Genomic DNA, 57671 nt, shown 5'->3' on the forward strand with positions numbered 1-57671 from the left:
GGGAAGTAGCTCAGCTTGGTAGAGCACTTGGTTTGGGACCAAGGGGTCGCAGGTTCGAATCCTGTCTTCCCGACCATGTGATTTTTAATGAATGGGGCCTTAGCTCAGCTGGGAGAGCGCCTGCCTTGCACGCAGGAGGTCAGCGGTTCGATCCCGCTAGGCTCCACCATTTTTCAATCAGAAACTTATATTATATTGGCGGTGTAGCTCAGCTGGCTAGAGCGTACGGTTCATACCCGTGAGGTCGGGGGTTCGATCCCCTCCGCCGCTACCAATAAATATAAGGACCTTTAGCTCAGCTGGTTAGAGCAGACGGCTCATAACCGTCCGGTCGTAGGTTCGAGTCCTACAAGGTCCACCATATTCATTTTTTAAAGCCGTGGAGGTATACCCAAGTTCGGCTGAAGGGATCGGTCTTGAAAACCGACAGGGGAGTCAAATCCCGCGGGGGTTCGAATCCCTCTACCTCCTCCATTTTTTCTAAAAGCAGCAAGTTGTTTTAAAACAACCTTACATAAAGGATGCGTACGAAACAATATTCACGAAAGCTTGATGCTAATCGTTTCATTATTACCGTCGCGGGGTGGAGCAGTCCGGTAGCTCGTCGGGCTCATAACCCGAAGGTCGCAGGTTCAAATCCTGTCCCCGCAATTATTAGGTCCCGTGGTGTAGCGGTTAACATGCCTGCCTGTCACGCAGGAGATCGCGGGTTCGATTCCCGTCGGGACCGCCATTATTTAAATTGAATACATATGTGGCTCAGTAGCTCAGTCGGTAGAGCAAAGGACTGAAAATCCTTGTGTCGGCGGTTCGATTCCGTCCTGAGCCACCATATATTACAAAATTACGGCGATTGTGGCGAAGTGGTTAACGCACCTGATTGTGGTTCAGGCATTCGTGGGTTCGATTCCCATCAGTCGCCCCATTTCGCGGGTGTAGTTTAGTGGTAAAACCTCAGCCTTCCAAGCTGATGATGAGGGTTCGATTCCCTTCACCCGCTCCAAATATGGGCCTATAGCTCAGCTGGTTAGAGCGCACGCCTGATAAGCGTGAGGTCGATGGTTCGAGTCCATTTAGGCCCACCATATTCATATTGTTCCGCAGTAGCTCAGTGGTAGAGCATTCGGCTGTTAACCGAACGGTCGTAGGTTCGAGTCCTACCTGCGGAGCCATGGGGAAGTACTCAAGAGGCTGAAGAGGCGCCCCTGCTAAGGGTGTAGGTCGCGCGAGCGGCGCGAGGGTTCAAATCCCTCCTTCTCCGCCAGTTGGCCCGTTGGTCAAGCGGTTAAGACACCGCCCTTTCACGGCGGTAACACGGGTTCGAATCCCGTACGGGTCATAACAAAAAAGGAAGCATACATTCATGTATGCTTCTTTTTTTCATTTATTTTCCTTGATATAACCATCTTTTTGTTTATAGGGAATGTCTCCAAGTTGGGATTCTATATTTTCTTCTTTCAGGGTATCTTCATATTCCTTTTGCTTTTTGTTCGGTATATCCACTCTCGTTTTTCCTTCGATATCATTTGCGGCAAATCCTTCATAGTCTTCAGGAAATCCATCCGTTTCATCCTCGTTTTTATAAAGATCATTGTAATTGTCATGATCACCGGTATAATCAGATGGCGTTTCTGATGTACCGAATTTGGCCACTTCACCAAAGCTATCTTCTTTAGCCGCCATTTCGATTCCATGACGATTTTCAAAATGATCACCCTGGGATGGAATCAGTATATCCTCTTCCACTGGCCTGTCTTGTGAAAGCGTTCGTTCTGGGGCATGCTCGACACAGTAGAGGGTGCTTGGGATCGCTTCAAGCCTCTCGATGGGGATTTCCTTATTGCAGGTTTTACAATGGCCATACGATCCTTCTTCCATGGCTTTCAAAGCTTCTTCTATTTTCTCCATTTCGGATTGTGCATGCTCATCGAGTGCTTGATTCCGTTCCATCTCGAATAATTCGGTCCCTAGGTCTGCAGGATGATTATCGTAGGATGATAATTCACCTACGGATTCCGTCTGGCTTTTATCCAGAACGGATTGTTCATCATTTTGAATTCTATTACATAGCTCATTTTTTTCCTGAAGCAGTTCTTTTTTTAATTTTTGCGTTTGTTGTTTCGTTGCCATATCCAATTCACTCCTTCTAAACTAAAGTCTCCTTTTATATTGGTAAGGTGGTTGTATTATCTATTACCCGAATCGGAGTATAGGAAAACAATATGGAACGGAAGATAGAAAAAAGGACTGAGCGGATGGGCTCAGTCCCTGGAGACTATATAAGATAGCTGATGAATAATCCAATGGCCATGAGTAAGCCAAAGAAGGTGTTCGTTTGGGCCGTGGCTTTCATTGCCGGCACCATCGTGATCGGCTGTGTTTTACCTACGAAGCCTTTTATTGCGGCCATTGCCTTCGGTATGCTAAGGAAGGCAAGGAGAATCCAAGCTGTAACGCTTCCGGTAAGAACGAGCCCAACAAGCCATAGATAAGAGAAAGCGAACATGATTGCCATGAATGTCAGGGCGTTTTTCCTGCCCATCACGACTGGCATCGTTTTGCGGCCATGTGCCTTATCCCCATCATGATCCCGGAGGTTATTGGATAAGTTGATCAGCCCTACCAGTATCCCACTTGGAATGGCAATTAAGATGGCTGTTGAAGAAACATCACCGGTTTGAATGAAAAAGGCGATCAGGATTATCAAAAAGCCCATGAACAATCCAGAAAAAAGTTCCCCGAACGGTGTATATGAAATGGGCAGGGGACCGCCTGTATAAAGATAGCCGACAAGCATGCAAACGAGGCCTACTGCAGCTAGCCACCAAGACGATGCGGCACAAATATAGATTCCAATGATCAAGGCGATGGCATACATGCCAAGGGCCAAGTTCATGATTAGTCTGGGGGTCATCCCATGACGGACGATCCCGCCTCCGATACCTACGGATTCCTCCGTATCCAGGCCTCTCTTGAAATCATAGTATTCATTGAATAAATTGGTTGCAGCTTGAATCAGGATACTTGCAACCATCATGGCAGCGAATAGTAACCAATTCACTCCATCTTCCAAAAGTGCAATCACAGTTCCAAGTAAGACTGGGACAAAAGCTGCGGTTAGTGTATGTGGACGAATTAACTCCCACCAAATCTTCCAGGTCCGTTTAAGGGGAAGTCCGTCGTATTCTGTTTGCATTATTTCTCTCCTCAAAATCATTATTGGTTCTCTCGAAATTATAACAAATATTGAAATGTTGCACAAAAGGTTATCCTAATAAATGCAGGAAAAGTGGGTATGGGTGTAATGGAAATTCATGGGTGATGCATTTCCAAAATCAAGGGTATTTCTCTACATTCGCTAAGATTCATATAATAAGGAAAAAAGCAGGGGAGAATCGTTCGGTAAAGGGGCGTTTTATTGACATGAGGTTCAAGGGAGGTGTATCTTTAAATAGGTTAAATAGCTTTTAAAATGTACATTTGGGGGGATTTTTTTGGCTATCTCAGAGGAAACTGAACAGTTTCAGGGACTGGCTTCAGCTATACAAAAGGCGAAGGACTTGAATGATCAAGTTCTATTCAGTCATATTAAGAAGATTAAATGCAACAGCCCCCTTTCATTTTATCAAGCTGGAAGAGAACGGTATGCAGGTGAACGCTTTTTCTGGGAGGACCCTGCAAAGGAAATAACCATCACCGGTTTAGGCAATGTTAAGAAACTCAAAGCGGCATCGAATGCCGAACGGTATAGAGAAGTCGAAAAGAGCTGGATCAAACTGCAGAATGATGCTGTCAAAACAGGAGTGACCGATGTAGAAGCGACAGGTCCTTTACTGTTTGGGGGCTTTTCTTTTGATTATGAAACTGACAGTACGCTCCTTTGGAATCAGTTCGGGGACAACCTGTTTTATATACCTGCCTTCATGCTGTCAATAGTGGGGAAACAAGCTTACTTAACGACAAACTTACTTTGTTCGCCTGATGATTCAGAAAAACTCTTCATAGATATGATAAATGAACGGGAAGCTTTCCTCTTCGAAAGCTTGGATGGCAATGGATTGGGTGCAAATTCCCTTGTTATGCAGAGGGAAGTCGAACCTGAGGAATGGAAGCGGACGGTCGCAGAGGCTGTTCAGGAAATCAAGACGACAGATCTCGACAAGATTGTTTTGGCAAGGGAGCTTCGACTTGGTTTTGAACGTTCCATCGATTCAGGGAAAGTGCTTGAACAATTGATTGCCGAGCAGCCATTGAGTTATATTTTCAGTTTGGAGGCTGGTGGTGACTGTTTTGTCGGTGCCACTCCCGAACGTTTGATTAAGAAACAGGGAAATGAAGTTTTTTCTACCTGCCTTGCCGGATCGATGCGGCGAGGGAAAGATGAGCAAGAAGATGTTTGTCTTGGTGAAGAATTGCTTCATGACCAAAAGAATTTACAAGAGCATCAATATGTCGTGTCGATGATATCCAATGCTTTTGATTCTGTATGCGAAAAGGTGATGGTCCCAGCCGGACCGACACTTATGAAAAACCGTCATATCCAGCATTTGTACACACCGGTTCGCGGTATATCCAAGGAAGGTGTCACGATTTTTGAATTTGTCGAGAACCTCCATCCCACACCTGCCATGGGCGGACTTCCAAAAGAAAAGGCTGTTGTCCGAATTCGGGAATTGGAAGGTCTGGAACGCGGATTTTATGCGGGTCCTTTAGGCTGGGTGGATACGTATGGGAACGGGGAATTCGCTGTAGGGATACGTTCTGCCCTTATACAGAACAATGAGGCATCGCTCTTTGCCGGATGCGGAGTAGTCGAAGATTCGACACCCGAAAGTGAATTCTGGGAAACGGGGATTAAATTCAATCCGATGTTAAGTGCTTTAGGAGGAAATCTTAATGAATGACCGAGATGCATTGACAGCGTATGCTGCTTCATTCGTCGATGAGCTTGCACAAAATGAGGTGAAGCATGTGGTGGTGAGCCCAGGTTCACGATCCACGCCACTGGCTTTGCTGCTAGTGGAACATCCTGATATCGAAATTCATATTAATGTGGATGAGCGTTCGGCTGCTTTTTTTGCCCTTGGTTTGGCTAAGGCCTTAAAAGAACCTGTCGGACTTCTTTGTACGTCCGGTACAGCCGCTGCAAACTATTACCCAGCCGTCATCGAGGCTTTCTATTCAAGAGTGCCGCTTATTGTACTTACCGCTGACCGTCCGCATGAATTGCGTGATGTCGGAGCCCCGCAGGCGATCGATCAAATACACCTTTACGGGAGACATGTAAAATGGTTTGTCGAAATGGCACTTCCTGAAAACACGGATGGGATGATGCGGTATGCCAGAACGGTCGGTGCAAGGGCAGTGGCTACTGCGGCCGTTGAACCGGCAGGGCCTGTACATTTGAATTTCCCGCTTCGGGAACCATTGATTCCGGACCTGGATCAAGCAAAAGAGTACCGGCAAAATAAAAGGACGCCTGCAGTGTTGATTGACAGTGGAGAACGGTCATTGTCCGCATCACATTTAGAAGTGGTTGCAACTACATTGTCAAAAGCTAAGCAAGGTATCATTGTATGTGGCGAATTACCGCATCCAGAGATGAAGGAAGCCATAGTCGCATTAGCGAAAAAACTTGCTTTTCCGGTACTGGCTGATCCCCTTTCACAGTTAAGGAGCGGAAGTCATGATAAAGCCGTCATCATTGATGCGTACGATACGTTTCTGCGCGATGAAACGGCAAAAGCGGCGTTCAGGCCGGAAGTGATCTTGCGATTCGGGGCAATGCCTGTATCTAAACCGTTATTATTATTCATGAAAAAACAAAAACAGGCGATTACTTTGGTCGTCGATGGCGGTGCAGGCTGGCGCGAACCAGCCGGTTTGGCAACGAATATGATTTACAGCGAAGAGAAAGATTTTTGTCTGCGAATAGCTGAAAGCATTACTTCTTCCCCTGATGATGAATGGCTTCGCTTATGGCAAACCGTCAATGGAGCGACGAAGGATGCCTTAGCCTCCGTCAGGGATGAAACGGAGTTAAGCGAAGGCAAGCTGTTCGCCTTGCTTGCTGATATGATGCCATTGGAGTCGACGTTATTTGTCGGGAATAGTATGCCTATACGTGATTTGGACACTTTCTTTTTGAATAATGAAAAAGGAATCCAAACCATTGCCAATCGCGGGGCGAATGGCATCGATGGTGTCGTTTCCACTGCACTTGGCGTGAGCACGGTATCGAAAAATACAGTGCTGGCAATCGGGGATTTAAGCTTTTTCCATGATATGAATGGCTTGCTTGCAGCAAAACTTCAAAAACAAAATATCACGATTTTGCTGGTTAATAATGATGGCGGCGGCATTTTTTCCTTCTTGCCGCAGGCAAATGAAAGGGAACATTTCGAAACGCTATTCGGCACGCCTCATGGGCTTGATTTTTCACATACTGCCCACCTTTATGGCGGTAAATACAACAAGGTGCAAAATTGGGATGAGTTCGAGAAGGTATTTACAGAGTCGTTCGAAATTCAAGGTCTGAAAATCATCGAAGTACCGACAGAAAGAGAGTCCAATTTACAAAAGCATCGAAATTTGTGGAGCTTTGTTTCCCAGGAAATAAAAATGGTGTTAGACAGGGAAATATCATGAATATTGTCAGCAAGGATGTCAATTATGCTGTTGAAATAACGGGAAATGGGGATCCTCTTGTACTTTTGCATGGATTTACGGGAAATCGGGATACATGGAAATTTCTCATCCCGCTACTGAGTGACAGGTATACGCTAATCATGGTCGACATCATCGGACATGGCATGTCTGCGTCACCAGCCGATCATCGAAGGTATGAGCTGGAAAAGGTGGCTGAGGATATCAAGTATATTTTGGATGTGTTACATTTCCCGAAAGCCCATATCCTTGGATACTCGATGGGCGGAAGGCTCGGATTGGGATTTGCCTGTTTGTATCCTGAGTATGTTGATACATTGATACTGGAGAGTGCTTCACCAGGTCTTTTAACAGAAGAGGAACGGGAAATCCGAAGGGGAAATGATCGGAGGCTTGCCGAACGGATTCTTGCAAATGGCATGGAAGGGTTTGTGGATCAATGGGAAAACATCCCGCTGTTTGAAAGCCAAAAACGGTTGTCGGCCAAAACCAGGTCAGCCATTCGGGAGCAGCGGTTGGCAAATGACCCTGCCGGCCTTTCCAATAGCCTTCTTGGCATGGGGACCGGCAGTCAGGCTTCTTACTGGGAACAACTGCAAACCCTTGATTTCCCGGTGCTCCTTGTAACCGGTGAACTTGACCATAAGTTTTGTCGAATAGCGGACTCGATGAAAAAAAAGCTGAAGGGCGCCGAATGGAAAATAATAAATGATGCGGGACATGCGATTCATGTGGAAGTTGGAGAAAAGTTTGGTAAAATAATAAGTGAGTTTTTAAAGCGAAATAAAAGGAGGAATTAATGTGACGATTCAATGGGAAACAATACGTGAATATGATGAGATTTTATATGAAAAATATAACGGGATTGCGAAAGTGTCCATCAATCGACCGCATGTACATAATGCATTCACGCCAAAAACGACTGCTGAAATGATTGATGCATTTGCAAGGGCGCGTGATGATTCCAGTATTGGTGTCATTATTTTAACAGGTGTAGGCGGCAAAGCATTCTGTTCAGGCGGAGACCAAAAAGTCCGCGGAAATGGCGGATATGTGGGTGAAGATAACATTCCGCGTCTAAATGTTCTTGATTTGCAACGTTTGATCCGCGTCATTCCAAAACCAGTCGTAGCCATGGTGGCAGGATATGCAATTGGCGGAGGTAATGTCTTGAACGTGGTATGTGACTTGACGATTGCTGCTGACAATGCAATTTTCGGACAAACTGGACCGAATGTAGGAAGCTTTGATGCTGGTTATGGTTCTGGTTACCTTGCACGTATCGTGGGTCATAAAAAGGCGCGTGAAATCTGGTACCTATGCCGTCAATACAATGCACAGGAAGCATTGGATATGGGATTGGTCAACACGGTCGTGCCTTTAGACCAATTAGAAGCGGAAACGGTTAAATGGTGTGAAGAAATGCTTGAGAAGAGCCCGACTGCACTTCGTTTCCTGAAAGCGGCAATGAACGCTGATACGGATGGCCTTGCAGGTCTTCAGCAATTGGCTGGTGACGCTACACTTTTATACTATACAACAGAAGAAGCAAAAGAAGGCCGCGATGCATTCAAAGAAAAACGCACTCCGGACTTTGGGCAATTCCCTCGTTTCCCTTAATGAAACGCGTGAATCGATGAGACTGACAGCTTGGCGGAAAATCGCCGGGCTGTTTTCTATATCAAAAAGGAAGAGGGGAAGTAGCAATGGCAGAAGAAAAGTTGCCGAACTGGCTGAAAAATCGGGCGCATCTTTCACCGGATCGCCCGGCAATTGAGTTTGAAGGTCAAACGTATAGCTTTCTTGAACTGTATACTTTATCGGAGAAGATGGCTGGAAGGCTTTCAAGCATTGGTCTGGGCACTGGCGATTCATGCGCGGTTTTGCTCCGTAACCATATTGATGGTGTTGTCGTTATCCATGCACTATTTCATCTCGGTGTGAAGGTTGTGATGCTGAATAATAAGCTAACGGCAAAAGAGCTGTCCTGGCAGATCGAGGACAGCAAAACTGCCTATCTGGTTTCGGAAGGGTCCTTCTCCGGCAAACTAGCTGATATTGGTGAGATTCTCCCAGATTTGAAGCTTCACTTAATGGAAGAATTGCCGGATGAAGGCACAGCAGGGATACTTCAAGAGTTTTACCTTGAGGATACCGCTACGATCATGTATACATCTGGTACGACAGGAAATCCAAAAGGGGTCATCCAAACATTCGGCAATCATTGGTGGAGTGCCGTTGGGTCTGTTCTGAACCTTGGATTGCATGAAGAGGATTCTTGGTATTGTGCGGTTCCGATCTTTCATATTAGCGGTTTATCCATCTTGATGAAAAATGTGATTTATGGCATGAAAGTCGTTTTGGCGGAACGTTTCGATGAACGGGAAGCAAACCGGAGCATCCAGGAAAATGGGGTGACGATCATTTCGGTCGTGACGGCGATGCTGAATAGGATGGTGCAGGATATGAAGGGAACAAGCTATCCAAAAACCTTCCGCTGTTTCCTGTTAGGCGGCGGCCCTGCACCCGTCCATTTGCTTGAGGTATGTAAGGAGAAAGGGATTCCCGTCTATCAAACATATGGGATGACCGAAACGTCTTCACAGATTGTGACGCTGGCACCGGAATATAGCATGGCAAAAATCGGCTCTGCGGGAAAGCCTTTGTTTCCTTCGCAGTTACGGATTGAGAAAGACGGCATGATATGTGAACCGGGTTCAGTGGGGGAAATCGTGGTATCGGGTCCGAATGTGACGAAAGGCTATTTTAATCGGATGGATGCTACACAGCAGGCCATTACCGATGGATGGCTTTATACTGGGGACCTTGGTTATCTCGATGAGGAAGGTTTTTTATATGTGCTTGACCGACGCTCGGATTTAATCATTTCCGGCGGTGAAAATGTCTACCCGGCCGAGATTGAAAATGTCCTTAGTACGCACCCCTATGTGTTCGAAGCGGGAGTGACGGGGACAGAAGATGAAAAATGGGGACAGGTCCCGCTTGCTTTTGTTGTCCTGCATCAAGGTGCAGAGCTAGGTGAGAGCGAACTGCTCGAATATTGCAGGGAGTATTTGGCATCCTATAAGATTCCCCGGAACGTGATATTTTGTAAGGAGCTTCCCCGGAATGGAGCAAGCAAGCTTCTTAGACGGGAACTGAAGAAGGAGATGGGGGAATGGCAATGAAGTTATCCTCCATTTCCCTAAAGATCATTAAGGCCCCTTTAAAGCGGCCATTCAAGACGCATCTCGGAACGGTAAGCGACCGGGAAGTGATAATAGTCGAAGCCATGGATGAAGACGGATTGATTGGATACGGGGAAGCCGTGCCTTTTACAAGTCCTTGGTATACCGAGGAAACGATCAAAACATGCTTTCATATGTTGGAAGACTTCTTAATCCCGCTGACATTGGCCAGTCAGATCAGGCATCCTGATGAGCTGCCGAACTTATGGAGCGGAATCAGGCGGAATGCAATGGCGAAGTCGGCTTTAGAGCAGGCAATCCTCGATTTGTATGCGAAGCAGAAAGGAGTCTACCTTGGACGGCTGTTTGGCGGCGAACGAAGGGAAGTGGCCGCTGGCGTAGTCATTGCATCGAATGATATAGAAGATGCGATGCGCCAGATCGAGGATTTTTCCGGATCCGGTTATCAGCGATATAAAATAAAAATAAATCCTCAAAATGATCTGGATTTTTTAGCGGAAATCCGTCGGGCCTATCCCGATATCCCGCTAATGGCAGATGCCAATTCAGCGTACACTCTTGATGACATCCCGCATCTGCAGAAGCTTGATGACTTTAAGCTGATGATGATTGAGCAGCCGCTGGGGCATGACGACATTGTGGAACATTCATTTTTGCAGAAACAGCTGCAGACACCCATTTGCCTTGATGAAAGCATAAATTCATTTCATGATGCAAAAAGTGCACTGTCGCTCCAGAGCTGTGGGGTCATCAACATTAAGATGGCTAAAGTCGGCGGCTGGATGGAAGCTGTAAGAATCCATGATCTATGCCTGGGAAATGATGTGCCCGTTTGGTGCGGCGGTATGATTGAATTTGGGATTTCACGTGCACATAATATTGCACTTGCCTCATTAAAAGGGTTCACGATTCCTGGGGATATATCATCTTCATCCCGTTATTGGGATGGAGATATAATCGATCCTGAAGTCATCGTCGAAAATGGCATGATCCAAGTTCCCGATAAAGCTGGAATCGGTTTTGCCATCAATGAAAAGCGGCTAAAGGAATTGACTACATATAGTAAACTGTTCAAATGAAACATCAAAGGAGGTGCACGGCCCACCTCTTTTGATCAAATATTGATCATATCTCCTTTTACTCCCACGATCTATGTAACTTACCCAATTAGTACTTTATTGGACGGAAACCCCACCCTTTTGGAACATGATTTTAATAGGATACTAACAGTCGGAGGAAAGGGTACGGCTGACAGAAATCAACCTGAACATTTTTCATTTGTCTGCAGATTTTTTAGAGAAAACATAATTTTTTCGGAAAATGGGGCTTTGTCTATTTTTCCTTTATTGGATTATTTTGTATAATGAATGAAAAGAAGGGCAACCAAAGGGAAAAGGAGGGGAGAGTGTATGAAAAAACCGTACCTTATTGCGGAAATTCTACTAAGAAGGGGCATGCCTGACTATGTCATAAAAGAAGTGACGGCTTTGAAGGAGTGCGAGCTGTTTCTTTTGAAGCGAAAGTGGGGCCTATATGACCGGAAGACAGGTGCGTAAAGAATGAAAGTAAAAAGGGAACCGTTTCAAGCCGGTCCCCATGCGGTTAAGTTTTGTTTAGCCGGTACCTATTGACTGGACGGCCTATGCTGCCATATTGTACGTCAAGCTGAAGGACTTCTTCGCCATGCAAGTATTCAAGATAGCGCCTAGCTGTAACTCTGGCGATTCCAATTCCATCAGCCACTTCTTCTGCCGATAGTGACCCAGGCTGGGTCTTTATGAACTTCGTCACTTGCTCAAGAGTCACGCCATTCAATCCTTTCGGAACATCATATTTCGGACGCGCTTCAGAATGTGTCTTATTTTGAAAGAGGATTCGGTCGAGCTGATTTTGGGAAATTTGATGATCAGGTTCAACCTCCATCCGAAAAGCATAATATTGTTCCAGCGTATGTTTTAGCCTCTCGAATTTAAATGGCTTGATTAAATAGTCAAAAGCCCCGTTCTGTATCATTTTTCGAATCGTTTTCTGATCATTTGCCGCTGAAATGATGATGACATCCACATCAATTTGCTCTTTTCTAATTTGATAAAGTGTATCAACCCCGTTTAAAGATGGCATGAAGATGTCCAAAATGACAAGGTCGGGTTTAGACTGCCTGATTTTTTCCAGACCTTCAAGCCCATTTGAAGCTGTATCAACGATTTTAAAGGCAGGCAGGCGCTCGATGAACTGTTTGTTGACCTCTTGGACCATAGGGTCATCTTCAATTAAAAGTACACGAATTTCGTTAGTCATTTTGGTTCTCCTCTATATCATGCATCGGAAAAGAAAGAAAAAAGCTTGTTCCCTCATTAGGGCGTGTCGTGAATTTCATTTCGCCGTTCGCTTTTTTTACAATTTGGTCTATTAGATAAAGACCAATTCCTGATCCTTCCGCACCTTTTGTTGTAAAACCATACTCGAATATATCTTTATGAATGTCCTCGGGAATGCCAGGTCCATTATCCTCAAGCACGATTTGACAATGACGTTCATCCTGGTAGATGGATAGATAAACCTGTTTTGTTTCCTCTGAACAATACTTTAGCGCCGCGAATGAGTTTTCGATCAGGTTTCCGATTATCAAAACAAAATCGTGATGATCCAAACCAGCGGGGAAGCGGTCCAATTTTGTGTGTTTGTCCATGATGAGCTCGATCCCGAGTTCCCGTCCCAAGGAGATCTTACTTAATATCAGCCCCACTAAATTATCATCGTGAATGTGCTTCGTCAAAAACCTGGTCAATTCCTCTTGTTCTTCCGTGATCTGAAAAATGTAATGCAGCGCTTCGTCAAGATTACCTAGCTGGATCAATCCTGCTATCGTATGAAGTTTGTTCATATGTTCATGGTTTTGAACGCGCAGGGCTTCAACGAATGCTTTGACACTAGTCAACTCTTCAGCTAGCTTCGTCACATCGGTGCGATCCTGGAAAATGGCCACGGCACCGATCGTTTTATCCGCAATCTTTATAGGTACCCGATTGCTTACAATATTCCTGTTTTGAACGGAGATTTCCTGGTTAAAGATGGGAGATGTCCGATCGAGCACTTCCGGGAGACGGGTATCGTGTATGATATCATTGATATTCTTGCCTATGACCGCACCTTCGATCTTGAATATCTGCTTAGCCTTTTCATTGAAAATCGTGATGGCCTGATTATTATCTATGGCGATGACCCCTTCATGCATGGCATTGAAAGCGGCTGTCCTTTCAACCAACATCCGTGAAATTTCATGGGGTTCAAGTTGGAAGGTTTCTTTTTTTATCCTTTTTGCCATGAGCCAAGAGCCGCAAACACCGAATAGAAGGGTAAGGACCAGGATAATCGCGATTTCGCCTTTCAGGTCCTTGATTAATTCCGGTATCGTAGGCAGGATATTCCCAACCAGCACGACGCCGATTTGCTCTCTATCTTCATCAAGGATCGGGACAAAGGCGCGGACGGAAATGCCAAGTTCGCCAGCAGCCTTTGAAAGGTATTCGTGTTCAGCGAACGCAGCGCTTTCATCACTGCTGCCAGATGGGGTCCCCAATTGACTGAACACCGGGTGGGAATAGCGTATATGCTGATTGTTGAGTACAACTATATAATCCGCTTGATGGATTTTCCTTAAGTTTTCAATAATCGGATTAAGCTGTGTCCATCCTTCAGGCTCACGGACCAATTTCTGTACTTCAGGGAGTTCGGCAATGGTATGGGCTGTGATCATGGATCGTTTGCCGATTTCATCTTCCCTGACCGAAACGATGTTTCCGAATATAAAAATCCCGCCTATTAGTATCGAAAAAGCGACGATTACGAATGATAGCAGGGTGATTTTAATTTGAATGGGCATATGAAAGGATTTATCCATTGGTTTTCCTCCATTACTTCTATACTTAATAGTAACAGAATTTCTATCACTTTTCGCTATTTTTCGCGCAGTGTATTACGACAGCAAAAAGCTGTGATAGAATAGTGATAATGTGAAGTGAGCGGTGAGGAGTTGTCGGTATGCGTGCATTATGGGGGTACTTCTTATTAATTGGCTTGGGGCTGTTGATAGCCGTGTATATATCGTTTCAATCGTTCTTTACAAGCTTCGGTTTCAATTTGCCGAAGGATGAGGAGCAGGTCGGGATGAAGGATCAAATCGTGATTAAGTTCAGTCATGTCGTTGCCGAAAATACACCTAAAGGGCTAGCTGCGAACCGATTTGCCCAACTGGTCGATGAATATACAGACCATCGTGTCAAAATAGAAGTTTATCCTAATCAGTCATTATATAGTGATCAGGAAGAAATCGAAGCATTACAAGAAAACAAGGTGCAGATGATTGCACCGACTGCATCTAAAATCACGAGCATATCAAAGAAATGGATGCTATTGGACCTCCCTTATGTCTTTCCAACGGATGAGGCCTTGCAGGAAGCGTTGAATGGGGAAGTGGGGGAAGAGCTGCTTAAGCAGCTGAATATCATCGATATCGAAGGACTCGCATTTTGGTCGAATAACTATAAACAGATTACAAGCAGTAAGCCGATACGGCATCCAAGTGATTTTGCAGGAAAGCATTTCAGAATCATGCCAAGTGCAGTCCTGGAAAGCCAATTCAAGCATTTTGGGGCGACAACTTCCGTCCTGGAGTTTAATGAAACGTTCAAAAGCCTTGAAATCAACGAAACGGACAGCCAGGAAAATACGATTTCGAATATCTATTCAAAGAAATTATATGAAGTGCAAAAGTATTTAACGATCAGTGATCATGGCTATTTAGGGTATGTAGTCATGATAAACGAGCAGTTTTGGAACAAACTCCCGTTGGATATTCAGCAGCAAATCCAACGGGCGATGGATGATACAACGAAATGGCTATGGATCAAATCAAATGAATTGAATCAGGAACAGCTAAGGGAAATCCAGCAAAAATCGAATATCAACATCTATACACTGTCAGATGAGGAAAAGAAAGAATGGATGGATGAGATGACCGTCATCTATCCGGAATTCGACTCCACGATTGGAACCGAATTGATGACGAAAATGGAAAAGATCCGTGAGAAGTATTTAAAGGAATAACTAACGTAAGGGAATCCCATTGAAAGGGATTCCCTTCTTCTTTATCGTTCCCGATAGAAATACTCTTCTGGAATTTGTGAAAAATCAATCATCTCTTCAAATCATATGTTTTTAAACTAAACTATCGATAGGAGTAGAAACGTTAAACTTCCATTTACGGTCTTTTTCATATTTTTCCCTCTCTAAGCTTTAATCATTCCATAAATTGTAATGATTAAAGCTTATCATAGTTGCTCTAGAACAGGAGGCTATCATGCTTTGTCAGGAACCGAAACTCCAACTCAAATATGCTGACAAAATGAAAAAGAACTCTTTAGAGTGCCGAGTACAAAAAAGAAGCGAATCCAAAGGGAGCCGCTTCTTTCTCGTCTATTGCAAGGCAGTTTGCAGTGTCTTGACGTTTTTTTCCATTAAACTGAAGTAATCTTCGCCGGCTTCGATATCATTATCCGTCAACACGGAAAGGTTATGGAGCTCAAGTGATTTCGCTCCCATTTCCTTTTGGATGATTTCGGTAAGTTTAGAACTGATATTCTGCTCAAAGATGACATAGTTCAAGTCTTCTTTTTCAGCCATGGTTACGATTTTCCCCAGTTCCTTTTGAGAAGGTTCGTTTGAAGACGTTAGTCCCGTGACGCCAATTTGTTCCAATCCGTAGCGTTCCTCCCAATAACCATATGCAGAATGGGAAACGATGATCTTATTGGTACGGCCCGACTCGATCGTCGTCGCGAATTTTTCATCAAGTGCCTCAAGCTTTTCGGAAAGCTCATTGAAATGGCTGTTGAAATATTCTTCCTGTTCCGGCATTTGTTTCGTTAATTCGTCCTTGATGGTTTTAGCCATGTCAATGGAATAGACGGGATCTAACCACAAATGCGGGTTAACGCCCCCATGGTCATGACCGTCTTCTTCATTTGCATGCTCTTCTTCATTTGCATGCTCTTCTTCATGTGCATGTTCGTCTTTATGCTCATGCTCCTCTTCATCAAGATGAACCGTTTCGCCCACCGCAATTGTGCTGACGCCTTCTTTGCTTAGAATTGGTTCAGCCTTGGTTACAAAGCCTTCAAGATTATAGCCAATATAGAAAAACAGGTCTGACTCAGCCATTTTCACAATATCTTTTTGAGAAGGCTCGAATGAGTGTTCATCCGTTCCTGGAGGATAAACAGTCTCGACATTCACGTACTCCCCGCCAATGGCCTCAGTGAAGTATTGTAAAGGGTAAACCGTCGTATATATATCCAAGGCATCCTTGGTTTCTTCTTTACTCGATTCTCCCTTTGAGTTGCCGCAGGCTGACAGAAATACCGCAGTAACAAGGAAAAGGGAGAGCAATGCTCGAATTTTCATATGATATGCTCCTTTATAATTCGTATTGATTACGATTTGAATTTTATATGGTAAAAACGAAATGATTACGATTTGACTTCTGTATGATACAAAAGATTGCAAAGGAAAGCAAGGGTTTTTTCTATTGGTCCTTACTTTTTTCTTTTTTTTCGGGAACAAGGTCAATGCCCCCAGGATGAAACGGATGACATTTAAGAATCCGGATGAGTGCTAACCAGCTTCCTTTTATAGGTCCGAAACGATTGACCGCTTCCAAACCATAATGGGAACAAGTTGGATAAAAACGGCAGGTGGGCGGTTTTAATGGAGAAATGGCAACTTGGTAAAAACGGATGACTCCCATTACTATTTTTTTCAGCACGATGCTTTCAGCTCTTTTCGAGTAAATTGACTACCCTCAATTATAGCATATTTTCTAAATTTCCCAAAAGGGTAAAAAAGGAATGAGCCTATTGGCAATCCGATTGATATAATGAGAATTAATTTTAAAGGATGAAATATATTGTTATTCAAGGTAAAATAGAGATGACATACAATTAAGGAGTGAATTAAATGCCTTCAGTTGAAAGCTTTGAATTAGATCATAACGCTGTTAAAGCCCCATATGTTAGACATTGCGGTGTCCATAAGGTAGGAACAGACGGTGTTGTTAATAAATTTGATATCCGTTTTTGCCAGCCGAACAAACAAGCGATGAAGCCGGACACGATCCATACCCTGGAACATTTGCTTGCATTCAATATCCGTAAGCATTCCGAGCGCTTCGATCACTTTGATATTATCGACATTTCGCCAATGGGATGTCAAACAGGATATTACCTTGTGGTCAGCGGCGAGCCGACTGTGACGGAAATCATCGATGTTCTTGAAGATACATTCAAGGATGCTGTTACAATTACCGAAATTCCTGCTGCAAACGAAAAACAATGCGGCCAAGCAAAATTGCATGATCTTGAAGGAGCTAAGAAATTAATGAATTTCTGGCTTGCACAAGATAAAGAAGATCTTCATAAAGTTTTCGGTTAATAAAAAAGTTCCTGTCCATTTGTGACAGGAACTTTTTTCATTTTTCGGGTTCTTCTTTTTTTCCCTCATCCTCTGGCAAAGGTTTGACCGGATCCACTGTATGCTTGTAGCTGTATCCTTTTCCGATGGTTAAGACCGATAGTGCCAATACAATCAGAATGACAATAATGGAGATAACTAAAACCGTAATCATACTTTACAGCTCCTAACGTTCACAATTTAGATTCATTTTAGCATAAGTACCGGGTCAGATAATGTTTCAATTTTCGAATAGAGGGAATTATAAAGGTATAACCAACTTACGGAGGTAGATATTTATGGCTCAGAAAAAATTAGGAACTTTAGTGAATAAGGAAATTGCAAACTTCAGTGTTCTTTATACGAAAATTCATAATTACCATTGGTTCGTGAATGGACCGCACTTCTTTGAACTGCACCAAAAATTGGAAGAGTTATATAAAGAAGTGACATCCAACTATGACGAATTGGCTGAAAGACTATTGGCCATTGGTGAAAAGCCGGTTGCCACCCTTAAAGAGTACTTGGAATTAACGACGATCGAAGAAGCGACAGGTAATGAAAATACAGAAGATATGGTCCAAAGCGTCATAAGTGATTTTGAAAAGCTTTCCGAAGAGTTCCTGGAAATCATCGAAGTTGCCGAACAAGAAGATCCGGTTACGGCCGATATGCTGACAGGCATGAAGAAAAGCTTAAACAAACATGCTTGGATGCTGCGTGCGTATTTAGGACATTAAGATTTAGGAAAAGCCCTGCTTCGGTAGGGCTTTTTTTTTGGTTAAACCTATAAAAAAGGCATCCATCAAAAGAGGGACACCTGACAGGGTATGTATTTAATGAATATTCCTAGGCGGAAAATGTGTAGGTTTCGTGTCGCTCATACTATTTTGAGCAAACTTCCCTTTTAACGTTTCAATAATGTAAAGGCCCATTAAATTGGTTAGTTCCTGATCATCCATCTCTTGAAGCAATTCGAAAATTTCCTTGCGGTCAAGCTGTTCCAGAACCGCAAACGTAAGCATATCAATATCTTCTTCATCACCAGTCATCTTATCACGGTACATATTGTATAATTCTTCAATTAACTTCAAAACTTTCACCTCACATTTATTAGAAATCCGTTATCTCTTTATATGTAGGTTATCAAAAAAACCTCTGGGTGCATATAAAAATCTTAAGGGATGCTTGCGCTTATTATATGTTTTACCCTTTGAAAGATACTTTAATCTATTATTTAACATCTTTGTTCTTCTGTAAACAAAATTTTCCATTGTATGAAGTGGGGAAATACGTGAAAAATAAGCGTAGGATATATGGAAAGGGTGGATGAATGTGTCTGAAGACAGGAAAAAATATTACATTTGGCTTCCGAATGGCCAGATATCACAAGATAGGGAAAGTTCTCCATGGAACTTCGAAATCGAGGCGACAGATAATGAAATCATCAAATTACGTGAATTATTTGATTACAATTATTCAATAGGGGAAGAAAATTTTTACCGGGCACATGTCCCATACCTTCAATATCATTTTGACCGTGAAAATGATAAGCAGGATATCACCCTTCAAAAAATTTACGAAATGATTTACGCCCTGGGTACTGAAGAAGGAAGACGGCATATAGAAAGCATGGGAATACTACAGGCAAAACCAACAGACGATGGCCTCGAATATTGAGGGTCCATCGTTTTTTTGATGTAATTCAGATTCCCGCTGGATAGTGATTTTTTTTACCCATATAATGAAACAAGGAGCATAGCACCATTTCTTATACGGAGAGAAGGGGAAAAATGAAACGATTTCTTGATAAGAACGGATATAAGGTCGAATTCTCAGAGAGTCCTGTCTTTGGAGAGCCTTGGCATGTTTTTGTGCTAAGCCGATATAAGGGCAGGTGGGTATTGACCAAACACAGAGAAAGGGGATTCGAGTTCCCTGGCGGTAAACGGGAAGCAGGGGAATCCATTGAAGAAACGGCCATACGGGAAGTTTATGAAGAAACGGGAGGCTTGGTGGGCCAGCTGCAATTTTTGGGACAATATAAAGTGCATGATCCAGTGAAGCCATTCGTTAAATCAATATACTATGCCGAATTGCGTGAAATAGAGAAGAAACAGAATTACCTGGAAACGGAAGGCCCGATCTTTATGGAATCATTGCCGGATGTACTCGGTGAGGAGTTTAGCTTCATCATGAAAGATGAGATTGTACCTTTGAGCTTATCGAGACTGGATGATGGCACTTTGCAAAGAAACGAGTGAATACAGGAACTCACGAGTAAAACGGTAGAATTCACGAGTAAATCGCGAAAACTCACGAGTAAAAGTCCGAAACTCACGAGTAAATCGCGAAAACCCACGAGTAAAAGTCCGACTCACGAGTAAAACGGTAGAATTCACGAGTAAGCTGGCGGAATTCACTCGTAAATCGGCGGAATTCATGAGTAAATGGTAGAAACTCAAGAGTAAAAGTCCGAAACTCGCGAGTAAATCGCCGAAACCAACTAAATTCATGTTTTAACTTAGCATGAGTGAAAAACTGCCGAGGGTTATCGGCAGTTTGGTCAGTCTTTGATTAATTTTCGCTCGAGAAGTTCGACTAGTTGATACATGATTGTGGCAAAGACGGCAATGATCATCAAGGCAAGCATTACAAGGGTGAAGTTGAAGACTTGAAAGCCATAAATGATTAGATAGCCGAGTCCTTTGGCCGAAACAAGGAATTCCCCTACGATGACGCCGACCCAGGAGAGGCCGACATTCACTTTCAATGTCGAGATGATCGTTGGGAAGGAGGCGGGTAATATGGCTTCCCGAAAAGCTTGTGTTCTTGTGGCGCCAAAAGTTTGGAGTACTTTCAGGTAGTTCGGGTCCACTTCGCGAAATGCGGTGTAGACGACGATGGTGGTGATGATGATGGAGATGATCGCCCCCATCGAGATGATGGATGGAAATCCAGGGCCGAATGCTACGATGATGATGGGGCCGAGTGCCACTTTCGGCATCGCATTTAAAATGACGAGATAAGGATCAAGTGTTTTGGATAATCTTGGCGACCACCAAAGCAGGGATGCCAGGATGGTTCCAAGCAGTGTCCCTATGATAAAGCCGAGAACGGTCTCGAATAGCGTCACTCCGGAATGGGATAGCAGGGTTCCATCACCCAGTTTCTGTATGAAAAGATGCCACACTTTAGTTGGGGAGCTGAAGATGAGCGGATCGATCAGTTCCTTCCTGGATAAAAGTTCCCAACTGCTGAAAAAAACGATGAAAATCAGGATCTGATAAAAGCGAATGAGCCTGTTTTCTTTTTTTAATGAGGTTTTATATTGGTTATGAAGCTGTTCAATATTCAAGGCTCTCAAGCTCCTTCCAGATCGTTTGGAATAGCATTGGATACTGCGGATGGTTGCGTGCATGGAAAGGCGTGAGTTCACGCAATTCATCGGGCACCTTGAAGGTTTTGTGCACGCTTCCCGGATTTGCGGAAAACAGAAAGATGCGGTCACTCATCGCAATGGCTTCACCGATATCATGGGTGACGAGCACGGCTGTCTTTCCGAAGGATTTCAGGGTTTCAAAAACAAGGTCTTCCAGCTTCAACTTGGTTTGGTAATCAAGAGCTGAAAACGGTTCATCAAGCAAAAGGATTTTTGGGTCGACTGCCAGTGTCCGTGCCAGTGCAGCCCTTTGCCTCATTCCTCCCGATAGTTCGCGCGGATATAATTTTCCGGTGTCTCCCAATCCAACGTCACTTAAAAGTTTAAGCGTTTTTATTCTCTCGAGTCCTTCATCTTTTTTTATCAGTTTCAATCCTAATAATATATTTTCTTCTATCGTCTTCCATGGAAATAGATAATCCTGCTGCAGCATATAGCCGATTGAAAGGTCGCTGTTGGCTTTCAGCGGTTTGTTTTCTAGCAGGATCTTTCCTGAAGTGGGCGGAAAGAGCCCGGCGATGATGGAAAGCAGGGTGGTTTTTCCGCAGCCGCTCGGACCTAGAAAAGAGACGAATTCACCTTTTTCAATGTCGAGGGAAATGTCCGCAAGTGCGGTCGCTGCCGTCTGGTTTGAAAAATAAGTATGGTGAATGTCTTGGATTTTTAAAAAGCTCATCGGACATCCTCCTTACCTTTTGCTATGTTATTTTGTGACTTCTTCAGCAAAGTCGGTATTGACCAGCTCTTCATGGCTAATACGTGTTGGAAGCTCGCCTGCTTCATCCATGATGTTTTGAAGATTGTTCCATTCTTCTTCATCAAGAATGGGATCGGTGGCAAAGGATCCTTGTTCTTTGTAGCGGTTGATGACTGTTTCCATCGTCTCGAGAGTGGTATCCTCAAAATACGGCTGAATGACTTCGGCAATTTCGGCAGCATCGTTTTCCTGAACCCAATCTTGTGCTTTCTTCAAAGCCCTCGTGAATTTTTCGACAGTCTCTTTGTCTTCTTTCAAATAGCTTTCTTTAGCCATATAAACTGTATATGGAAGATGACCGGACTCGGTGCCGAAAGAAGCGACGATATAGCCTTTTCCTTCTTTTTCAAACACACTGGCCGTTGGTTCGAACAGTTGAACGAAATCGCCGGTTCCGGAAGCGAAGGCAGTTGCGACATTCGCGAAATCAATGTTCTGGATGAGGTTCAAATCTTTTTTCGGGTCTATGTTATGTTTTTTCAATACGAACTCTCCGGCCATTTGCGGCATTCCGCCTTTACGCTGGCCTAGGAATGTAGAGTTTTTCAGCATATCCCAATTGAAGTTGTCAATTTTTTCACGTGAAACAAGGAACGTTCCATCCGTCTGTGTTAATTGGGCGAAGTTGATGACGGGGTCATTCGAGCCTTGTGCCTGAACGTAAATCGATGTTTCGGAGCCAACGAGAGCAATATCCGCTCCATCAGAAAGAAGCGCGGTCATCGTCTTGTCGCCGCCTGCCGTCGTTTTCAAATCAATGCTGAGGCCCTCATCTTTAAAAAAACCTTTTTCGATCGCGACATATTGCGGTGTATAGAAAAGGGAGCGGGTTACTTCGGCAACCCTTACCTTCGTTGTTTCCTGTTCTTTGTTGCCGCATGCGCCAAGCGGGATCACCAGCACGCACAGAAGTAAAAATACGACACCTGCTTTACACCATTTTTTCAAAATGCCTTCCTCCTTGATATATGGGTATTTTGCCTACATTATCGTATGAACGGAAGAAAAAAATGTGAATCCTCTCAGGGGATAAAAACAAGCGGATGTTTTACAATAAGAATAGAGAGAAAGGAGAGTGGAAATTGGAGAACGGAACGATTATTTCAAAACAGCGGTTTCCATCACCGCATCCACGAATCCATCTTTATTCAGTTACGTACATATCACAAGGCTTGAAGGTAAAGGGGTTGCTGGCTGAACCGGTTGATGGCGAAATCCATGACGCCTTCTTATATTTGCGCGGCGGGATTAAAAATGTCGGCAAGGTGAGGCCTGCAAGGATCGTGCAGTATGCTGTAGAAGGTTTCATCGTTTTTGCTCCTTTTTACCGTGGAAATCAAGGCGGGGAGGGAGATGAGGATTTTGGAGGCGAAGATCGATTCGATGCGATATCAGGATTCAATCTTCTTGAACAGCATCCCCGAGTGAACAAGGATCACATTCATATCCTCGGATTCTCCCGTGGCGGAATCATGGCCCTTTGGACTGGGATATACTGCAGGAACGCAGCGTCGATCGTTACATGGGGAGGTGTGTCGGATATGTTTTTAACATATGTCGAACGGGTCGATATGCGTCGGATGATGAAGCGTGTCATCGGCGGAACACCTAAAAAATGCCCGGATCAATATGAATACCGTACACCATTGTTTGCGATTGATGATTTGAATGTACCCGTCTTGATCATACATGGTGAAAAAGATGACAATGTCGCCATAGAACACGCATACCGGCTGGAAAAAAGGTTGAAAATGCATGACAAAGAGGTCGAAAGCTGGTATTTCCCTCAATTCACGCATTACTTCCCGCCTGCCGTAAACAGAAAAGTAGTCGAAGATTTAACATCTTGGATGAAAAGTAAAACCGAATAATGATAGAATGAAGGATATACTAAGTATATTGGCAAGAGGAGGAGATACACATGGGCATGCCTATGGAGCTAAATACCATGATCGTTACTAAAGGGAACGAAACCCGTGAAGAAGAAAACATTTTTCGGCTGGCGAAAGCTGGTTACAGGTTATACCCTATCGATATTCCAATCGATGTCCGCAAAACGATCCAATCTGATTCAAGCGGAACAGCCGTTATCCAAAAAATTGAATGGACCAGTGAAAAGACCATCATTACGTACCAACTGCTATCACTGAATTCAACTAACTAAATAGACAAGCGCTTGCCGGGAATCGCCTCGCTGCAAGCGCTTTTTTTGTTTTGGCGGAATTCGACAGATGTGCGGATAATTCGGCCTGTGTGGAAAAAATCCGACCCAAGCAAAACGGGATTTTATCAGCGTAGAATCCCTGGCGGATATTCAATCTTCGAAATGATTGTCACGAAAAGAGTGGTAAAATGGTGTAAAGTGCATGAGGCGGGGTGGTTTGATGATTTTGGTGAGTTCTTGTTTAGCGGGCCTTGAGGTTAGATACAATGGTACCCACAGCTTGGATGAAGGAATTATGGCATTGATGAGGGAGAAAAAGGCTATAGCGGTTTGTCCTGAGTTGCTTGGCGGTTTTTCGACACCGAGGGAACCTGCTGAGATAGTTGGCGGTGAAGGTGGGGATGTCCTTGATGGAAAAGCGAAGATCATCGAAAAGTCGGGCAGGGATGTAACGGAATTGTACATAAAGGGAGCGAATCTTACGTTATTGAAAGCCCAGGAGGTAGGGGCGACGTTAGTCGTTTTAAAAGAAAACAGTCCATCCTGCGGGAGTGCCACGATATATAATGGGGAATTCAAGGGGAAGAAGAAGGTCGGGAATGGAGTGACCGCGGCTTTGCTTAGGAGGCATGGGTTCACGGTCATTTCAGAAGAAAGGTTATTCGATTATTTGGATGAAAAATGAGTAATGGCATTTTAGATAGTGCTTTTGAAAGAAGGGGAATACATGGAGGATATCAATCTCTATACTTTGCTATTTTTAGTACTTGCGGGTTTTATTGCCGCATTCATCGATTCCGTAGTGGGCGGGGGCGGGTTAATTTCCATTCCTGCTTTATTGTTCACGGGCATATCGCCTTCAGCGGCACTTGCCACTAACAAGCTGGCGGGTACCATGGGGTCTTTAACGAGTACGATTTCATTCATTCGGGCTGGAAAAGTGGATTTCAAATTCGTCATCAAGCTGTTTCCGATCACCGTGATTGGAGCGGCGTTAGGAGCATACGTTGTACATTTCGTTTCCGCAGAGATATTGAAGCCCCTCATTTTGATCTTGCTGGTCATTGTCGCGATTTATACGTTGGTAAAAAAGGATTGGGGTAAAGACGCAAAGTATAAAGGGCTGACAAGGAAGAAAATGATTCTATTGATAATCATTATATTTGCGATTGGTTTTTATGATGGTTTTCTTGGACCAGGCACAGGTTCCTTTTTATTATTTTCATTTCTGATCATTGGGTTTGATTTTGTCCAGGCTGCCGGGAATGCAAGAATATTGAATTTTGGAAGCAATATTGCCGCACTTATCATTTTTTTATCTATGGGGACCGTCAATTTTGCCTATGGAATCCCGATGGGTCTTGCAATGGTCGCGGGAGCATTGGTAGGAACGAACTTCGCCATAAAGAAAGGTGCTTCCTATGTCCGTATCTTATTCATTTGCGTCACGATTTTATTGATTGGAAAAAATGTCCTTAATTATTTTCATATTTTTTGATGGAGTGTTCAGCGGACGAATACCTATTAAAAATGGCCGGGGATACAAGGCGTATTTTCGGCCATTTTTAAACAAGGTCATTCGCTTCTTCATGTGCTGGGAAATCAGCTTCCCCGTAGGTTTGCAGTTCGGTAATCTCTGCATGAAATACTTGTGCATAAAAGGCCAATGCGACTATTGCTGTCCATCAAAAATTAAATAGGGGGTAACTTGATTTTTCATACTAATCCTCTTGTAAACTTCCTTCATTTTTTAAATATGCTTCTATTTCAGTCATCCCTTTACACTTCGGATAACGCATTTTCACAAAAACGACTTCGTCCCCCTTAATTTCTTTACCACATTTAACACACTTGGGATCTTTCCCGAACATTACAACACCTCCAAGGTAATAGATTGACTTCAATGAAACGTTAAATCTCCCCAAACCATCACATATGTATTTAACATTTACAAATCTAAATTGGACTTTGTTTTAATCCTTCGCTAATGAAAATGTAGGCAGCCGTTTCAGAATCTGGCTGAATAGAAAAAGCCTGCCGCTTACGTGACAGGCTTTTCTCTCTATTTGATTTTTTATAATGGAAGGGGGGATTTCACTTCGCAATGCGTTAATAGGATATCGACAATCCGCTTTGAAGCGAATCCATCTCCATATGGGTTGGAAGCTGTCGCCATTTTTTTATAGGTTTCTTCATTTGTAAGTAATTCTGAGGCTAATTGATAAATTCGTTCTTCCTCAATTCCTGCCAATAAAAGGGTACCGGCATCGATTCCTTCCGGACGTTCTGTTGTATCGCGTAACACAAGGACAGGAACGCCAAGTGAGGGAGCTTCTTCTTGCACCCCTCCGGAATCTGTCAATATGAGATGGGCGTGCGCCGCAAAATTATGAAAATCAAGCACCTCAAGCGGCTCTATTAAGTGAAGCCTTTCCGTTTCACCGAAAATCCGGTAAGCAATTTCACGGACAACCGGGTTTTTATGAAGCGGGAAAACAACTTGGGTATCCGTGTAATCTTCAAGCAGCCGTTTGACGGAACGGAATATTTCTTCCATTGGTTTTCCGATATTTTCCCGTCTGTGCGCTGTCATCAATAACATGCGATCTCCATTCAAACCAGATAGAATCGGATGATCATAGTCTTTATTTACTGTTGTTTTCAAAGCATCGATAGCCGTATTGCCAGTAATATGGATACAATCACTCTTTTTATTTTCCAAAATTAGATTCTCTGCCGCCTGATTTGTAGGGGCAAAGTGCAAATCAGCCATGACGCCTGTCAGCTGCCTATTCATCTCTTCAGGATATGGAGAATACTTATTACCAGTCCGCAGACCAGCTTCAACGTGACCAATCTGTATCTTATTATAGAAGGCTGCCAGGCTGGCGATGAAAGTTGTCGTGGTATCCCCATGTACGAGGACGATATCCGGTTTTATTTCTTTCATGAGCGAACTCAATTTTTCAAGCCCTCGTGTTGTAATCTCTTCTAATGTTTGTCTATCCTTCATCATATCCAAATCGTGATCTGGATTTATCTGAAAACATTGCAAGACTTGGTCGAGCATTTCCCTATGCTGGGCGGTGACCACCACGATGGTTTCTATTTCTTCTGGATGCTTTTTCAGTTCCAAAACGACTGGTGCCATTTTGATAGCCTCTGGTCTTGTACCAAATACGGTCATGACCTTAATACGTTGTTTAGGCATGCTCATTTCCTCCCCTTCTGAATGTCTCCCCCATTATAACGGGAAGTTCAGGGGAAATATAAAAACGAAACAATTATTAACAGAATTTTTACAATATTAATAATGACTTTATACTTCTTTAACCTTAAGTTAATATCTGGCATTTACAATATAAAGCAGGAAGTAAGCTAAGCAGAATAGAGGTGATAGGCGAATATGAAAAGCGTCCTGATGATCGTGCAAAACTTTTATCCGGAAATCGGAAGTGCGGGAAATAGAATGAAAAATATATATCTCCATTTGAAAAGAAACGGATTCGAGGTAACGGTCATCACATTGAAGCCGAGTTATCCTAATCAAAGTTTATATCAAGATACAAAGTTTTGGGATGAAGATAGCATTGAAGAAGATGTCATCAGGATTAAGCCGGACAAAGTGAAGAGGTATACAAGCAATATGGGGAAGCGGTTGCTTCATTATCTTGAAGCGATGTGGCTTTTCATTTATACAATCATCCGTCTCGAAAAAAAATATGATTATGTGTTTGCCACGACCCCGCCCATCTTCCCTACATTGGCAGCGTTGATCGCCAAGAAAAAGATGAAGGCGAAACTCATTACCGATGTCAGGGATTTATGGCCGGAATCGTTGATAGGTGTAGGCGTATTCAATAATAAGTGGGTATTGAAAATCGCTTTCTTCCTGGAAAGGAAGCTATATAGGCATTCAGATTTTATTATCATCAATAGTCCTGGTTTCAGGGATTATATCGTTGCAAAGGGAGTCAAGGAAGAGGCTATCCAATTCATCCCCAATTCGCTTACTGCGGATGAGCTGACGTTAAAGAACTTGCTTACACCCGTATCGGAAAAGGTAATCAAGGTCGTTTATGCGGGGAATATCGGACTGGCCCAGGATTTGAAAAAACTTATAGCCGTAGCTGAAAAGCTAAGGGAACATAAACAAATCGAGTTCTCGATGATTGGATATGGATATCGGATATCCGAAGTGGAGAAAGAGATAAGCTCTAGAGGGCTGACCAATATTAAGATGATTAATGCGATGAATCGAAGAGTGACTCTTCATGAAGTTTCAACGTCTCATATTGCCTATGTGAGCTTGGTTGAAAAAGAAGTCTTCAATAAGGTCCTGCCTGGTAAAATCATCGATTATATGTGTGTCGGAAAACCCATTGTCGGTGATGTGGACGGCAGGGCCAAGAAGATGCTCATAGAGGCGAAATGCGGGTTGGTGGCAGAGAGCAGAAATGTTGATGAAATCTGTCAGCATATATTGACAATGGCCTCAGATCCGGCCCTTCGTGAAGAACTGGGAGAAAACGGTCATCGGTATGCTAAACAACATTTTCAATGGTCTAAAAATATTAAAGGTCTCATCAACGTGATGGAAGCGTCAGGCTGAAAAATCCGGAAGTGGAGGACAACATGGCGAAGAAAGTATGTATGTTCGTGTGGAATCACTTTACGAACGATGCGAGGGTTCTAAGAGAATGCACAGCACTTACAGAAGCGGGTTATGAAGTCGATTTAATTGCCATTCATAACTGGAAAATCGAAGGTTTGGCCAAAAAGGAGAAACACCAAAATGGTTTCTCGGTCACTAGGGTGAATAACCGCTGGGAGGCGCTTAATAAGATTCTCAGGATCGTAGGCAAATTGAAGAAAAAGAAGTTTGAAATCGCCCTATTTGCCTTAGTGATCTGGAATACATTGTGGAATTTGAACTTGATCAACGGCTGGGTGGGGTCGGGAATACTGTTCGGTGCATTTGCACTCCTTGCGCTGGGCACCATGTTCATCACGAAAACGAAGCTGCCGACACTATTAACGAGGAGCTACATTTTTGGTCAAATGATCTATCATGGCCGGAAAAGGAAATATGATTTCTATCATTCAAATGACTTGAATACGCTCATGCAGGGAGCGATCAGCAGTAAATGGCTGAGAAGGAAAAAGCTGATTTATGATTCGCATGAAGTACAAACGAGCAGAACGGGATATAATAGCCGAATTTACGGGATGATGGAGAAATTCCTATTAATGTTCGTCGATGAAATGATTGCTGAAAACCATACGAGAGCTAAGTATAACGAAGACTTATATGGTCTGTATCCCAAGGTGGTCCATAACTACCCGATTCCAACCAATCCGGAGGAAAGTACGGCCGTGAATTTGCATGAGCTGCTCGATTTGCCAGAGAATGAACCGATATTGTTATACCAAGGCGGCGTTCAAATGGGCAGAGGGTTAGAGCAATTGGTTGATGCTGTACCGATGATCGAGGGAGGAACGGTAGTTTTTATCGGGGATGGAAGGATCAAGGGTGAATTAATGAAGAAAGTAAGCGACATGAACCTGGAGCATCGTGTGAAGTTCCTGCCGAAGGTTCCGGTCGACGAGCTGCTCCATTATACAAAAAATGCGTATTTAGGTTTTCAGATATTGAATAATGTCTGCTTTAATCACTACTCCGCTTCTTCAAATAAATTGTTTGAATACATGATGAGCGGTGTGCCAGTGGTTGCCTGCAGCTTTCCTGAAATTCAAAAGGTTGTCGATACGGAAAAAATCGGTGTATGTGTCGATTCGCATGATCCAAAATCAATTGCCGAAGGTGTCAATTACTTATTGAAGCATCCTGAAAAAAGGGCGGAAATGAGTCAAAACTGCCTGAAGGCGCGACAAAAATACAATTGGAAACAAGAGAAGGAAATCTTTATCGAAATCTATCAAACAGCCTAACAAATTAGAGTACAGCAGAAAAATAGATAGGAGTGGTTTATATGAAACTTTGTACAATCGGACTTGGTTATATCGGACTTCCAACTTCTTTAATGTTTGCTAAATACGGTGCCGATGTTGTCGGCGTGGATATCCATCCTGAGATTATTTCCAATTTGAATAGCGGCAGGCTCCATATCGAAGAACCTGGATTGGATGAGGTATTAGAAGAAGTGCTAACTTCCAATAAGTTCCGAGCTGCTTTAAGCCCGGAACATGCGGATGTTTTCATCATCGCGGTGCCTACTCCAAATAAAAAGGACATGCACCAATCCTGTGATTTAACACATGTCTTGGATGCCACCTCAAACATTCTTCCTTTTATCAAAAAAGGGAATGTCATCATTATCGAATCGACGATAGCGCCAAGAAGCATGGATGATCATATTAAACCGATGATCGAGAGGACGGGCCTTACCATCGGAAAAGACATTTTCCTCGTACATTGTCCGGAACGCGTTTTACCTGGAAGGATTCTTGAAGAGTTGGTTCATAATAACCGTATCGTCGGGGGCATCACCGAAACATGCTCATATAAAGGAAGTCTTGTTTACAAAACCTTCGTTCAAGGGGAGATCATTCAGACCGATGCGAAAACGGCTGAAATGTCCAAACTGATGGAAAACACCTTCAGGGATGTCAATATCGCCCTTGCGAATGAGCTGACGAAAATCTGTTTCGAGCTGGACATCAATGTTTTGGATGTCATATCGATGGCAAACAAACACCCTCGTGTCAATATACACCAACCAGGACCAGGAGTTGGCGGCCATTGTTTAGCGGTCGATCCGTATTTCGTCGTTGCAAAGGCACCGGAGTATGCTAGAATCATTAAATTGGCCCGTGATACCAACGTATCGATGCCTTATTACATCGTTAATTCCGTAAGGATGATGCTAGAGGGGATCCGGAAGCCAAAAGTAGCTGTTTTCGGTCTTGCGTACAAAGGAAATGTAGATGATATTCGTGAAAGTCCTGCCATTGATGTCGTCAATATCTTGATGGGGATGGAAAACATGGATGTAGCCTTGCATGACCCGCATGTCAAATCTGGAAAGATGCCAGTCGTATCAGTGGAAGACGCTGTAAATGATGCCGACTTGATACTTATCCTGACTGACCATGATGAATTTAAACAGATGGATTATGATAAGCTATCGAATCTCATGAGCAATAAATTAGTTCTGGATACACGCAATTGCATTGATGCAACTAAAACAGATATCCCGGTGGCAAACCTGGGCAATATATATCAATACAAAACGGTGTCCATGAAAAAAGACAGGAATAAAGCGATCATCTAAAAACTTGGACAACATCGATAATGGAATAACGATTAAGGGGGCACTGACTATCACAGTCCCCTTTTTCCACTGAAAAAAAGGACCATGCAAGAACGAGGCCCTTTCAGAACGTGGAAACGATCCAGTTGGTTTCAGATCCGCTTCCTGTACGTCAAGCCTCCTCACCTCAAGCATCCTAGCAGAGTCTCGGCTAGCCAATTATTCGAGCACAGCTGCCATATTTCGGGTTATAAGGCAGTATTCGAGCGCAGCCGCCGTATTTCGTGCTGCAAGGCAGAGAATTCGAGCGCAGATGGCGTATTTCGAGCTATAAGGCAGTAAATTCGAGTGCAGCCGCCGTATTTCGTACTATAAGGCAGTAATTTCGACCACAGATGGCGTATTTCGAGCTGAAAGACAGTGAATTCGACAGTAGACGTGTATTCGGGTGCAAGGCAGTAAATTCGAGTGCAGCCGCCATATTTCAGGGTGTATGGCAGTAATTTCGAGCGAAGATGCCGTATTTCGGGTTACTTGGTACTTTATTCGACAGTAGACGAGGTATTTCCCCTTCCATGGCACTTTATAAAGTAATCCATAATCATGGTTCGGGAAGTGACGTTTCCTGCCGACAAACTGAAAGGACCAAGCAAGAGCTTGGTCCTTTTGTGTACAATTTATTAAGCTGTCGGGCCGCCAAGTTCTTCGATTTCACTTGGAACGCTTTTGAATTTCTTGAAGTTTGCACGGAATTGTGCGGCAAGGTCTGTTGCTGCTTCTTTATAAGCGGCAGGATCTGCCCAAGTCTTGATTGGTTGAAGCACTTCATCAGGAACACCAGGAACATGAAGCGGGATATCCAAACCGAAGATATCATCTTTGATCGTTTCGATGTTCGCTAATTCACCTTCAAGCGCCGCTTGTACCATTGCACGGGTGTAAGCAAGTTTCATACGGCTTCCAGTTCCGTATGCACCGCCAGTCCATCCTGTGTTGACAAGGTAAACTTTTGCATTGTGCTCGTCAATTTTATCACCAAGCATCTCAGCATAGCGTGTAGCTGGAAGCGGTAAGAATGGTGAACCGAAGCAAGTGGAGAATGTAGCTTCCGGTGAAGTTACGCCTCTTTCAGTACCAGCCAATTTACTAGTGTATCCGCTTAGGAAGTGGAACATTGCCTGTTCTTTGGAAAGCTTGCTGATTGGAGGCAGAACGCCTGAAGCATCAGCCGTTAAGAAAATGATTGTATTTGGATGTCCTGCAATACTTGGGTTCACGATGTTATCGATTGCTTGCATTTGGTAAGCAGCACGAGTGTTTTCAGTCAATGAACTGTCATCATAGTTCGCTTCACGCGTATCCGGATCAACAACAACATTTTCCAATACAGCACCAAAACGGATTGCATCGAAAATTTGCGGTTCTTTTTCACGTGAAAGGTTGATCGTTTTTGCATAGCAGCCGCCTTCGATGTTGAATACGCCGTTAGAAGACCAGCCGTGCTCATCATCGCCAATCAATTTACGGCTAGTGTCTGCTGATAAAGTTGTTTTGCCTGTACCGGACAGTCCGAAGAATAAAGCGACGTCCCCTTCACGTCCTACGTTAGCAGAGCAATGCATTGGAAGGATTCCAGCCTCTGGAAGTAAGTAGTTCATGATCGAGAAGATCGATTTTTTCATTTCTCCTGCATATTCCGTTCCGCCGATCAGGATCGTACGGCGTTCAAATGAAACGATGATGAACGTTTCGGATGTAGTTCCGTCCACTTCTGGGTCCGCTTTGAAGTTAGGTGCAGAAAGGATCGTGAATTCAGCTTCGTGACCTCTCAGCTCCTCTTCGTTTGGACGGATGAACAATGTATGGGCGAAAAGGTTATGCCAAGCATATTCATTGACAACACGGATGGGAAGACGTGACGATTCGTCTGCACCAGCGAAACCTTTAAAAACAAAAATCTCTTCTTTTGCTTTTAGGTAGTCAACTACTTTATTATATAGTTTATTGAACACATCTTCGGAAATCGGCCGGTTCACGGGACCCCAATCGATTTTATCTTTAACGGATGCTTCTTCCACGATAAATTTATCTTTAGGTGAACGACCGGTATATTTGCCAGTTTCAGCTTTTACCGCGCCGGTTGATGTTAAAACGCCTTCATTTCTGCTTAGTACTTTTTCGACCAATTGAGGAACTGATAGTTGAGTTTGCACATTGTTTCCTGTTAATAATTGGTGTAACTCATTAGAAACGTCTACAGAATTCATATATGAGGTACCTTCCTTTGTTTGAGTTTTTAGATTATAATTAGTATAACACATTCATTTAATTAGTCTATACTATTTCTTTTAATTTGTGATTATTTTCAGCTGGCCGCATTAATCATTTTAATCCGGCAGGAACCGAGTCAGGATGATCGCATATACTTTCATGAGGAAAAATTTATTTAAATAGGAAGTAAGTAAACAATATATGTCTAAAAGGAAAGTCAGGATGTCGTTCCTTTTAGATATTCAGTACTTTATTATTAATGGCAATTTACAACATTTCTATTCGTATATTGCGTTGTAAACCCCTCTAGGACGTTGTATCAACATGTTTTTTCAAATGAACGCCATTCTGGGTGGAAATGTTCTTTTTAGAAAAGCATTGACAAATTCCAGCCAGATACGATAATATCTTAAATTGTACGGATTCTCTTATCCCGAGTTGGTGGAGGGACAGGCCCTTTGAAACCCAGCAACCTGCCATATTGAACTTGACTCCAAGATCGATCGCCGAAAATAAAGCGAAGGTCTTCAAGGAATAGTGGTGATGGTGCTAACCTGAGCAAGGTAAAAAACCCTTGAACGATAAGAGTGAAAGGATAGAAGACAGAATTTTAAACCTTTCCTCATTTGCCAGGGAAGGTTTTTGTGTTTTTTATAAGTAATTCTGTGTCTATAGTTGAAACTAATGAGGGAAACGAGTTCCGTAAAAACAGGCTTATGCCTACAACATACTAACTTCCAAGGAGGAAATATGATGTCAAAGAAACGTCTATTTACTTCTGAATCTGTTACAGAGGGCCATCCGGACAAAATTTGTGATCAGATTTCAGATTCCATTTTAGATGCTATCCTAGCTAAGGATGCAAATGCACGTGTTGCGTGTGAAACTAGTGTAACTACAGGTCTTGTACTTGTTGCTGGTGAAATTACAACGTCCGCTTACGTGGATATCCCGCGTATCGTTCGTGATACGATTAAAGGAATTGGCTACACACGTGCGAAATACGGTTTCGATGCTGAAACTTGTGCCGTTTTGAGTTCCATTGATGAGCAGTCTGCCGATATCGCAGCTGGTGTCGATAAAGCATTGGAAGCTCGTGAAGGAAACATGTCAGATGAAGAAATCGATGCAATCGGTGCAGGGGACCAAGGTCTTATGTTCGGATTCGCTTGTAATGAAACTGAAGAGCTTATGCCGCTTCCGATTTCATTGGCGCATAAACTTTCATTCCGCTTGGCTCAAGTTCGTAAAGATGAAACTCTTGCTTACCTACGCCCTGATGGTAAAACACAGGTAACCGTGGAATATGATGAGAATAACCGTCCTGTACGTGTAGATACAATCGTCATCTCAACACAGCATGATGCAGAAATTACGCTTGAACAAATTCAAGCCGATCTAAAAGAACATGTGATCAAAGCTGTCGTTCCAGCCGAGTTGATCGATGCAGATACTAAGTACTTCATCAACCCGACTGGCCGTTTCGTAATCGGCGGACCTCAAGGGGATGCTGGTCTTACTGGACGTAAAATCATCGTTGATACTTACGGCGGATACGCTCGCCACGGCGGCGGTGCATTCTCTGGTAAGGATGCTACTAAAGTTGACCGTTCTGCTGCATACGCTGCACGTTACGTTGCGAAAAACATCGTGGCAGCCGGCCTTGCCGACAAAGCGGAAGTTCAATTGGCATACGCAATTGGTGTGGCAGAGCCTGTATCAATCTCCATTGATACGTTCGGAACTGGTACAGTAAGCGAAGAAGTCCTTGTTGACCTAGTTCGCGCAAACTTCGACCTTCGTCCAGCTGGTATCATCAAAATGCTTGACCTTCGTCGCCCAATCTACAAACAAACAGCTGCATACGGACACTTCGGCCGTACAGATGTTGATCTTCCATGGGAACGCACGGACAAAGCAGAAACATTAAAAGCACAAGCGTAATTCATATAAAAAAAGGTGTCCCGTTATTTGCGGGGCACCTTTTTTATGGATTAACTTAGCCGTCTGCGGGAATAATTCAAGAAATCCCAAAGAAATAATTAAACTTTAAGGGCCATACCCGTGAGTTAGAGCGATTTATTCGTAAGTTTGGAGCAATACTCGTGAGTTAGAGCGATTTACTCGTGAATTTGGAGCAAATACTCGTGAGTTAGAGCGATTTACTCGTGAATTTGGAGCAAATACTCGTGAGTTACGTTGAATACTCGTAATTTTCAGTCAAGTGCTCGTGCATTACTTTATTCGTTCCGCCGTTTTATAGTATTGGCCTTTTTCTGCGTATTCGCGTACGATGCGTTCCATATCCTGACGATCTTCTTCATTGATTTCACGGATGACTTTAGCTGGACGTCCGAATGCCAACATGTTCGGTGGAATGACTTTGCCTTGGGGAACGAGACTGCCGGCACCGATGAAAGCCCCTTCGCCGATTTCGGCTTCATCAAGTACGATCGATCCCATGCCGATTAAAGCTCCTTTGCGGATTTTACAGCTATGTAATATGACCTGATGTCCAACGGTTACTTCATCCTCGATAATCAATGGATTATTTGGGCTTTGGTGCAGGATGCTGTTATCCTGTATACTGACTTTTTTTCCGATGATGGTTGGGGATACATCACCGCGAATGACGGAATTGAACCAGATTGATGTTTCGTCGCCAATTTTGACATCACCTGTGACGACAGCATTTTCAGCAATATAAGCGCTTTCAGCAATTTCAGGTTCTTTGCCTTTATACGGATAAATAATCATTTTCAATCATTTCCTTTCCGAAGTGAATGTTTTTATGTATTATTTTAATATACCGTATGCAAATACACTTGGCTATTTATAATAGCAATGTACAACTTGTTAGATTTCTTTTTTGTCGAAAATCACGAATATGGTTATAATTTATATATATTATTTCAACTATCATGGATCGTACACAACAAGTGAAAAGTGAAAGGGGGATTTCGAATGTGGAAATGGGAGACAGAAGGAGACGCAAAGGGCGTCATTGTCATCATTCATGGGGCAATGGAACATCACGGACGTTATAAGTGGGTAACACAAATGTGGCTTTCGGCTGGATACCATGTCGTCATGGGCGACCTTCCTGGGCAGGGTATGACTACTCGCGCCTACCGGGGACATATCGATTCCTTTGATGAGTATTTGGACGAAGTGAAAAGCTGGATAGAAGAGGCTTATGAATATTCGTTGCCGGTCTTTTTACTTGGACACAGCATGGGCGGTTTGATTTCGATACGCCTTCTTCAGGAAGAGGAATGGGACATTGCAGGGGTGATTCTTTCTTCTCCTTGCTTGGGCCTCGTGACGAAGCCGCGGAAGTTCCTTACAATGCTCTCGCATGGTTTGAACATCGTTATGCCTCAGTTCAGGGTGGATTCCGGATTGACACCTGAAATGGCGACGAGAAGTGCGGAAATTCGTGAATCCGATAGAAACGATACCTTATATATCACAAAGGTTTCGGTTCGCTGGTATCGCGAGCTTGCACAGGCTATGAAGGATGCTTTTGAAGAGATTCCTGAATTTCAGGATGTTCCGCTTTTGGTGATGCAGGGCGGAGATGACCGAATCGTGAACAAGAAGGCGGTTCGTGAGTGGTTCAATTATAATTTGGCCAGTGAAAAGCAATATAAGGAATGGCCGAAGCTTTATCATGAAATCTTCAATGAACCGGAGCGTGATGATGTATTTCAATATGCACTGAGTTTTGTTGAAAACCGTTTAAAGATATTAGGGTATGTCGTTTGATTCCGTACATACTTCAGGATAAATGAAAAACTGCCGAAGTTAGCCTTCGGCAGTTTTTTTGGATCAGCCTGCGTTTTTAAGCAATTCGTTCGACTTGATGACCGGTGCCCAGAAAGAAACCGGGTACATAAATTGGTTCAAATGAGGAAGTTCCTTTTTGTTGGATAATGCAGTGGATAGAAGATAAATGGATTTGAAGGTCAAGTCATTGGCGAATAGGTCCAAAAGCGTCGCTTTCATATTCATGATCGCTTCATGGTTTTGGGTGGAAATCATTAAATCGAGCTGTGGCAGGAACTTATCAAAATGATGGTCAAATTGTTTGAGGCCCTCCATGGTTTTTTGTTCTTCTGTCAACGAGTTGATCGAGCTGACAAAATCCCCGTATTGCTCGCTTGAATCCCTTTTGATTTTTTCAGTCAATATATCCGTCAGTAATGAAGTAGGCAAATGTTCCATTTTCTGCACCCTCTTATCTATTTTCTATCATTATAATCATTAAAGACGAAAAATTCAAAAAGTTAAGATTGGTAATTCTGCTGCCTTCGAGCTGGGATTGAAAAAACACCGTTCTTATAGAACGGTGTTCAGACTGTAGACAAACTCGATGAAAATCAAGTTTGTCTGAAGTTTTTATGAGGGTTGTAAAATCTCGAACGTTGATTTCCACTCCAGGCACTCGCTTTCCGCGGGCGGTCCGGGAGCCTCCTCGGCGCCTTTGCGCCTGCGGGGTCTCCCCTCGACTCGCTTTTCCCACAGGAGTCTCGCACCTTCCGTTCCAATCAACTTTGTTTTGAAATTAGATAAAACCTGTCTGCAGTTTTTATGAGGGTTGTAAAATCTCGAACGTCGATTTCCACTCCAGGCACTCGCTTTCCGCGGGCGGTCCGCCCTCGGGGCTTTTGCGCCTGCGGGGTCACCCCTCGACTCGCTTTTCCCGCAGGAGTCTCGCACCTTCCGTTCCGATCAACTTTGTTTTGAAATTAGATAAAACCTTGCCTATAGATTTTTTACGGTTTGTAAATTTTGAAAGTTGATTTCCCCTACAGGCAATCGCTTCTCCGTGGGCTGTCCGCCATCAGCGCCGTTGGGTCTCCCCTGGACGCGCCCTTTCGTGTGGAGTCTTGCACACCCGCTCTAATCAAAATTTAGATAAAACCGCTTTTGTCTACAAATGAACACCGTTCGAATAGAACGGTGTCAGATTTATCATCTCTTTTCAATCGCGACAATGAATGGCGGATTGTTTGCTTGGTTGATGAACCCGTATCTCAAGATATGGGCTTTCTGTTGAGGGAAGTTCTCTACATAATCCATCAATGCATCACGTTCTGCTGATCCCCCTGGATGACCATGGTATATGACGAGGATGATGATGCCTTCAGGCGCCAGCAGTTCGAACAGCTGTTCAATGGCTGATATCGTCGTCTCGGCTTGGGTGATGATTGATTTGTCTCCGCCAGGTAGGTAGCCCAGGTTGAAAATGGCGCCTGTGACCTTTCCGGAATGTTCTTTCCTGATATATTTGCTTAAATGTTCATGCCCATCGTGAATGAGGGTGCAGTGCTCTTGTAAATTCTCGGCGTTCAGTTTTGCCGTTGTGGTTTCGATCGCTTCTTTTTGAATATCAAAACTATAGACATGTCCGTCTATACCTGTAAGTCCTGCAAGAAAGACGGTATCAAAGCCGTTGCCCATCGTGCCATCTATGGTTATATCCCCGGGGCGGACCGCTTTTTCCAGCAGAATCCTGGCGAAAGGCAAAATTCGATCTAGCTTCATGATTGTACCTCCATGTGATGATTTTTCCCCTGCCAGCTGTTGCGGCGTTTCAGTTCGGCGTCAATGGCATTCAGGACATCCCATTTATTGACGCTCCACATTGGACCGATCATCAAATCGATCGGACCGTCACCAGTAATGCGGTGAACGATCATTTCTGGAGGGATTATTTCCAGCTGGTCACATACAAGGCTGACATAATCGTCACGGTCAAGAAACTCGAGCAGGCCTTTTTCATATTGTTTGACCATCGGTGTCCCTTTTAATAGATGAAGTAAATGGATCTTTATCCCCTGCACATCGAGTTTGGCGACTTCACGGGCTGTTTCCATCATCATGCCGTAATCTTCCTGAGGCAGGCCATTGATGATATGGGAGCAGACACGGATGCCATGTTTGCGCAGTTTATCGACGCCTTCTTTGTAGCAATCGAAGTCATGGGCGCGGTTGATCATCGCCGCTGTCTTTTCATGGACCGTCTGGAGACCCAGCTCGACCCAAAGGTAAGTGCGTTCGTTCAATTCCGCTAAATACTCGACTACACCATCTGGAAGGCAATCCGGGCGTGTCGCGATGGAGAGTCCGACGACACCTTCCTGGGTCAATACACTTTCATATTTCTCGCGAAGCTCTGCCACGGGTGCATGCGTATTCGTGAATGCTTGGAAATAGGCCATATATTTTCCATCTTTCCATTTATGGTGCATCCGTTCGCTGATTTTCTTAAACTGGACGTCCAAGGGTTCAACCCTGCTGCCAGCGAAGTCACCAGAGCCTGAGGCACTGCAGAAGGTACAGCCGCCATGTGCGACGGTGCCATCACGGTTCGGACAGTCAAAACCGCCATCCAGGGCAACTTTAAAGACCTTATGTCCAAAATGTTCTCTCAGGTGGTAATTCCATGTATGATATCGTTTGTTGTCCGTTGCATATATAAACGGGTTTGCTTGATTCAAATCAGCAACCTCCTAAATAAAATAAAGCGCAACATATATTATACAACATTCTCGCAGCTAGGTCTTTTTTTGAAAAATAAGCGTATACTGTATACTTGAAGGCTAAATATTTTACCGCTATTTCCAGTTTATCTTTGAATGACTATATCCAATCGGGAGCTGATGGACATGACCGGTCAAGTTGAAGAAGCGATCAAACAAATGAAAAAGAAATTAGCCGAAAATAATCAGGTGATCGAAGTAAATGAAGATGGGTTCACATACAAAGCCACTTGCACCTTCAATTCACCTGCTTCGGATGAACAAATTCATTCCTTTGAAAAGAAAACCGGACTGCTTCTGCCTGAGGATTATAAGGAGTTTTTAAAAATAACCAATGGATGCCGTCTGTTCGATAATGTGGAATCAGGCGGGGAAAACGATTTATACAGCTTGGATGATATTATTAATTACACATATGAAAATTCCTACGAGGGATGCTATAAAGTGGCCTGCATTTATCAAGATAATATTGTGATCGATGGGGAAGCCGTCGCCAAAGGCGATAAGGAGTATTTAATGGTAAAAGGCCATATCGATGATTTTGAAGAAGGCGAGAAGCTCCATATGGGCTTTGCCGAATGGATCGAGCAGTTCATTTCCCATCAAGGTGAGAAGTTTTGGGATAAAGGTTGATTGCTCAAAAAAAAATGATAATCCTCCCGTTATTTGCTCAAACTAGAAAAGATGATTCCGAATCATCCAAATGAGACGCGAAGGAGAGGGTTTGAAATGGCAACCAGACAATCCGTCGATCATTTTTTAGAGCAATGTGAAGGGGCTCTCCATTTTGCAGAGTTTGAATTTAACGAGGCCTCACGGCAGGAGCATTATGATGATGAACAATTTCAAAATTCGCAAAGGTATATCGAAGAGGCTTTGACGGATATGGAACGATTGTATGCCAGTTCGAATGACCAGCAACGGGAAATGCTTTCGCGGATGAAGCAGCAGTTGAACGAATTGAGGAATGAAATGATTTTACTGCGACATTAAATGGAAGCAGGGGGAGCTATGAATGAATAGCTCCCTTTTTTGCACGAATTTTCCTGAATTCGCATATATAATGAAAAACCTGTCGATAATGTTTATGTACGGCTATTGCAATTATCGGTGAAATTGACTAGAATGAAATAAAATCAATATTCTCATAAAGACTATGATGAGGAATAGTAGCGGTTTAAACCAGTAAAGAGAGTTGACGGGTGGTGCAAGTCAACCTGGGACGGTCGCGAACTCGCCTTGGAGTCCCGGGTGTGAATTAATAAGTAATGCCTGGCGTTTCAATCCATGTTACGGATGTTTTAAGCTGGGCGGATTTTAGCTATCGCCAATGTGGGTGGTACCGCGGGAAGATATACATAATCCTCTCGTCCCTATTTTGGGATGAGGGGTTTTTTATTGTTTTTTAAACGGAAATTAGGAGGAAATCATATGAGTTTTGACCATAGAAGCATAGAAACGAAATGGCAAAAGTATTGGGAAGGCAATAAGACATTCAAAACGGGTGAAGATAGCGGCAAACGCAAATTCTACGCGCTGGATATGTTCCCATATCCTTCAGGGGCCGGTCTTCATGTGGGGCACCCGGAAGGTTATACGGCAAGCGACATCCTGGCACGGATGAAACGGGCACAGGGGTATAATGTATTGCATCCGATCGGGTGGGACGCCTTTGGACTTCCGGCAGAGCAATATGCGATCGATACGGGAAATGATCCAGCTGAATTCACAGAGCACAACATCAACACGTTCCGCCGCCAAATCAAAGCCCTTGGTTTTTCTTATGACTGGGATCGTGAAATAAACACGACAGATCCCGACTATTACAAATGGACGCAATGGATTTTCTTGAAATTATATGAAAAGGGCCTTGCCTATATTGATGAAGTGGCCGTTAACTGGTGTCCGGCACTTGGCACGGTATTGGCGAATGAAGAAGTCATCGATGGGAAAAGTGAGCGTGGAGGCCATCCTGTTGAGCGCCGCCCAATGAAACAGTGGATGCTTCGTATCACGGCGTATGCAGACCGTTTAATCGACGATCTGAATGATGTGGATTGGCCGGAAAACATCAAGGATATGCAGCGTAACTGGATTGGCCGTTCCGAGGGAGCGGAGGTTACATTCAATATTGATGGCTTTGATGAAACATTCACGGTGTTCACGACTCGTCCGGATACGTTATTCGGTGCAACATATGCCGTATTGGCACCTGAGCATCCGTTTGTCGATAAAATTACGACGGCTGATCAAAGTGCGGCAGTTGAAGCCTATTTGGATGAAGTGAAACATAAAAGCGACTTGGAAAGAACAGACTTGGCAAAGGATAAATCAGGCGTGTTCACGGGGGCTTATGCAATTAACCCGGTAAACGGCGAAAAAATGCCGATCTGGATTGCCGATTATGTGTTGATCAGCTACGGAACAGGAGCAATCATGGCCGTTCCTGCCCATGATGAGAGAGATTATGAATTCGCAGTAAAGTTCGACTTGCCGATCAAGGAAGTCGTAGCTGGCGGAGACGTGACAAGTGAAGCATATATAGGCGATGGACTTCATGTGAATTCGGAATTCCTTGATGGGTTGAATAAGGAAGAAGCCATTTCGACCATGATCAAATGGCTGGAAGAAAAAGAAATCGGCACGAAGAAAATAACATACCGTCTTCGCGACTGGTTATTCAGTCGTCAGCGTTACTGGGGTGAACCGATTCCAATCATCCATTGGGAAGACGGCACTATGTCTCCAGTGAAGGAAGAAGAACTTCCATTGATTTTACCGAAAACTACGGACATCAAGCCTTCGGGGACAGGAGAATCACCACTTGCGAACATATCGGAATGGGTGAATGTAACGGATGAAAACGGACGAAAAGGACGCCGTGAGACGAATACGATGCCGCAGTGGGCAGGAAGCAGCTGGTACTTCCTTCGTTATATCGATCCGGATAACAAAGAAGCGCTTGCCGATCCTGAAAAATTAAAAGAATGGATGCCGGTCGACATTTATATTGGCGGCGCTGAGCATGCGGTGCTTCACTTGCTTTACGCTCGTTTCTGGCATAAGTTCCTGTACGATATCGGTGTCGTGCCAACGAAGGAACCGTTCCAGAACCTATTTAACCAAGGAATGATCCTTGGTGAGAATAATGAAAAAATGAGTAAATCCAAAGGGAACGTCGTGAACCCGGATGATATCGTGGAAAGCCATGGTGCCGATACACTTCGCATGTACGAAATGTTCATGGGGCCATTGGATGCTTCGATTGCCTGGTCCACAAACGGATTGGACGGTTCCCGCAGATTCCTTGACCGTATCTGGCGTTTATTAGTCAACGATGACGGGACGATCACAGATAAGATGACAGAGACGGATGACACGGGCAAGCTCGAAAAAGTCTATCATCAAACGGTTAAAAAAGTGACCGAGAACTATGAGGAATTGAAATTCAATACGGCGATTTCACAATTGATGGTATTCATTAATGATGCTTATAAAGCGGATTCGCTTCCTAAGGTGTATATCGAAGGATTCGTAAAGCTGCTTGCACCAGTTGCACCCCATATCGCCGAGGAGCTTTGGTCTAAACTGGGCCACTCCGAGAGCATCACGTACGGAACATGGCCGGCTTTCGACGAAGCGAAGTTAGTGGATAACGAAGTCGAAATCGTCATCCAAATCAACGGAAAAGTCAAAGTGAAATTAATGGTGCCGACTGACACTACGAGAGAAAAACTGGAAGAAATCGCGATGGGTGATGATTCCATCAAAGAACAAATCGATGGGAAAACCATTCGTAAAGTGATTGCCGTACCAGGCAAATTAGTCAATATCGTCGCAAACTAAATAAAAATGATTGGAAGCTGTCCCGCATATTTTTACTGCGGGGACAGCTTTTTTTCGTGGCATTGGCTGATTATAGGAAAAAGGTCATGTTAGGATATTCACCGATTTAACTCTATTAGCGATCAATCTGCCAAATGGACATCTACTATCGTCATGAGAGGAAATCGGAACGTAAATGACTTGCTTAATTGGTTCATGCGAATCATTTTTCAGCTCTTTGGCCAAATAAATCAAGCATTTGACATAAAAAAGGGAAAAAATTGGTTGATAAAATTTTACAGTGTGATAGTTTGGTATAGTACTATATTTTTTTAACCAATTATTGGAGGGGAAACCGTGAAATTTAAGAATGTGAGTCGAATTACGGCGTTTGCACTAATTTTTGCACTGATTTTCAGCTTGATGGTTCCACTGAATTCTCAAGCAGCAGCTGCAGCACCCATTGAAAATGTAAAAACGATTAAAAATGGGGACACTCTGGACGGAAAGTTTGAAAAACCGGATGTTCAATGGTACCAAATCAGTCCCACAACAGAAGAAGTACAAAAGTTCTCCCATATTGAGTTCGAAGTCAATTCGGACAAAATCTTGAATATCTCCGTATATCAAGATAAAGAAAAAGCAGAAAAAGATGAGAGCAATTATATGGTCTCTGCTTATCCTGATGAAAAAGCTGTAGTCGATTTCCCATATGCATGGGAAGGCACATATTATGTTAAAGTTGAATATTTCGGCGATACGGATGATGAGGGAAATCCTATTCCGGATGCGGAAAATGTAGCTGAATACTCCATCAATGCGCATTCAGTAACATTGCCGCCATCTGCCGGGGACGAAGGGGAGGAGCTTGAATCTTGCCCGGTTGAAGTGAGTGTAAACGATAAGAAAACGGGAGAATCCATGTTAAAAACACTCCGCGTGTTTAGAGATGAAGTTCTCACGAAGTCGTCTGAGGGACGCACCCTTTCCTCTTTATACTATAAAGCTTCGCCATTCCTGGCCCTTCACCTGGCTGGTAATAAAACGGCAAGGGAAGCCGTTTATAATCACTTAGTCGAGATTAAGCCGCTTATTGAGGATCTTAATGAAAATGGAGCAAGCAGTACGGCAGTCATTAGCAACAAGCAGCAAGAAGCGATCAAGGCCTTATTCAAAAAGTCGGCAGACGTTGCTCCGGCCGGATTGAAAAAGGATATGGACGCCATCGCAAAGAAAATCAATCTTGATAAGCTTGCAGGTGAGAGGATCGTCGATATCGCAAGCAAAGCGGGAGTCGAACTTCCTGCTTCGAAAAATGTAAAGAACAAATATATCGTCAAACTTAAACCTGGGAAGTCATTAAGCGCTGTCCAATCCAAGATAAGCGGAAAAGGATATGGAACATTATCGGCACCTAAGCAACAAGAGGTTCTGTATGATGATATGTATGTCGTCGAGTTAAAGAACCAAGCTAAAATGAGCACAGCAGCTCTATCCGGCATCGAAAAACTTCCAGAAGTGGAATATATCGAAGCGGTAAAAACGTACAAGGCACTTTCTGCCGACATTCAATCACCGTATCAATGGTCTTTGAATAACGCCGGCGGGGAAGAAGGCGTAAAGGGAGCGGACATCGATAACGAAAAACTGCAGAACCTTATCAAGAAACGCAATTTAAAAGATACGTTGGTAGCGGTTATCGACACAGGTGTCGATGATTCACTTGCGGATCTACAGAGTGTCGTTGAAATGGAGTCAGGTAAGAATTTCATCGATAAGAAAGAAAAAGCAATCGATGACAATGGACATGGTACACATGTATCCGGAATCATCGCTGCCAAAGCAGATAACGGTTATTCCATGCAAGGAATTAATCCGGTAGCTAAAATCATGCCTGTGAAGGTCTTGGACTCTTCAGGATTTGGAGACAATGAGAAAATTGCACTAGGCATTAAATATGCCGTGGATCATGGTGCAAAGGTCATAAACCTTAGCTTGGGCGGAGAATATAGCAGGACGATTGAATATGCCTTGAAACATGCCGCTGCCAAGAATGTAATGGTTGTCGTGGCAAGCGGTAATGATGGGATGGAAGGTCTTTCTTATCCTGCATCATCAAAATACGCCATATCCGTCGGTGCAACCAATGCCCTTGATTTAGTATCCGATTATTCCAATTATGGATCGAAGTTGGACATGGTCGCACCAGGGACAGCCATCCCAAGCCTTGTGCCTAACGGGAATGTTACTTACATGGATGGTACATCAATGGCAACTCCCCATGTTGCGGCAGCCACAGCCTTATTATTATCCGGAAACCCTGGGTTGAAAGTGAATGAAGTAAGGGAAATCCTTCATGAGACATCGGAATATGTCGCTTTTGAAGAAGAAGATAATGTAGACCCTTATGAGGACTATGTACCGGAAGATGGCGAAATCATCATACCGGAAGAAGAACTTCCTGTCGGAAAAGATTTAGTCTCTGGATACGGAAGATTGAATGCGTACAGTGCACTTAGTGCAGTGGACTTGAATGCTAAAGTCAATCTTGTGATGGATACGCAAACAAAACTGACTGGTTCAGCTAAAAAAGGGTCAGTGATCGAAGTGAAAAGCGGAAGCAAAACGCTTGGTAAAGGAACGGCGTCAGCCAACGGAACGTTCAGCGTTACGATTCCGGTCCAAAAAGCTGCGCAGCTGCTTACTGTGAATATCTCTGATTCTTCCAAACTAGCAGTATCTTCAATCAAAGTATTCGTGAATAAGGGTGCAACCCCTAAAAAGCCAACTGTCAAAGCTTTAAGTGACAAAGATACGTATGTAATGGGTCAATCTCAAGCGGACATGAAAATCTCGATCAAAAATAGTGCCAAAAAAGTGATTGGTTTAGGTAACACGGATAGCAAAGGGAACTTCAAAGTGAAAATCAGCAAGCAAAAGGCCGGAACTAAACTTTCAGTCACGGCTACAGACTTAGCAAAACGTGAAAGCAAGGCGGCAACCATAACGGTTCTCGATAAAACCGCCCCGGATGCACCGAAAGTGAATGAAGTAAGCGATAAAGCTACTTCAGTAACTGGTAAAGCGGAAATTGGTTCAACCGTTACCGTGAAACACAGCAATAAAAACATCGGAACGGCAAAAGCTGATAGTAAGGGGAACTTCTCCATCAAAATCAGCAAGAAAAAAGCAGGGTCCGCATTATACGTCTCAGCAAAAGACAAAGCGGGCAATACAGGAAAAGCTGCAAAAGTAATCGTTAAAGATAAAACGGCTCCAGGAGCACCAAAGGTGAATGAAGTAAACGACAAAGCAACAAAAGTAACAGGTAAAGCGGAAATCGGTTCAACCGTTACCGTGAAGCACAGCAATAAAAACATCGGAACGGCAAAAGCTGATAGTAAGGGGAACTTCTCCGTCAAAATCAGCAAGAAAAAAGCAGGGTCCGCATTATATGTCTCAGCAAAAGACAAAGCGGGCAATACAGGAAAAGCAACAAAAGTAACAGTGAAAAAATCTAAATAGCAGTGAAGGCCGTTTAACTTACATGTTAAACGGCCTTTTTTTTGTGAGAAAACGAATGAAAACACCGCTCGATGATATGCGGTGTTTTTGTCATAAGCGTGTCTTGTGCCTGTGCGTTGTCATAGCAGGATTCAGATCTGGAGCTTCGTGTTTTAATTCTGAAACCTCATGTACTCGCCGTTCTTACATCATTAATCTGTTCAATAATAAATATCAGGAGGAAATATAATGAAAAAAGGGAGAGTAATAGCATAAGGTATTATTTTAGCTTGCTCAATTGGGTTAGGAACGCTTTCGGTTAAGGCTGGGAATGAGCGTTTGGGGTAACTTCCTGCTTAAATCCAAATCTCTTACTATGTGCTAAAAATGTCAATATTAACAGTTTAATGCATTATAAGAATCAATCTTTTATAAATGATTCCTTATTTTAAATGTATATACCTAGGGCGGGATTTTCGAGGGTCCATATATCCGCCGTTTATTTGATGTCCGAGAGAGCTTGCAATGACTACTGCTGCAAAGAGGAGGAGGATTTTCTTCAATTAAATATCTTCTTTCCGTTTTTTATTTTTAAAGATTACACCCAAATGCCTCTTTCTTCAACCCCCTTTTTATGGATGTCGAATTAATTGTGACAAACATTAAATGATCGTTTTTAACTAATGTATCAAAGATAAAGTAGATGGTATTAATTTAGAAGTGAAAGACTTTAAATAATTCACTAATATAGATGAGAATAATAAGAGGATGTGAATTTATGGGAGTCAGCTCTTGGGGGACTCTCATATGCTTTTGGATCCGCTAATTCCACCACTTCGATATTGAATTGCTCTTAAAGCATGAGTTTTTATCTAGCTTGATGCAGAATATATGTAATTCGTCGGGCGGCTAATTGGGATTACTGTAAGGCTAGGGAGATGACTGAAAGGGGAGGTCTTGATGCGGTAAATAGGGCGGAATGAAAAAACAATGAGGGGCATGTTCGATTTAATTTGCCCCTTTAATTTGTCAGCTCATTTAGTGAATTCACTTCTCAGGAGGTAGACCGCATCGTATTCCTTCAACTCGTCCATATGTCCTTCCGTATCACCATAAAAATCAGTGGAAAGTGAGCGTATGCCTTCATTTCCGCTTGAGTAACATATACTCGCCAATGCAAGCTTGTTTGTGCTGTTTATTTTGAATTTGCCAGCACTGCCCCATACGCTGGAATCCATTTCATCAATGGTTTCAGGATAAGTAACCGTATCCGTACCATCATCGTTTTGAATGCTGACGTTGAACATCGATCGTTTTTGGTCATCATCAGTTTTCGATGTCGTAAAGATGATTGTCCCATTCTTTTCAATCCCCGTTGTCATGCGTCCCATTTCAGGTTCGACAAGTTTGCCAAATTCATATTTTTCGACCCAGACGGACATCTCCTTGTATGTATCATCCACACTGAAATCGATAAGAAAGGAATGTTCACTTGAATTCTCCAGGATGGCCTTTTCCCTTGCTGTCAGCTCAGGTACTGAAAGGATATTCTCGGATTTTGGCTCATCGGCCTTACAGGCAACTAAAGAAAATGAGAGCAGGGATAGGATGATGGATAAAATGATCTTTTTCATGATTATCACCTCTTGAATACTATTGACCTAATTAAATCCAATTATTATATATTATAACATTATATTGAAAAAAGGAATCGGAACACGGCAAAAAAGGCGAGCAATCGGTATGCTTGCCTTTTTTTGCGTTTAGAAAGGTTGGGAAAGAGCCTTATTGGCAACATCGACGTCATTTTGAAGCAATTGGTTCAAGTCGTAAGCAGGATAGAGATTTCTTTCATAAAGGTAGTTGAAAATCTTGGCATGGGTATCGATGGCTCCATTTAAATGTTTCTTAAATACCTTTCGAAGGGAAGGGGTGGCTGTTTCCGTAATCGCCATTGCGTAATTTTTGATAGATGATTTGGCAAAGCCCAGCAATTCCCCGGCAGCGGCGGCCGATGCGTCATCTCTTGATGCATCGTCATCCCTGCCCGTTTTAGGCGTCAACGGGTAAAATTGCAGCAGCTCCATGATGTTTTGGGTAAGGGTGTCAATCGTTTGCTTATATATCGTTTTTAGAATGGGGTCTTTTATTTTTGGATAAGCTTTTTTGAATTTCATAAGGGCATTGGACTGGGCTGCGACCAACTCATGAAGCTCGAGTGTCTCATGCCAAGCAAGATGTGAATGGGTGGGTTGCATGTAATTTCCTCCTGAACGAATAATCTTGATACATTATTCGTTCAGTGGGCTATAGGTAAGTTGTCTAGTGAAATATTTATGGGAGATCTGTCCCATCTTCAATTTCCATTAACAGTTTTGAAGGCCATGTTTTATTGATATTGTTCGAGAACAGAGAAGAACTTTTTGGCAAATTGGTAAAAAAGTTTTTCTGATGGAGCCAAGTCCCTGTTTTTAGGAGTGATGATGCCGACCGTCCGTTTGACTTCGGGCGTATCGATCGGGATCTTGACAGTGAGTCTTGGAATGACTTCATAAAAGGTACTGTCAGGGAGCAGACTGACTCCGATTCCTGCAGAAACGAGCCCTTTTATGGAATCCATGTCTTCACCTTCCGAGGCGATGTTCGGTGTGAAACCGGCTGCTTTGCACGCTTCGAGAGCGATAGTGTGAAAGATATATCCTTTTGGAAACAAGACGAAGGGATCATTTCTTAAATCACTTAGGCGCACACTCTTCCTATCAGCCAATGGGTGAGTGATTGGCAGTAAAGCGGATATGTTTTCCGTGAACAGGGTATGACCCTCGATATCTGGATCGTTTGTCGGGATCGGTCCAAGGAAGGCTAATCCGATTTCGCGATTTTTGACAGCTTCCTTTAAAGAGGAATAAGATCCCTGTCTTAAGTGGAAGCCGATATTCGGCTGCTCATCTTTAAAAGCGGAAATGACGGTAGGCAGTAAATGGGTGGAGAGGCTGGTCGGGAACCCGATTTTAATGCTTCCGTGTTCAGGGTCCAAAAACTCCTCAATTTGATATTTGGCATATTCAATCGCCTGTATCGCCGTTTTGGCATGAATCAAAAAAATTTTACCAATTGGAGTTAACTGGATATTCCGGCCGATTTTCTCGAATAAAAGTACGCCAAGCTCATCTTCCAGTCTGGAGATTTGCCGGCTGATTGCTGATTGTGCGATATGCAGGTGCTCTGCGGCTTCTGAGACGTGTTCCCTCTCGGCGACTTCAACAAAATAACGTAATTGTCGTAGTTCCATTTATTCATCCTCCTGCCATTCATCTCAAATTGAGATGGATTCTACTAGAATTATATATTGTTTATATCGATTTGAAAACCTAGAATAAATGTAAGTGACATAACGGTGTAAGAATACGATGGGGGCGATTAATATGACATACAATCAAATACCAAAAGCACAAGGGCTCTACCATCCTGAATTTGAACATGATGCATGTGGGATCGGTTTATACGCTCATTTAAAAGGGCTTGCTACACATGACATCGTCAAACAAGGACTGAATATGCTGTGCCAATTAGATCATCGCGGCGGACAAGGCAGCGATCCCCTTACAGGAGATGGCGCAGGATTAATGGTACAGATTCCTGATGAATATTTCAGGCTGGCATGTTCGGAAATGAATCTGCCGGCAAAAGGACGCTATGGTGTAGGCATGCTCTTTTTCTCTAACAATGATGATGAACGGAATGAAATCGAAGCTCGTTTGAATGCATTTATCGAACAAGAGGGCCAAACGTTATTAGGCTGGAGAACGGTTCCTGTTGATGCAACGAAAATCGGGGAGGTCGGCAAGGAGACATGTCCGACGATTCGCCAAGTATTCATCGGGGCAAGCGTAGAGATGACCGATGATTTAGCTTTTGAGCGCAAATTGTTCGTTATCAGAAAACAAGCTGAAAACTGGGCCCGGGAACGCGGCAATCGTTTTTATTTTGCCAGCCTTTCAAGTGCTACGATCGTATACAAAGGATTGTTGACGCCAGAGCAGGTGGATGCTTTTTATCTTGATCTCCAACAGGAGTCTTTCGTTTCCGCTTTCGCTTTAGTGCATTCCCGCTTCAGTACGAATACTTTTCCTAGCTGGGAACGGGCACATCCAAACCGTTACCTGATCCATAATGGTGAAATCAATACGCTTAGAGGCAATGTGAATTGGATGAAAGCGCGTGAGCAGCAGTTTGTTTCGGAAGCATTCGGGGATGACCTGCAAAAGGTCCTGCCTATTCTGGATATAGACGGCAGTGATTCCTCGATTCTTGATAATGCACTTGAATTCTTCGTGCTTGCCGGGCGTAAACCAGCACATGCGGCGATGATGCTCATTCCTGAACCGTGGACGGAAAATCCGCATATGACGAAGGAAAAGAAAGCATTTTACGAATATCATAGCATGCTCATGGAGCCATGGGATGGACCGACGGCCATATCCTTTACGAATGGCAAGCAAATCGGTGCCATACTTGATCGAAATGGTTTAAGGCCGGCAAGGTATTATGTAACAAAAGATGATTACATCATTTTCTCCTCTGAAGTCGGCGTGATCGATGTGGAGCCGGAGAATGTATTATATAAAGATCGTTTAAGTCCAGGCAGAATGCTTTTAATAGATTTAGAGGAAGGCCGTATTGTTTCCGATGAAGAGATCAAGTCGGAAATGGCCCAGGAAAATCCATACCAGCAATGGCTGGACGACCAGCTTGTTCAATTAAGTGACGAAGAGCCTGTGCTCGAAGGGGAGCCTTTGAGTGATTTATTATTCAGGCAAAAAGCGTTCGGATACACGTATGAAGATGTCCAAAAGTATTTACTGCCGGTCATTAACGAAGGCAAAGATCCACTGGGCAGCATGGGCAATGACATTCCGTTAGCGGTCTTATCAGATCGCCCGCAATCGCTTTTCAACTATTTCAAGCAATCTTTTGCACAGGTAACCAATCCGCCGATCGATTCGCTGCGTGAACAGATCGTCACGTCAACGATGACATTTCTCGGTGCGGAAGGAGATTTGCTGAAGCCGGATGAAACGAACAGCCGCCGCATTCAATTGGATTCGCCTGTTTTGACGCCGGGTCAAATGCAGCAGTTGAAAGAAAATGCCTATCCTGAATTCAGGAGCAAAGTCATTCACACTTTATTTTCAGAAGATTTAGAGAGTGAACTCGATCGCATCTGCCGTGAAGCGGAACAAGCGATCGCTGATGGTGTCAGCCTTTTGATATTATCTGACAAGGATATGAGCAAGGAAAAAGCTGCGATTCCTTCCCTGCTGGCTGCGAGCGCCCTTCATCAAGAGCTGATCCGCCATGGTAACCGTACGAAGGTGAGCATTATCGTTGAATCGGGGGAAGCAAGGGAAGTCCATCATTATGCATCCCTAATCGGGTATGGAGTGGATGCGATTTACCCGTATCTTGCCTATGAAACATATAAGCAGGCGGTATTGGAAGGCAGTTTGGCCACCAGCTACGAAGAAACGGTAAGGAAATATGTAAGCTCTGTGACAGAAGGCATCGTAAAAGTGATGTCGAAAATGGGGATTTCAACGATTCAAAGTTATCGCGGCGCACAAATTTTCGAAGCGGTAGGAATCGGTGCTGATGTGATCGAACGCTATTTCAGCGGTACGGCATCGCAGCTTAGTGGAATCGATTTGGTAACGATCGCAGATGAAGCGTTGATTCGCCATAGGAAAGCTGCAGCCGATTCCCTTGATGAAACACTTGAAAGCGGAAGTGATTTTCAATGGAGAAAAACAGGGGAACATCATGCTTTCAATCCTAAAACGATCCATACATTGCAATGGGCGTGCCGGAAAGGCGATTATAATTTATTTAAGCAATATTCAAACTTGGCGAATGAAGAGAGACTTGGGTTTTTACGGAATTTATTCTCGTTCGATCAAAAACGCCAAAGCATTTCAATAGATGAAGTGGAATCCGTGGAATCCATCGTCAGCCGATTCAAAACGGGCGCGATGTCATTCGGTTCATTGAGTCAGGAAGCACATGAAACATTAGCGATCGCGATGAACCGTTTAGGCGGAAAAAGCAATAGCGGTGAAGGCGGGGAGCATCCTAGCCGTTACCAACTGGATGAAAACGGCGATAATCGCCGCAGCGGTATTAAACAAATTGCGTCCGGCCGTTTTGGAGTGAAAAGCCATTACCTTGTTAATGCCGATGAACTTCAAATCAAAATGGCTCAAGGTGCTAAGCCGGGTGAAGGCGGGCAGCTGCCCGGAAACAAAGTATATCCTTGGGTTGCAGAGGTCCGCGGTTCCACACCGGGTGTCGGCCTGATTTCACCGCCTCCGCATCACGATATCTATTCGATTGAAGATTTGGCACAGCTGATCCATGATTTGAAAAATGCGAACCGTGATGCCAGGATCAGCGTCAAGCTTGTGTCAAAAGCAGGCGTAGGCACAATCGCAGCCGGCGTGGCCAAAGGAGCCGCAGATGTCATCGTTATCAGCGGGTATGATGGCGGTACGGGTGCATCACCAAAAACGAGTATCAAACATACTGGTCTTCCTTGGGAGCTAGGTCTTGCCGAAGCACACCAAACATTGATGCTGAATGGCCTGCGCAGCCGTGTCGTCCTTGAAACGGATGGGAAGTTAATGACGGGACGCGATGTGGTCATGGCAGCTATCCTTGGAGCGGAAGAATTCGGCTTTGCTACAGCACCGCTTGTGGTCCTAGGCTGTGTCATGATGCGTGCTTGCCATTTGGATACATGTCCTGTCGGGGTAGCTACCCAAAACCCTGAACTTCGCAGCAAATTCACTGGAGATGCGGATCATGTCGTGAATTTCATGCGCTTCATCGCTGAGGAGGTCCGGGAAACGATGGCTGAGCTTGGCTTTAGAACACTGGAAGAAATGGTCGGCCGCACTGATGTTTTACAAGTGAGCGAGCGGGCGCAAAACCATTGGAAAGCAAAGCATCTGGACTTGACGACACTTCTTTTCCAACCGGAGGGGATTCGTACGTATCAACTTCCGCAAAACCATAAAATAGAAGAATCTTTGGATATCCGTGAGATTTTACCTGTTGTGGAGCCTGCTTTAAATGACCAAACCCAGGTGGATGTCAGCTTCCCGATTACCAATGTGAACCGTGTGGTCGGAACGATCGTCGGCAGTGAAGTATCCAAACGCTACGGTGAGGAAGGGTTGCCTGAAGATACGATCACACTTCGTTTTACAGGATCGGCGGGCCAGAGCTTCGGTGCGTTCATTCCAAAGGGGATGTCGATGTATTTGACTGGTGATGTGAATGACTATGTTGGGAAAGGCTTATCTGGCGGGAAGATCATTGTCACGGCACCTTCTGGCAATCAGATCGAGGCCGGGGACAATGTAATTGCCGGAAATATCGCCTTATATGGTGCAACAAGCGGCGAGGCCTACATTAATGGGCGTGCGGGAGAAAGATTTGCCGTACGGAACAGTGGAGTCAATGTCGTCGTTGAAGGAATAGGAGACCATGGCTGTGAGTATATGACAGGCGGACGCGTGGTCATTCTGGGTGACGTCGGCAAAAACTTTGCGGCAGGCATGTCAGGCGGCATCGCTTATGTACTTGCTGATGATGCAGAAGAATTCAAGGCATTATGCAATGGCGAAATGATAGAATTCGAGACGCTTGATGATATGGATGATGCCAAAGAGGTAAAAGAAATGCTTTACAGCCACCTTCATTATACTGAAAGTGCCAAGGCATCGTATGTACTGGAGAACTGGGAGGATTTCGCCAAGAAATTCGTAAAAGTCATTCCGAAAGATTACAAACGGATGATCAAAAGCATCAATGAGCAGAAGCGTGCAGGGCTATCGGATGAAAAAGCGATCATGAGTGCATTCCAAGCAAATGCCATTCAAGATAAAAAAATCACTAAACAAGCTGTGATGCAGTAAGGAAGGGGAGAGAAAGATGGGAAAAGCAACAGGATTTATGGATTATCCGCGAGAAAAACCAAAAGACCGGAATCCTCTCACTCGTTTAAACGACTGGAGAGAGTATACAGCTCCTTTCTCTGACGAAAAGTTAAGTACACAGGGAGCGCGGTGTATGGACTGCGCCACCCCTTTCTGCCATATGGGCATGGAATTGAACCGAGTCACTACGGGCTGTCCGATTCATAACCTTATTCCGGAGTGGAATGATTTGGTGTACCGCGGCAGATGGAAAGAAGCATTGGACCGTTTATCGAAAACGAATAATTTCCCTGAATTCACCGGGCGTGTCTGCCCGGCCCCATGTGAAGGGTCTTGTACGGTAGCGATAAGCGATCCTGCCGTTACCATCAAGAACATAGAACGGACCATCATCGATAAAGGATTTGAAAATGGCTGGATAACGCCTCGCATCCCTGAAAGCAGGACCGGCAAGAAAATTGCCATCATCGGTTCAGGCCCGGCAGGAATGGCGAGTGCCGACCAGTTGAATCAAGCAGGTCATTCGGTCACGGTTTATGAGCGCTCAGATCGTGCAGGCGGGCTGTTGACATACGGAATCCCGAACATGAAACTTGAAAAGGATATCGTTGCACGCCGAATCAAATTATTGACCCAGGAAGGCATCGATTTCATTACCAATACAGAAGTAGGCAAAGATATAACAGCTGAAGAACTGCAAGATCAGTATGATGCAGTCATCCTTTGCACAGGTGCCCAAAAGCAGCGTGACCTGGTAATTGAAGGACGCGGGGCATCAGGCATTCACCTTGCAATGGATTACTTGACTACATCGACTAAAAGCCTGTTGGACTCCAATTTTGAAGACGGCAAGTTCATCGACACAAAGGGGAAGGATGTCATCGTCATCGGCGGCGGGGATACAGGAGCTGACTGTGTCGCAACTGCCCTTCGCCAGGGATGTAAGAGCGTCGTACAATTCGGGAAGCATCCAATCCTTCCCACGGCCCGTACATCTGATAATATGTGGCCGGCCTACCCGAATGTCTTTTCCCTTGATTATGCGTATGAAGAAGCGGAAGCGAAATTCGGTGCAGATCCGCGTCAATATTCAATCCAAACAAAAAAAATCGTCGCCGATGAAAATGGCAACGTTAAAGAACTGCACACAATCTCCATGGAAAAAATCAAAGGCGATGACGGAATGTACATTTTCAGGGAAGTTCCAGGAACTGAAAAAGTATGGCCTGCACAATTCGTTTTCATCGCAATCGGATTTGAAGGAACGGAAATGCCGCTATTAACTCAATTTGGCGTAGAAACAGTCAATCAAAAAATTGATGCCGTCTATGGCGAATACAGAACGAATGTCGAAGGGGTTTTCGCTGCCGGAGATGCAAGAAGAGGGCAAAGCCTCATCGTTTGGGCAATCAATGAAGGCCGAGAAGTGGCAAGAGAAGTGGACCGCTACTTGATGGGCGCAACCGTATTGCCTTAAATTTTAAAAAAAGAAGTGCCATTATGGCGCTTCTTTTTTTCTGTGGTGGGAAATATGTACTCACGAGTAAATGCCCGGAATTCATGAGTAAAGCGTCGAAACTCACGAGTAAATGCCCGGAATTCACGAGTAAAACGTCGAAACTCACGAGTAAATGCCCGGAATTCACGAGTAAAACGCCGAATTCACGAGTAAAGCGTCGAAACTCACGAGTAAAAGAGCCGAATTCACGAGTAAATGCCCCAAATTCACGAGTAAAACGCCGAAACTCACGAGTAAATGCCCGGAATTCACGAGTAAAGCGCCAAATTCACGAGTAAAGCGTCGAAACTCACGAGTAAAAGAGCCGAATTCACGAGTAAATGCCCCAAATTCACGAGTAAAACGCCGAAACTCACGAGTAAATGTACAAAACTCACAAGTGAAAGCTCATAACTAACAATATTCCGGCTTAAATATACAAGGAATTCACAACAAGTTGTTAGTAATCATTAAAATGCAACGGAAAACAACACGCTTAGGGGAATCCTAAGCGTGTAAGTGTATTATTTCAAACAGATGGCAAGTATTGTTCACAGATGGTAATATCATTATCTTCTAGAATATAAGGATGTGTTTCCAGCAAAATGGTTTTCAGGTATTCTGGCATCCTCTCACCTTTGTACGCACAAATTAATGGAAATGACAGCAGATTTACAGCTTTGTCTACTGTTCTCTCAAATTCCTCTATGATATGCAGGGGCTCTTCCAAGGTTGCCCATTCCACATGTGCCCATGATCGGAAAGAGATTTTATTTTCGACATAGGGCTGAACCGTTTTATTAAAGTATTCTTCGATTGCAGGAGGATGATAACTGCCGCTTGAGCAATAGAAATCAAAGTTGTTCACAAAGTGAAGGAGCTTCATTTGATCTTTTGTTAACCGAGTGCTTAGTTCTTTATGGATAATGGGGTAAATACGGTCATTTTCAACAAGAATGACGTAATCCCCCGCCATGATGCCATCTTGGATATAACTTAAAACTTGTTTA

At 43.8% G+C, this 57671-nt stretch carries 49 protein-coding genes, 13 tRNA genes, 1 riboswitch and 1 other annotated feature (1 of these 64 running past the window's edge); of the genes, 40 read left to right on the forward strand and 22 right to left on the reverse strand.

Going from position 1 to position 57671, the window contains the following annotated elements:
- Positions 1-93: 93 nt before the first annotated feature.
- The 13 genes from ACFX4H_RS13860 to ACFX4H_RS13920 all read left to right on the forward strand — a co-directional run bounded on the left by ACFX4H_RS13860 (position 94) and on the right by ACFX4H_RS13920 (position 1339).
- A tRNA-Ala gene (locus ACFX4H_RS13860) sits at positions 94-169 on the forward strand.
- A gap of 28 nt (positions 170-197) precedes the next feature.
- Positions 198-274: transfer RNA gene (locus ACFX4H_RS13865), tRNA-Met, on the forward strand.
- Positions 275-284: 10 nt separating this feature from the next.
- Positions 285-361 (forward strand) — tRNA-Ile (locus tag ACFX4H_RS13870).
- Between the two features lie 20 nt (positions 362-381).
- Positions 382-474: transfer RNA gene (locus ACFX4H_RS13875), tRNA-Ser, on the forward strand.
- A 103-nt stretch (positions 475-577) separates the two neighbouring features.
- Positions 578-651, forward strand: a tRNA-Met gene (locus ACFX4H_RS13880).
- Between the two features lie 6 nt (positions 652-657).
- Positions 658-733: transfer RNA gene (locus ACFX4H_RS13885), tRNA-Asp, on the forward strand.
- A gap of 23 nt (positions 734-756) precedes the next feature.
- Positions 757-832: transfer RNA gene (locus ACFX4H_RS13890), tRNA-Phe, on the forward strand.
- Between the two features lie 17 nt (positions 833-849).
- Positions 850-925, forward strand: a tRNA-His gene (locus ACFX4H_RS13895).
- A 4-nt stretch (positions 926-929) separates the two neighbouring features.
- Positions 930-1003 (forward strand) — tRNA-Gly (locus tag ACFX4H_RS13900).
- A gap of 5 nt (positions 1004-1008) precedes the next feature.
- Positions 1009-1085 (forward strand) — tRNA-Ile (locus tag ACFX4H_RS13905).
- A gap of 12 nt (positions 1086-1097) precedes the next feature.
- Positions 1098-1172: transfer RNA gene (locus tag ACFX4H_RS13910), tRNA-Asn, on the forward strand.
- A 1-nt stretch (position 1173) separates the two neighbouring features.
- A tRNA-Ser gene (locus ACFX4H_RS13915) sits at positions 1174-1264 on the forward strand.
- A gap of 3 nt (positions 1265-1267) precedes the next feature.
- A tRNA-Glu gene (locus tag ACFX4H_RS13920) sits at positions 1268-1339 on the forward strand.
- A 41-nt stretch (positions 1340-1380) separates the two neighbouring features.
- On the opposite strand, the gene ACFX4H_RS13925 is transcribed toward ACFX4H_RS13920, so the two are convergent.
- Complete coding sequence (locus ACFX4H_RS13925) at positions 1381-2130, reverse strand: TraR/DksA C4-type zinc finger protein (RefSeq protein WP_249598754.1); 750 nt, start codon at positions 2128-2130, stop codon at positions 1381-1383.
- A 145-nt stretch (positions 2131-2275) separates the two neighbouring features.
- Positions 2276-3196, reverse strand: a complete 921-nt coding sequence (locus ACFX4H_RS13930; protein WP_063574831.1) for a 1,4-dihydroxy-2-naphthoate polyprenyltransferase — start codon at positions 3194-3196, stop codon at positions 2276-2278.
- Positions 3197-3494: 298 nt separating this feature from the next.
- Here ACFX4H_RS13930 and ACFX4H_RS13935 point away from each other — a divergent pair, with 298 nt between their 5' ends.
- The 7 genes from ACFX4H_RS13935 (at position 3495) to ACFX4H_RS13965 (ending at position 11431) form a co-directional block, all read left to right on the forward strand.
- Positions 3495-4904: an isochorismate synthase gene (locus ACFX4H_RS13935; protein WP_377435649.1), complete on the forward strand. Its 1410-nt coding sequence runs from the start codon at positions 3495-3497 to the stop codon at positions 4902-4904.
- The gene (menD, locus tag ACFX4H_RS13940) at positions 4897-6648 is read left to right on the forward strand and encodes a 2-succinyl-5-enolpyruvyl-6-hydroxy-3-cyclohexene-1-carboxylic-acid synthase (RefSeq protein ID WP_377435650.1); all 1752 of its coding nucleotides are present in this window, start codon (positions 4897-4899) and stop codon (positions 6646-6648) included. The genes ACFX4H_RS13935 and menD overlap by 8 nt, the downstream gene beginning before the upstream one ends.
- Complete coding sequence (gene menH / locus ACFX4H_RS13945) at positions 6645-7466, forward strand: 2-succinyl-6-hydroxy-2,4-cyclohexadiene-1-carboxylate synthase (RefSeq protein WP_377435651.1); 822 nt, start codon at positions 6645-6647, stop codon at positions 7464-7466. Before menD ends, menH begins: the two co-directional genes overlap by 4 nt.
- Positions 7467-7473: 7 nt before the next feature.
- Positions 7474-8286 (forward strand): 1,4-dihydroxy-2-naphthoyl-CoA synthase, encoded by an 813-nt coding sequence (gene menB, locus ACFX4H_RS13950; protein ID WP_370029151.1) that lies wholly within the window; start codon positions 7474-7476, stop codon positions 8284-8286.
- A gap of 86 nt (positions 8287-8372) precedes the next feature.
- The gene (locus tag ACFX4H_RS13955; protein WP_377435652.1) at positions 8373-9854 is read left to right on the forward strand and encodes an o-succinylbenzoate--CoA ligase; all 1482 of its coding nucleotides are present in this window, start codon (positions 8373-8375) and stop codon (positions 9852-9854) included.
- A complete protein-coding gene (menC, locus tag ACFX4H_RS13960) occupies positions 9851-10954 on the forward strand; it encodes an o-succinylbenzoate synthase (protein ID WP_377435805.1) in 1104 nt (367 codons plus the stop codon). Before ACFX4H_RS13955 ends, menC begins: the two co-directional genes overlap by 4 nt.
- Before the next feature lie 330 nt (positions 10955-11284).
- Positions 11285-11431: a hypothetical protein gene (locus tag ACFX4H_RS13965; protein WP_153246142.1), complete on the forward strand. Its 147-nt coding sequence runs from the start codon at positions 11285-11287 to the stop codon at positions 11429-11431.
- A gap of 46 nt (positions 11432-11477) precedes the next feature.
- Here ACFX4H_RS13965 and ACFX4H_RS13970 read toward each other — a convergent pair whose 3' ends face one another.
- Positions 11478-12173: a response regulator gene (locus tag ACFX4H_RS13970; RefSeq protein ID WP_377435653.1), complete on the reverse strand. Its 696-nt coding sequence runs from the start codon at positions 12171-12173 to the stop codon at positions 11478-11480.
- A complete protein-coding gene (locus ACFX4H_RS13975) occupies positions 12166-13776 on the reverse strand; it encodes an ATP-binding protein (RefSeq protein WP_377435654.1) in 1611 nt (536 codons plus the stop codon). The genes ACFX4H_RS13970 and ACFX4H_RS13975 overlap by 8 nt, the downstream gene beginning before the upstream one ends.
- A 140-nt stretch (positions 13777-13916) precedes the next feature.
- On the opposite strand from ACFX4H_RS13975, the gene ACFX4H_RS13980 reads away from it, so the two are divergent.
- Positions 13917-14981, forward strand: coding sequence for a DctP family TRAP transporter solute-binding subunit (locus ACFX4H_RS13980; protein ID WP_377435655.1), 1065 nt, complete (start codon positions 13917-13919; stop codon positions 14979-14981).
- A gap of 369 nt (positions 14982-15350) precedes the next feature.
- On the opposite strand, the gene ACFX4H_RS13985 is transcribed toward ACFX4H_RS13980, so the two are convergent.
- Together ACFX4H_RS13985 and yidD are read right to left on the reverse strand one after the other, a co-directional pair.
- Complete coding sequence (locus ACFX4H_RS13985) at positions 15351-16337, reverse strand: metal ABC transporter solute-binding protein, Zn/Mn family (protein WP_377435656.1); 987 nt, start codon at positions 16335-16337, stop codon at positions 15351-15353.
- 121 nt (positions 16338-16458) lie between these two features.
- Positions 16459-16680: a membrane protein insertion efficiency factor YidD gene (gene yidD / locus ACFX4H_RS13990; protein WP_206758824.1), complete on the reverse strand. Its 222-nt coding sequence runs from the start codon at positions 16678-16680 to the stop codon at positions 16459-16461.
- A 209-nt stretch (positions 16681-16889) separates the two neighbouring features.
- Between yidD and ACFX4H_RS13995 the strand changes: the two genes are divergently transcribed.
- On the forward strand, positions 16890-17363 hold the full coding sequence (locus tag ACFX4H_RS13995) for an S-ribosylhomocysteine lyase (RefSeq protein ID WP_034310515.1): 474 nt from the start codon (positions 16890-16892) through the stop codon (positions 17361-17363).
- 37 nt (positions 17364-17400) lie between these two features.
- Here ACFX4H_RS13995 and ytzI read toward each other — a convergent pair whose 3' ends face one another.
- Positions 17401-17556 carry a YtzI protein gene (gene ytzI, locus ACFX4H_RS14000; RefSeq protein WP_034310518.1) on the reverse strand — a complete coding sequence of 52 codons (156 nt, stop codon included), beginning with the start codon at positions 17554-17556 and terminating at the stop codon, positions 17401-17403.
- Between the two features lie 124 nt (positions 17557-17680).
- Between ytzI and ACFX4H_RS14005 the strand changes: the two genes are divergently transcribed.
- Positions 17681-18121, forward strand: coding sequence for a Dps family protein (locus ACFX4H_RS14005; RefSeq protein WP_063589839.1), 441 nt, complete (start codon positions 17681-17683; stop codon positions 18119-18121).
- Positions 18122-18217: 96 nt separating this feature from the next.
- Here the strand turns inward: ACFX4H_RS14005 and ACFX4H_RS14010 are convergent, their stop codons facing one another.
- Positions 18218-18484, reverse strand: coding sequence for a DUF6154 family protein (locus tag ACFX4H_RS14010; protein ID WP_370020242.1), 267 nt, complete (start codon positions 18482-18484; stop codon positions 18218-18220).
- 226 nt (positions 18485-18710) lie between these two features.
- Between ACFX4H_RS14010 and ACFX4H_RS14015 the strand changes: the two genes are divergently transcribed.
- Together ACFX4H_RS14015 and ytkD are read left to right on the forward strand one after the other, a co-directional pair.
- Positions 18711-19061: a hypothetical protein gene (locus ACFX4H_RS14015; protein WP_034310527.1), complete on the forward strand. Its 351-nt coding sequence runs from the start codon at positions 18711-18713 to the stop codon at positions 19059-19061.
- A 113-nt stretch (positions 19062-19174) separates the two neighbouring features.
- On the forward strand, positions 19175-19645 hold the full coding sequence (gene ytkD / locus ACFX4H_RS14020; RefSeq protein ID WP_377435657.1) for an RNA deprotection pyrophosphohydrolase: 471 nt from the start codon (positions 19175-19177) through the stop codon (positions 19643-19645).
- A gap of 302 nt (positions 19646-19947) precedes the next feature.
- On the opposite strand, the gene ACFX4H_RS14025 is transcribed toward ytkD, so the two are convergent.
- The 3 genes from ACFX4H_RS14025 to ACFX4H_RS14035 are packed head-to-tail and all read right to left on the reverse strand — an operon-like array spanning position 19948 to position 22528.
- Positions 19948-20739 (reverse strand): ABC transporter permease, encoded by a 792-nt coding sequence (locus ACFX4H_RS14025; RefSeq protein ID WP_223255909.1) that lies wholly within the window; start codon positions 20737-20739, stop codon positions 19948-19950.
- Complete coding sequence (locus ACFX4H_RS14030) at positions 20729-21499, reverse strand: ABC transporter ATP-binding protein (protein ID WP_057279181.1); 771 nt, start codon at positions 21497-21499, stop codon at positions 20729-20731. Before ACFX4H_RS14030 ends, ACFX4H_RS14025 begins: the two co-directional genes overlap by 11 nt.
- 27 nt (positions 21500-21526) lie before the next feature.
- Positions 21527-22528, reverse strand: a complete 1002-nt coding sequence (locus ACFX4H_RS14035) for an ABC transporter substrate-binding protein (RefSeq protein WP_377435658.1) — start codon at positions 22526-22528, stop codon at positions 21527-21529.
- 134 nt (positions 22529-22662) lie between these two features.
- Between ACFX4H_RS14035 and ACFX4H_RS14040 the strand changes: the two genes are divergently transcribed.
- The 4 genes from ACFX4H_RS14040 to ACFX4H_RS14055 all read left to right on the forward strand — a co-directional run bounded on the left by ACFX4H_RS14040 (position 22663) and on the right by ACFX4H_RS14055 (position 25242).
- On the forward strand, positions 22663-23451 hold the full coding sequence (locus ACFX4H_RS14040; protein WP_241637359.1) for an alpha/beta hydrolase family protein: 789 nt from the start codon (positions 22663-22665) through the stop codon (positions 23449-23451).
- A 50-nt stretch (positions 23452-23501) separates the two neighbouring features.
- Positions 23502-23744: a DUF2584 domain-containing protein gene (locus tag ACFX4H_RS14045; RefSeq protein ID WP_034310541.1), complete on the forward strand. Its 243-nt coding sequence runs from the start codon at positions 23502-23504 to the stop codon at positions 23742-23744.
- 220 nt (positions 23745-23964) lie between these two features.
- A complete protein-coding gene (locus tag ACFX4H_RS14050; RefSeq protein WP_054400595.1) occupies positions 23965-24429 on the forward strand; it encodes a 2-thiouracil desulfurase family protein in 465 nt (154 codons plus the stop codon).
- A 42-nt stretch (positions 24430-24471) separates the two neighbouring features.
- Entirely contained in the window at positions 24472-25242 is a 771-nt protein-coding gene (locus ACFX4H_RS14055) for a sulfite exporter TauE/SafE family protein (protein WP_063589846.1), read from the forward strand.
- Between the two features lie 223 nt (positions 25243-25465).
- Here ACFX4H_RS14055 and ACFX4H_RS14060 read toward each other — a convergent pair whose 3' ends face one another.
- Together ACFX4H_RS14060 and wecB are read right to left on the reverse strand one after the other, a co-directional pair.
- Positions 25466-25615, reverse strand: a complete 150-nt coding sequence (locus ACFX4H_RS14060; RefSeq protein WP_377435659.1) for a Fe3+ hydroxamate ABC transporter substrate-binding protein — start codon at positions 25613-25615, stop codon at positions 25466-25468.
- A 203-nt stretch (positions 25616-25818) separates the two neighbouring features.
- Complete coding sequence (gene wecB / locus ACFX4H_RS14065; protein ID WP_377435660.1) at positions 25819-26955, reverse strand: non-hydrolyzing UDP-N-acetylglucosamine 2-epimerase; 1137 nt, start codon at positions 26953-26955, stop codon at positions 25819-25821.
- A 195-nt stretch (positions 26956-27150) separates the two neighbouring features.
- Here wecB and ACFX4H_RS14070 point away from each other — a divergent pair, with 195 nt between their 5' ends.
- From ACFX4H_RS14070 to ACFX4H_RS14080, 3 genes are read left to right on the forward strand one after another with little or no spacing between them, the layout of a single operon-like run.
- A complete protein-coding gene (locus ACFX4H_RS14070; protein ID WP_063574846.1) occupies positions 27151-28356 on the forward strand; it encodes a glycosyltransferase family 4 protein in 1206 nt (401 codons plus the stop codon).
- Positions 28357-28379: 23 nt separating this feature from the next.
- Positions 28380-29696: a glycosyltransferase gene (locus ACFX4H_RS14075; RefSeq protein WP_377435661.1), complete on the forward strand. Its 1317-nt coding sequence runs from the start codon at positions 28380-28382 to the stop codon at positions 29694-29696.
- A 41-nt stretch (positions 29697-29737) separates the two neighbouring features.
- Positions 29738-31039, forward strand: coding sequence for a nucleotide sugar dehydrogenase (locus ACFX4H_RS14080; RefSeq protein WP_328138800.1), 1302 nt, complete (start codon positions 29738-29740; stop codon positions 31037-31039).
- A 659-nt stretch (positions 31040-31698) separates the two neighbouring features.
- Here the strand turns inward: ACFX4H_RS14080 and pckA are convergent.
- Positions 31699-33285: a phosphoenolpyruvate carboxykinase (ATP) gene (gene pckA / locus ACFX4H_RS14085; protein ID WP_034310564.1), complete on the reverse strand. Its 1587-nt coding sequence runs from the start codon at positions 33283-33285 to the stop codon at positions 31699-31701.
- A gap of 429 nt (positions 33286-33714) precedes the next feature.
- Positions 33715-33877, forward strand: a riboswitch (SAM riboswitch).
- Positions 33878-34039: 162 nt separating this feature from the next.
- Between pckA and metK the strand changes: the two genes are divergently transcribed.
- On the forward strand, positions 34040-35233 hold the full coding sequence (gene metK, locus ACFX4H_RS14090) for a methionine adenosyltransferase (RefSeq protein WP_034310567.1): 1194 nt from the start codon (positions 34040-34042) through the stop codon (positions 35231-35233).
- Positions 35234-35524: 291 nt separating this feature from the next.
- On the opposite strand, the gene ACFX4H_RS14095 is transcribed toward metK, so the two are convergent.
- Positions 35525-36043, reverse strand: coding sequence for a gamma carbonic anhydrase (locus tag ACFX4H_RS14095; protein WP_063592423.1), 519 nt, complete (start codon positions 36041-36043; stop codon positions 35525-35527).
- Positions 36044-36253: 210 nt separating this feature from the next.
- Here ACFX4H_RS14095 and ACFX4H_RS14100 point away from each other — a divergent pair, with 210 nt between their 5' ends.
- Positions 36254-37057 carry an alpha/beta hydrolase gene (locus tag ACFX4H_RS14100; protein ID WP_034310569.1) on the forward strand — a complete coding sequence of 268 codons (804 nt, stop codon included), beginning with the start codon at positions 36254-36256 and terminating at the stop codon, positions 37055-37057.
- A gap of 63 nt (positions 37058-37120) precedes the next feature.
- Here ACFX4H_RS14100 and ACFX4H_RS14105 read toward each other — a convergent pair whose 3' ends face one another.
- From ACFX4H_RS14105 to mnmL, 3 genes are all read right to left on the reverse strand, one after another.
- Positions 37121-37516 (reverse strand): hypothetical protein, encoded by a 396-nt coding sequence (locus ACFX4H_RS14105; protein WP_377435662.1) that lies wholly within the window; start codon positions 37514-37516, stop codon positions 37121-37123.
- 750 nt (positions 37517-38266) lie between these two features.
- Positions 38267-38839: a tRNA 5-(aminomethyl)-2-thiouridylate-methyltransferase MnmM gene (gene mnmM, locus ACFX4H_RS14110; protein WP_328138803.1), complete on the reverse strand. Its 573-nt coding sequence runs from the start codon at positions 38837-38839 to the stop codon at positions 38267-38269.
- Positions 38836-39795, reverse strand: coding sequence for a tRNA modification radical SAM protein MnmL/YtqA (mnmL, locus tag ACFX4H_RS14115; protein WP_377435663.1), 960 nt, complete (start codon positions 39793-39795; stop codon positions 38836-38838). Before mnmL ends, mnmM begins: the two co-directional genes overlap by 4 nt.
- 168 nt (positions 39796-39963) lie before the next feature.
- On the opposite strand from mnmL, the gene ACFX4H_RS14120 reads away from it, so the two are divergent.
- From ACFX4H_RS14120 to ACFX4H_RS14135, 4 genes are all read left to right on the forward strand, one after another.
- On the forward strand, positions 39964-40470 hold the full coding sequence (locus ACFX4H_RS14120) for an SMI1/KNR4 family protein (RefSeq protein ID WP_052137365.1): 507 nt from the start codon (positions 39964-39966) through the stop codon (positions 40468-40470).
- 96 nt (positions 40471-40566) lie between these two features.
- Positions 40567-40830, forward strand: coding sequence for a DUF2524 family protein (locus ACFX4H_RS14125; RefSeq protein WP_034310579.1), 264 nt, complete (start codon positions 40567-40569; stop codon positions 40828-40830).
- Positions 40831-40984: 154 nt separating this feature from the next.
- Positions 40985-41215, forward strand: a binding site (T-box leader).
- Between the two features lie 53 nt (positions 41216-41268).
- Positions 41269-43683, forward strand: coding sequence for a leucine--tRNA ligase (gene leuS / locus ACFX4H_RS14130; protein WP_377435664.1), 2415 nt, complete (start codon positions 41269-41271; stop codon positions 43681-43683).
- Positions 43684-44019: 336 nt separating this feature from the next.
- Complete coding sequence (locus tag ACFX4H_RS14135; RefSeq protein WP_377435665.1) at positions 44020-47187, forward strand: S8 family peptidase; 3168 nt, start codon at positions 44020-44022, stop codon at positions 47185-47187.
- 1013 nt (positions 47188-48200) lie between these two features.
- On the opposite strand, the gene ACFX4H_RS14140 is transcribed toward ACFX4H_RS14135, so the two are convergent.
- The 3 genes from ACFX4H_RS14140 to gltC form a co-directional block, all read right to left on the reverse strand.
- Positions 48201-48800: a hypothetical protein gene (locus ACFX4H_RS14140; RefSeq protein ID WP_241637368.1), complete on the reverse strand. Its 600-nt coding sequence runs from the start codon at positions 48798-48800 to the stop codon at positions 48201-48203.
- 129 nt (positions 48801-48929) lie between these two features.
- Positions 48930-49424, reverse strand: a complete 495-nt coding sequence (locus ACFX4H_RS14145) for a spore coat protein (RefSeq protein ID WP_063589860.1) — start codon at positions 49422-49424, stop codon at positions 48930-48932.
- Between the two features lie 131 nt (positions 49425-49555).
- Positions 49556-50458, reverse strand: coding sequence for a glutamate biosynthesis transcriptional regulator GltC (gene gltC / locus ACFX4H_RS14150; RefSeq protein WP_377435666.1), 903 nt, complete (start codon positions 50456-50458; stop codon positions 49556-49558).
- Between the two features lie 133 nt (positions 50459-50591).
- Between gltC and gltB the strand changes: the two genes are divergently transcribed.
- Positions 50592-55142: a glutamate synthase large subunit gene (gltB, locus tag ACFX4H_RS14155; RefSeq protein ID WP_377435667.1), complete on the forward strand. Its 4551-nt coding sequence runs from the start codon at positions 50592-50594 to the stop codon at positions 55140-55142.
- Between the two features lie 16 nt (positions 55143-55158).
- Positions 55159-56640 (forward strand): glutamate synthase small subunit, encoded by a 1482-nt coding sequence (gene gltD, locus ACFX4H_RS14160; RefSeq protein WP_057279166.1) that lies wholly within the window; start codon positions 55159-55161, stop codon positions 56638-56640.
- A 550-nt stretch (positions 56641-57190) separates the two neighbouring features.
- On the opposite strand, the gene ACFX4H_RS14165 is transcribed toward gltD, so the two are convergent.
- Positions 57191-57671, reverse strand: partial view of an MEDS domain-containing protein gene (locus ACFX4H_RS14165; protein WP_377435668.1) — the 3' portion only. 116 nt of this gene lie beyond the right edge of the window; 481 of the gene's 597 nt are visible here — the last part of the coding sequence; the start codon falls outside the window, past its right edge — the gene reads right to left on this strand; it ends in the stop codon at positions 57191-57193.

The organism is Peribacillus sp. YIM B13477 (assembly GCF_042787955.1).
Classification (GTDB): domain Bacteria; phylum Bacillota; class Bacilli; order Bacillales; family DSM-1321; genus Peribacillus; species Peribacillus frigoritolerans.

What these genes read in the sequence shown, in the direction of transcription:
- ACFX4H_RS14030 (WP_057279181.1), bottom strand. Translation starts at nt 21,499, where the DNA reads ATGAGCTTTTTAAAAATCCAAGACATTCACCATACTTATTTTTCAAAC.
- ACFX4H_RS14080 (WP_328138800.1), top strand. Translation starts at nt 29,738, where the DNA reads ATGAAACTTTGTACAATCGGACTTGGTTATATCGGACTTCCAACTTCT.
- mnmM (WP_328138803.1), bottom strand. Translation starts at nt 38,839, where the DNA reads ATGAAGCTAGATCGAATTTTGCCTTTCGCCAGGATTCTGCTGGAAAAA.
- wecB (WP_377435660.1), bottom strand. Translation starts at nt 26,955, where the DNA reads ATGCCTAAACAACGTATTAAGGTCATGACCGTATTTGGTACAAGACCA.
- ytkD (WP_377435657.1), top strand. Translation starts at nt 19,175, where the DNA reads ATGAAACGATTTCTTGATAAGAACGGATATAAGGTCGAATTCTCAGAG.
- ACFX4H_RS13925 (WP_249598754.1), bottom strand. Translation starts at nt 2,130, where the DNA reads ATGGCAACGAAACAACAAACGCAAAAATTAAAAAAAGAACTGCTTCAG.
- yidD (WP_206758824.1), bottom strand. Translation starts at nt 16,680, where the DNA reads ATGGGAGTCATCCGTTTTTACCAAGTTGCCATTTCTCCATTAAAACCG.
- ACFX4H_RS14015 (WP_034310527.1), top strand. Translation starts at nt 18,711, where the DNA reads ATGAATGTGTCTGAAGACAGGAAAAAATATTACATTTGGCTTCCGAAT.
- ACFX4H_RS13975 (WP_377435654.1), bottom strand. Translation starts at nt 13,776, where the DNA reads ATGGATAAATCCTTTCATATGCCCATTCAAATTAAAATCACCCTGCTA.
- ACFX4H_RS14145 (WP_063589860.1), bottom strand. Translation starts at nt 49,424, where the DNA reads ATGCAACCCACCCATTCACATCTTGCTTGGCATGAGACACTCGAGCTT.
- ACFX4H_RS13970 (WP_377435653.1), bottom strand. Translation starts at nt 12,173, where the DNA reads ATGACTAACGAAATTCGTGTACTTTTAATTGAAGATGACCCTATGGTC.
- leuS (WP_377435664.1), top strand. Translation starts at nt 41,269, where the DNA reads ATGAGTTTTGACCATAGAAGCATAGAAACGAAATGGCAAAAGTATTGG.
- gltC (WP_377435666.1), bottom strand. Translation starts at nt 50,458, where the DNA reads ATGGAACTACGACAATTACGTTATTTTGTTGAAGTCGCCGAGAGGGAA.
- ACFX4H_RS14120 (WP_052137365.1), top strand. Translation starts at nt 39,964, where the DNA reads ATGACCGGTCAAGTTGAAGAAGCGATCAAACAAATGAAAAAGAAATTA.
- ACFX4H_RS13955 (WP_377435652.1), top strand. Translation starts at nt 8,373, where the DNA reads ATGGCAGAAGAAAAGTTGCCGAACTGGCTGAAAAATCGGGCGCATCTT.
- gltB (WP_377435667.1), top strand. Translation starts at nt 50,592, where the DNA reads ATGACATACAATCAAATACCAAAAGCACAAGGGCTCTACCATCCTGAA.
- menD (WP_377435650.1), top strand. Translation starts at nt 4,897, where the DNA reads ATGAATGACCGAGATGCATTGACAGCGTATGCTGCTTCATTCGTCGAT.
- menC (WP_377435805.1), top strand. Translation starts at nt 9,851, where the DNA reads ATGAAGTTATCCTCCATTTCCCTAAAGATCATTAAGGCCCCTTTAAAG.
- ACFX4H_RS13995 (WP_034310515.1), top strand. Translation starts at nt 16,890, where the DNA reads ATGCCTTCAGTTGAAAGCTTTGAATTAGATCATAACGCTGTTAAAGCC.
- menH (WP_377435651.1), top strand. Translation starts at nt 6,645, where the DNA reads ATGAATATTGTCAGCAAGGATGTCAATTATGCTGTTGAAATAACGGGA.
- ACFX4H_RS14100 (WP_034310569.1), top strand. Translation starts at nt 36,254, where the DNA reads ATGTGGAAATGGGAGACAGAAGGAGACGCAAAGGGCGTCATTGTCATC.
- ACFX4H_RS14075 (WP_377435661.1), top strand. Translation starts at nt 28,380, where the DNA reads ATGGCGAAGAAAGTATGTATGTTCGTGTGGAATCACTTTACGAACGAT.
- gltD (WP_057279166.1), top strand. Translation starts at nt 55,159, where the DNA reads ATGGGAAAAGCAACAGGATTTATGGATTATCCGCGAGAAAAACCAAAA.
- ACFX4H_RS14005 (WP_063589839.1), top strand. Translation starts at nt 17,681, where the DNA reads ATGGCTCAGAAAAAATTAGGAACTTTAGTGAATAAGGAAATTGCAAAC.
- ACFX4H_RS14060 (WP_377435659.1), bottom strand. Translation starts at nt 25,615, where the DNA reads ATGTTCGGGAAAGATCCCAAGTGTGTTAAATGTGGTAAAGAAATTAAG.
- ACFX4H_RS14105 (WP_377435662.1), bottom strand. Translation starts at nt 37,516, where the DNA reads ATGGAACATTTGCCTACTTCATTACTGACGGATATATTGACTGAAAAA.
- ACFX4H_RS13930 (WP_063574831.1), bottom strand. Translation starts at nt 3,196, where the DNA reads ATGCAAACAGAATACGACGGACTTCCCCTTAAACGGACCTGGAAGATT.
- ACFX4H_RS14070 (WP_063574846.1), top strand. Translation starts at nt 27,151, where the DNA reads ATGAAAAGCGTCCTGATGATCGTGCAAAACTTTTATCCGGAAATCGGA.
- ytzI (WP_034310518.1), bottom strand. Translation starts at nt 17,556, where the DNA reads ATGATTACGGTTTTAGTTATCTCCATTATTGTCATTCTGATTGTATTG.
- ACFX4H_RS14050 (WP_054400595.1), top strand. Translation starts at nt 23,965, where the DNA reads ATGATTTTGGTGAGTTCTTGTTTAGCGGGCCTTGAGGTTAGATACAAT.
- ACFX4H_RS14140 (WP_241637368.1), bottom strand. Translation starts at nt 48,800, where the DNA reads ATGAAAAAGATCATTTTATCCATCATCCTATCCCTGCTCTCATTTTCT.
- metK (WP_034310567.1), top strand. Translation starts at nt 34,040, where the DNA reads ATGATGTCAAAGAAACGTCTATTTACTTCTGAATCTGTTACAGAGGGC.
- pckA (WP_034310564.1), bottom strand. Translation starts at nt 33,285, where the DNA reads ATGAATTCTGTAGACGTTTCTAATGAGTTACACCAATTATTAACAGGA.
- ACFX4H_RS14045 (WP_034310541.1), top strand. Translation starts at nt 23,502, where the DNA reads ATGGGCATGCCTATGGAGCTAAATACCATGATCGTTACTAAAGGGAAC.
- ACFX4H_RS14125 (WP_034310579.1), top strand. Translation starts at nt 40,567, where the DNA reads ATGGCAACCAGACAATCCGTCGATCATTTTTTAGAGCAATGTGAAGGG.
- ACFX4H_RS14055 (WP_063589846.1), top strand. Translation starts at nt 24,472, where the DNA reads ATGGAGGATATCAATCTCTATACTTTGCTATTTTTAGTACTTGCGGGT.
- ACFX4H_RS13965 (WP_153246142.1), top strand. Translation starts at nt 11,285, where the DNA reads ATGAAAAAACCGTACCTTATTGCGGAAATTCTACTAAGAAGGGGCATG.
- ACFX4H_RS13980 (WP_377435655.1), top strand. Translation starts at nt 13,917, where the DNA reads ATGCGTGCATTATGGGGGTACTTCTTATTAATTGGCTTGGGGCTGTTG.
- ACFX4H_RS13985 (WP_377435656.1), bottom strand. Translation starts at nt 16,337, where the DNA reads ATGAAAATTCGAGCATTGCTCTCCCTTTTCCTTGTTACTGCGGTATTT.